This is a genomic window from Aerococcus kribbianus (genome assembly GCF_026805545.1).
GTDB lineage: Bacteria > Bacillota > Bacilli > Lactobacillales > Aerococcaceae > Aerococcus > Aerococcus kribbianus.
Window position 1 is genome coordinate 692056 of record NZ_JAPRFR010000001.1, and the last position, 57671, is coordinate 749726.

Sequence of the window (57671 nt, forward strand, 5' to 3'; positions counted from 1 at the left end):
CCATTTCTTTACAAGATAGCCAGTGGTCAAATGGACAAGCCGTAACAGCAGAGGATTATGTTTATTCATGGCAACAGCTAGTTAACCCTCAACATAATAATCCCTACAAATCTTTGTTGACAGGAAAAATTGCCCAAGCACAAGAAATTGTCGAAAATGAAGCAGACATTAAAGACTTAGGTGTAAGAGCAATTGACGACAAAACCTTGGAAATTACCCTTGCTGACGACACCGTTACAGTCGAAACACTTGAAAAATTGCTAAGCCTTCCTCAACTGGCGCCTCTACCTAAAGACTTTATCCAAAAAGTTGGTTATGACGATTACGGTAGTGAATCAGCAAAAACATTATTTAATGGTCCTTATACAATTAATGGGTGGAGTCAAAATTGGGAAACTTGGCAATTTGTTAATAATGCCGAATATGCCAATAACGCTAAGCTCTCTTTCCCTAGCCAGTCAATTTCATACACCCATATAAGTAGTGAAAGTTTAGCCGAAGAAAGTTTCACAAACCAATTAGCGGATATCACCTATAGTTTTGATGATAAGTCAGAATATCCTAATATAACTAATTACAGTCTAATTTATAATCAAAGTAATCCTGATAGGAAAGAAACGGTGCTGGCTAATGAGGAATTAAGAGCCATACTATCCCAAGCAATTAACAAAAATAATATTGTTAAAAGACTTGAGGGAAATTATACGATTCAAAGCGCTAATAGTTTAAATCCCAGTGTAAATGATAAAATCAAAGAGAATAATGACACTTCAGATAATTTAGATCAAGAGTTTAATCAATTACTAGATGAACTCGATTATCAAGCCCTAGAACTTAACCTATTAACTGATGAGAGTAATGCCTCTATAGCCATCGCAAATACAATCAAAGATGAACTAGAAAATAACTTAAGTCATCTAGTCATCAACATTAAATCAATGCCTATAGATACTCAACGAAACTTTATGAATGACCATGATTTTGATATTAGTTTAATCAGTAGCCAAAATTACTTCCATACTAATAATTCACTTATTTATAGTAATTTACCTATCAATGTCTCAGAAGTTTCAACCAACCTATCTCTTTCTGATACAGACGTTTTAGCAATTGAGAATAAAATAATAAACAATCATACGATTACTCCTATTGTTAATATCACTAAAGGAATATCAGAGAATGATGACTCTGTTGTAAATTCACCTTATCGCTCACAAGGATTCCTCTTCGACTTCGAAAATACTGATTATGATAAAAACGAAACAACAATACCTATCCCTACCGAAGAAGAAGAAACAGAATAAATAAAAGCCCTGTCCGAGTAGACAGGGCTTTTCGCTATTCAAAATAATTAGGCTTTAAATAAAAAACGTCGTGAGTTATAATTCCAAATCATTACTACAATTGTTGCTAATAGCTTGGCAAATAAATAATATAAAGAAAAATATTCAACCGATACGAATACAAGGACTTGGTTAATAACCAACCCAATAGTAGAGAATAGAAGAAAGTAAAGCAATTCAAAGCGATTGGGATTTTGGCTATCAGTCATGAACACATATGATTTACTCATAAAATAATTAAATACTGTTGCGCCAACAAAGCTAAAAAACGCCGAATAAATATAGTATATGTGGAAGGCCTCTGTTAGTAAAAATAATAAACAAAAATCTAAAGCTGTCGTAACTAGTCCCAAACCAGCAAATTTTATAATCCTCATTATGTTATATTTCATTTACTTCACCTTCTACTAACTATAAAAAAGAGCGGGATATTATTCTACCCGCTCTTTTATTTTAATAGACCTAAGATAACATATCTGCTTGTAAAATTGTATCTTCATCTAGATCTTCTTTAATTATTTTTCCAATTACTTCTTCTACATGCTCAGGCGAAAGACCTGTTCCTGGCCGTTTAAAAGTTAAATCTTCACGCCTTAGTTGGTGACCAGCTTTCACAGCTTGAGTTAAAACAATCGAACGACGCGCATTTTGTCTAGCAGCTGATTGACTTTCGATATCAATCTCAGTTGACCCACTTATTTGCATTTGGAAGTCTAAGCCTTGTTTAAGAACTTTCATATCTTCAGGATCCATGGCATGATAGTGATCATTACCTGGCAAACTTTTATCTAGGGTATAGTGTTTCTCAATAACTGGCGCGCCCATTGCTACAGCTGTTTTAATGACATCCATATTGGTATCCGGCTTAGTATGGTCGGAATAACCAATGATATAGTTAGGAAATTCTTCCTTTAAGCTACGAATGACATTCAAATTGGCATGCTCATAAGGCGTTGGGTATTCTAATACACAATGAAGAAGGATAATCTGTTTGTTACCTGTTTTCTCAATTGTTTCCACTGCCTGATGGATCTCTTCTAAAGTAGAAGCACCAGTTGATAGTAAAACTGGCTTTTGCTTACTGGCTTGGTGAGCAATAAATGGTAAATTGGTTAAATCAGATGACGAAATTTTATAAACTGGCATTAAATCTTCCAGATAATCAGCTGATTCAAAATCAAATGCTGTTGAGAAAAAATCAATTCCTTTGTCCTTGCAGTAGTGAGAGAGCTCTTTATATTCTTCATAAGCAAAAGAATCAAATTTTTTAAATAATTCATATTGTGAGGTGGTAGACTCTTCACTAGTATCCCAATAAGACGGTGAGAATTTAGAAGCAATCGTCTCTGCCTTATAAGTTTGAAACTTAACAGCATCCATACCAGAATCGATTGCTTGATCAATCATTAATTTAGCAGCTTGCATTGGGGTGATATTACGTTGTTGCGCAATATCATAATAATTCACACCAATTTCACCGATAACATAGTACCCTTGTTTCTTTATAGTCTCGAATAATGTCATTTAAGTTCTCCTAATCTAATATAATTTTTAATACGCGATTTAAGCCATTACGTAAATCATGAGATAACATTTGGGTATGCATTTGTTTTCTAACTTGCGGTGTCATAATCAACCAATTCAAAGTTCTAGCAATTGAATGGGAGTCTAATTGTTCTCCCAAGCCTAGATTAATAAAACCATTAGTCAAGTAGCCAAATTCATGAGTGAGTTCGCGTTTATTTTGAGCCATTAAAACAGTTGGAATGCCCAAGGAGGCCAATTCTAACATTGTTCTCCCTTGAGAGGAAACGGCAATATCAGCTTGACGCATATATTGCGACATCACCTTAACATCACGAAAGACGTCAATAGCTAGGTCAGACTCATTTGCCATTTGTTTTAATTTATCATAAGCTTGATTCCCTGGTCCTACAATAACTGTGAAATGCAAACTTTGGCTATGATCCAGTTGACCAAAAGTATTTATCAATTTTTCAGTTAAGTGACTAGGATCCACTCCTCCGAAAACCACTAATATTTCTTTTACTTGGTCTTGAAAAACTTTGGGTTCAGTAGTCATAAACTCATCCCTAAGAATGAAATAATCGCTTCCCCAATAAGAATTATTAGTCATTTTTTTCGGTGCATACAAGTCGTTAATCACCGCATCCGCTAATTTGGCACCTGGCCCCAAGTCTTCAAAGTTTATTACTCTAACATTTTTATCATTAAACAAACGCATAAAATCTAAGTCAGTATTTAATATATCATTAATCACGATATCTGCTTGATAGTCATCAATGACATCAACAATTTCTTGCGCATTATCTATAACAGTGAGAGGTAAAAAACTAGCTTCAATTAAACTGATAGCTAAATCAGAACGTTTTGTCGTCACAAAACGCACATTATGATTAATCAATGCATAAGCCAGAGACAAGCCACGATAAACATGCCCCAAACCTATTTTTTCGTAGCCTTCAACAAAAATTAGGATAGATTTTTTTGACAATTCATTTTCGGCTACCCACCAATCTTGAACAGTATCAATATCAATTGCTTCCGACTCAGGGATTTCAAAAACATCAATTGCTTGTCCTAAACGTGAGTTTGGTGACATGGATTGGCTATTGGTGATTAAAAAGGCACCTGTTTCTGAATAATTAGCCGGAAGATATTGCCTATTTAATCGTTCCTTATAATTAGGGACGATTTGTCCTTCATATTCGGTCCATGATAAATGTGGCCGATTAACTACGCTAATTAAACTATCACAGGAATTTTGAAAATAATAATCTAGCGCTTTATCAAGACTTTGCACAGTCAACAACGGTGAAGTTGCCTGCAAAGTAATAATCAAGTCGTAGCTTTTTCCTGTCTCGGCTTCCATCTTCTTATAAGCATCATAAATAACTGGATCCAAGGTGACGGCATCTTCACCTAAATTACTTGACCGCTCAACTACTTGAACATGTTCATTACGAGCTACTCGTGCTATTTCAACATCATCGGTAGATACACAAACATCTAAATTATAGGTTGAATTTTTAGCGTTATTTATCGCATAAGAAATCAGGGGTTTTCCATTTAATAACCGGACATTCTTTCTGGGTATCCCTTTAGATCCCCCTCTAGCTGGAATCACCGCTAAGATATTCATGTTTTTACCCTCCAAATATGAATTAATAATATACGACCCCAAGAAGAATCGAACTTCCGACACCTCGTTTAGGAAACGAGTGCTCTATCCGCTGAGCTATGGGGCCAAAGCTTTCTATTTACCTAAATAAGCTTTATACAATCTAGTATAAACCTTTGGCGAAGAATTGTATATCTTCCATGCCAGTTTTTTCTTCCAATCAATATTAGCTTGGTCGAAATCACTTTTATAGGATTGATAGACCTCTTTTAAGCGCTTATCATATTGCTTGAAATGCTCACTATTATCCGAGCAGGCTAGCTTAAACGCCGTTGATAGAAAACCATCAAAAGCACGACGCGCCGTTTTAGTCGTTAAATCAGGGAATGAAATTTTAACATCATCAAGAATTTTTAAACGCTCATAAACATTATCCATTTGTTTGGGATTAAAATTTTGCGCAACAATGCTTAACTTATTTTCATAATATAGGATACCAATTTTATCTGTAGTCAACACAGAACCAGCTTCCTTAACCACAGTATAAGAGACAATATTATCTTCATATAGAGTCCCCTCAGGAAATCGTGTTGTTTCCAGCAAAGATGCCTTATAAATTTTATTCCATGCATAGAAATCTAAACCATTATTATCTAAGATAGTCTGATAAGCTTGCTCATTATCGGTAGTGAAAGTATTATCAGCCTTTTTAATTTCTTCACTGCCATCTTCAAATACACGCTTTAAATTGAATATATATAAATCACAAGCTTGCTTTTGGTAATCAGCAATAAATGTTTCCATAATATCTAAAACAAACTCATCATCACTATCTAAAAAGGCAATATAACTACCAGTGGCTTGTTCAATTCCAGCATTACGGGCACTTGACAAGCCGCCATTCTCCTTATGAATGACCTTTATTCGTTGATCAGAGGCTGCTATTTCATCACACAATTGCCCAGAACCATCAGTTGAGCCGTCGTCTACTAGAATAATTTCCAAATCTTTATAACTTTGACTAGTACAACTATCCACCGCTCGTTTCAATGTATTAATCACATTATAGACTGGGATAATAATAGATATCAGCATTACTTATTCTCCTCACTCTAAGGTAATTGTTTAGTAAACTCTTGCATAATTGCATAGTTATCATCAAAGTTTTTATAAACACCGTTCATAAAATGATAGCCTGTGCTGCGATGCATATTAATTAAATGACGTAGTTCTTCGATTGCTTCAGGATTTAAATCAGCATATAATCTTTTATCTGATTTCAAACGTTTCAAAAGTAGGTTACTGGCTGTCGCAGCTTTCTTCCATAAGGATGGTAAAAAGGCGTCAACACCTTTTAGACCAATAGTATCTGACATCGATTTTCCACGACCATCTTCATGCAACATTAGAGAAGGTTTTCTGTAACTTAAGAAATATAGGTGAGCATGGAGGCGGAAGCCAATATGCATATCGACATCATCATATATGGCATAATTATCATATGAGAAAGCAATATCATATGAATTAATCCCTAGAGATTGGGCATAGTCTGCTAAGTCTTGCGTATTTTTAGCGTCTTCTGCAGAGGTAAATTGATCTTCCTTCCCAATACCACGATGAAAGACACAAATAATCTCTGCTTCTGGGTATTCTTCTTGGACTGTTTTCATCATATCCTTAGACATTTGTGAAAAACGCACATCTTGAGCAGGTGTGATAGCAATTTTTTTAACTTCTTTAATTCTTAAATCATAATCAAAACAATCAGGAACATACCATGATGCACAACCAGTTAACAGAACATTGTGAATACCGCTATTATTAAGAATAGTTTTAGTGTAGGCATCTCTTACACTAATACTAGCGCCATTATTTTTGAAGCGATTTAATAATTGCTTACTCTTTTCATTAAAAGAAAAATGTAAGGCATCTTTTAATGAACCACCTTTACTATTCCAGCCAACTGCCATAGGAATAATCGGCACTTTGATATCGTCAAGGTCTTCGGTGAGACGATAGGTTGTAGGATAAAAATCACGTGATACCGCTGGACCGCCCATTAAAATTAAGGCATTGGCATTATTGATTAGTTCTAGATGAGGTTCAAGCGCTTCTGAGCGACTTAATTGAACAAGTTCATAGTCAGGTCTTTCACGACGTAAAATTTGTTTACAACGTTCAGTAATTAAATAATCTCCAGCATTCTTCTGAGCACCGGTTAATACAACATAATATTTAGACATCATTTAATCTCCTTAATTCTTTGATGATTTCTTGATCTAAATCACGGGTAAATAACTGACTATTAGCTTGTAATTGTTCATCAGATAAGTCCCACCAATTTATTTTTTCTAATTTTGCTATCGTCGCAGGGTCAAACCGTAATTTTTTGACCTTAGCGGGATTTCCTACTACCACTTCATAAGGTTTAACATCATGCGTTACTATTGATCCCGCACCAACTATAGCGCCATTCCCAATTGTCACTCCAGGCATTATCACTACCTGGCAGCCAATCCATACATCATTAGCAATTTTAACACGTTTTTTTTCCTGCTGACCATCCTTGTTAACTAGTCCAAATAGTTTACGATAAGAAAAAGCATGAGTAGATAGGTGAGTCATAGGGTGTCCAGTTGCTCCGATAGTAACGTCCCAGGATATTGAACAAAACTTTCCAATGTCGGCTGACTCAATTTTGCTAAACCGCCCAATCGAGGTCCGATCACCAATAACAGAGCGATTGATTTCGGCGTCATGTGCCACATTATTATAAATACCAAAGTGAACGTCATTTAATCGTACATCATCAGCAACATATAAAGGATAACGATAATCGATACGCTGCCCATATTTCATTTTAAGTTGCAGCGTTTTTATCGCTTTTTTTAAGACTCCTTTAATTGTCATCCTTCTTCCTCCAGAATCTTGGTTTAATTTGCTTGTTGATAAAATCATTAATGTAATCTTTATATCTTAAATAGAAAACAACTAATAGTATTGCTAAAAGAATATAGCGAATAAGGAAATAATTAGTAAGCAAGGTAAAAATTGTAGTTAACAGGCACATTAATATAACCCATTTAATAATAAAATGATTTCCAATAATATCCTTCTCCGCTAAACGATTAGCAAAATAATAATGAATAGTAAAGAGAAGAATATAACCAGCTAGCGTGGTATAGGCTGCTCCAATAAAACCAAAACTAGGAATTAATAAAATATTTCCTACGATATTAAATAGGGCAGCACTCATTGTTCCTAAAGAAATCAATACTGTTCGCTTGTAAAAGATTTCAATATTCACATATAAACTATACACAAATTGAAAAAATAAGCCTAAAAGTACGGGAGGAATAACCCAAACACCATCTTGATACTCTGCTGGGCCAAAAATCCGTAACGCTTCCGGACCCACTGCTAACATACCAATAAAGAATAATGAAAAAGCATAGGTATAAGGCATGACAGCGTATTTAATTTCTTCATGGCTTTCCTCTTTCATTTTACCATAGAACCAAGGCGCCCAGGCTTGATTAAAAGAAGTCCATATTGTCGCTAATACTGAAGAGTAACTATAGGCAAGACTATACAGACCCACCTGGCCTGGCCCTTTATAGCGATTTATCAAAACTCGGTCGGACTGACTTAACAGATTATTCGACAAAGCATGAGGAATTAAGGGAACTGAAATGGTTAGGGCATAATGCCAGTAGTTTTTGTTATAGAAGGTTTTACCCTTCTTGATTATGCTAATAAATATAAAGAAACCAATAATTACAATCGGTAATTGTGTTCCAAAAATATAGCCCAAATACCGATTAGAATTTTGTAAAGAAACGAAAATAATAGATAAAATTGGTGCAAGTATTGAGACAATTAAAGACAGTACAACAAAGGCTTTATACTTCATTTGCGCCCGATGTTTAGATTGTAAAACATCAAAAGCGTTTACGAATATGATATTAAAAAACATCATATTGAATAGATCCATTGGAAGTCCTGTCCAGGAAACAACAAAATCGCCAAATAAATTGGCCAATAGATAAATAAGCGTCGTAGAAATTATAGAAAGAATACTAATAGACGAAATATATTCATCGTATTCTTTGTCTGTAAAATCATACCGCGCCAAATTTACAGAAGCTAAAATATTTAAAGTTCCAAGAATCGTCATAATTAACAACATGGAACGATAGGTATTATAAACCCCAAATTCTGCTGGTGAAATTAACCGCGTAATAATCGGAGTAGTTAAAATCCCAACTGCTTTAACTAGAAAATTGGAAATGACATACCAGCTTCCAGCTTTTAACGCCGTATTATTCTCATCCTTCACCTGTCCTCACCTCATCATCTTTTCTTAGGACTTTCTTATAGAGAAAAGTTCGCAACTTAATTGGCGTTAGATTGAAGATAAACTGCCCTGTTACCCGTACGATATAATCAACAGGATTTGCTAGTCCTACTTGATATATCTTATTATAGGCAGCCATTCCTGATTTGAAGTAAGACCAGCCACCACGCCGTTTGTACATTTCTTCATCAGCTCTTGCATAAACTAATTTATCAGGTAAATTAGCTGCTTGGGCGTCATTAGCTAGCATTCTCACCCACAAGTAGTAATCTTCATAGCCTTTTAAAGGCTGGTAATTACCAGCGGCTAAAACAGCCTCGCGGCGATACATAACAGTCATATGATTAAAAGGATTCCTTCGTTTGGCAAATTGATAAATGGCATCATGAGTTTCAGGAACAATGCGACTAGCCGTCACATGATCAACTGAATCACTAAACTCAAAAATATTAGATCCCAAGATATCAACTTCAGGATGTTGGCTCATATAGTCAACTTGTTTAGCAAAACGATTGGAGACGGCAATGTCATCAGTATCCATTCGCGCAATTAAATCATATTTAGCTAATTCAACGCCATCTGCTAAAGTATAACCCAATCCACGATTTTCACTAAAAGGAACTATATTCACTAAATCAGAGTACTTATCTTTATAAGTATGTAAAACTTCTTCCAGTTCTTCCGTTAAGGGTCCATCACATAGAATCAACATTTCATCGGGCAGCAAGGTCTGATTGACTAGACTTTCTAAACAAGCCGCTAAGTAATCTGGCTTCTCTTTCTTATACACTGACATTAAAACTGAAAATTTTATTGCCTTCATTAGAATCCCTCTCCCATCATCGCACTTTTGTTGTCTTTAATTTTGCTTGAAGGTAATTTAAATAACCAGCATACACCCAAAAGATATGTCCAATAACATTCCTATTGGCAAAGAGAATATGATTCTCAACTAGGTTTTCGGCTAATAAGGCTAGAATCATGACGAATATAATGATATATTGTTGGCTCATTGCTGACTCAAAGCTAATATTTCCTCTAACAATTGTCATAAGGTGACTGAATAGATAAAAGCATCCAAATACCCCTACAATAACTAAAGCAAATAATCCTCCCTTAGTAAATATTGCAACATAGGTATTATGCATATTTCCTTGGGCACGTTTTAATTCAGAACGATCTTGTTGACTTAATTTAGACATATCAATATGATTAATGGTTTCATTATTCTTAGTGTTACGATAAATATCAATATCACCTAAACCAAAGAACGGGCGTTGCAAGGTAGCATCCACACCTGCCTTCCAGATCGTAAACCGTCCAGATGAAACCTCAGAATCTTCTTCTGAATGTTGAATGACTACCGGTGAAATTATTGAAGATCCTGTACTGCTTTTACTCTCTTCTCCTTGGTCAAAGAAATTAAGTCCTTCGCTAACAATAGGTGGGATATAAGCGGCTACTTTCTCAACTTGATTATTCACACTAACGATGGTAAATAAAAGTAAACTATTTACAATAATAACTTTCCCAATTTGGCGGCTCTTGTTTTGGGTCGAATTTTGAAATGAACGAAAAATTTGATAGATAAAAAAGCCCATAAATAAGGCAAAAATTGTAAGCGTCGTCCCTCTAGAATTGGCTAATATATAGTAAAAATACTGAACAATTAAATTGGCAATATAAAAGGGAGTGAACTGTTTCCAGTCTCCTCGCTTAATACTATTATTAATCACTGACATAAATACTGAAAGTAGACCAAGAATTGCTCCAAAATTAGGGCTAGTAAATAGACCAAATAAACGGTTTTCTAAAAAACCTTGTCGCAACCAATGATTACCCGTTCCATCAATAACCCAATATTGAATATCAAAAATAAAATAGATAAGGGAAACAAGAGATAAAACAAAAAGGATAACAATAAAAATATCATTGAAGTGCGTTAACCACTTAACTTGTTGATCCTCATCCTTATTAAATTGAAAGGGATAAACAAGTAATACTGTTTGCATTAAATAACCCAGATTATACACCGTGTAAGGAAATTGAAAGGGAAAATTCAGTAATACTGTTATCCCAAAAGATACACATAAGGCAAACAAAAGATAAGAAAACTTTTCTTTGAACATATTTTTCTCAAAGAAAAAGTCTTTTGCTAAGAGATACATCCCCCAAACAAAAGCAATTTTCATTGGAATATTTTCAATGTCAAAATCACTCGGTACATTCTGAAATATAAAAATAACCAAAGTAACTATTTTAAATAAATTAACATTATTAACTAAACTACTGACTTTTCTTAACATACATAACCTTTCTACACCATTTGCTGTAGCAATCTTTTAATTTCTTGATCTGTGCTAGGCAGGGTAATCGCCAATTTACCTTCATCTGCAAAACGTGAAAAGAGTTCTTCACTATTCTTTAAAATGGCATACTCCTTAGAATCAGATTTGAAAGCATATAAGTTTTGAATATATTTTGGTAAATAAATGACGCGACCTTCTTGTCCACTCATAATCAGAGGACTTAATCCCGCCGTAGAATTAACTGAAAAAATAACAAGCTTTTCTATATCTACTAATTGCACAAATATTTCCCAGGGAAGATTGGTCTCAACCAATTGTGCTTGTCCATACTTATTAGCATCTGAACGGGGATGGCATTTAACCTTTAAATTCATCTGTTGTGACTGACACAGCGTATTCAATTGCTGAAAAACCTTCACTTCATCAATAGCCACATTATCATTTAAAAACGGTTGATCAAAATAGATTAATTCCATTTCATCACTATCATTATAATTTTCCTGGTAAGCTCGCTTGAATAAACGCATTATTCCAGCATAAGCAGGATTTTCTTCAGTAAAAGATGGAATTTCTTGTAGTTCACTACAAAAAGTTTCTGCCACTAATGATGGCTTATAATAATAGCCTTTTCCCCATTTAGCATGAAAAATACTATTCTTTACATAATATTTTTGCCACTTATCATTCTTATTCTCAAGCCTTAAAATATCTGCACCAATATAAGCGCCAATCCCATCTTCATAATAATGTAATTGTAAGGAAGAGTTATAATGCTTTTGTTGCAAGTATAAGACTCTGGCAAAATAGTTATCGCCTGGGATATATAGGTGATCATAACAATCAAAATGATTATTTTTAAATGGCTTATATAAGTGCCAGATTTTCTTTAGCTTATTAGTAAATAAATTGTTATTAATTGTAATCACTTTAATTTCAGGGAATTCTAACTTTAAGGATCCAATTAGCTTAGGGGCAAAAGAGAAATCATCATAACAAAAAATCGTTGTCTCTTGCTTATCAAATTTATTTACAATAATATTTAAAGCGTTAATCAAATGTAAAGGCGTCCAAGCAATAAATGCATGTTTCATAAAAAAACTCCTATAATACCAGTAATCATATCTTAAAATAGAATACCTTTATCACTATATAAAAGCAACTTAAAAAAAGAAATCTTAAGCCAATCTTAACTGCACATTTGAGTTATTGTCTACATATTAAATCTAACTATTTTCAAACAGCCGCAAATCCTTTATTATAATTAATAGAAGAATAATTACGCAATTATAAATTGCATTATTTTGAGATGTTTTTGTATTATTTTGTAGGAGGCTATTATATGAAAATTGCAGTTGCCGGATCAGGATATGTAGGATTATCTAATGCTATCTTACTAGCACAAAATCACCAAGTTTATTTAAACGATATCGTTGAAGAAAAAGTTACTCTAGTCAACTCTGGTAAATCACCAATTGTCGATAAAGAAATTACAGACTATTTAGCAAATGAACCATTATACTTAACTGCCAGTACCGATAAAAAGCTTAGTTTTTCAGAGGCCGAATTTATTATCATTGCGACTCCTACGAACTATGATGAAGAGTCAAATTATTTTGATACTTCTTCTGTGGAATCAGTGATTGAACAAGCATTACAAATTAATCCTGACGCTACTATAATCATTAAATCAACAATCCCGGTTGGTTTTACTCAAGCCATGCAAGACAAATACCATAACAATAATATCATTTTCTCTCCTGAGTTTCTACGCGAAGGCCATGCTTTATACGACAACTTGCACCCTAGCCGTATCATAGTAGGAAGTACTAATGAAAAGGGGAAACGTTTTGCTGAATTAATGCGAGAAGGTGCTAAGGATAGTGACGTCGAGGTCCTCTTAATGGAAGCGACAGAAGCAGAAGCCACTAAATTATTTGCTAATACCTATCTTGCCTTGCGCGTATCATTCTTCAATGAATTGGATACCTTTGCCGAAAGTAAAGGCCTAAATACAAAATCAATCATTGATGGTGTGAGTTTAGATCCTCGTATCGGAAGTCATTATAATAATCCCTCTTTCGGTTATGGTGGCTACTGTTTACCGAAAGACACCAAGCAATTAGCGGCTAACTATCTTAACGTTCCTAATAATTTAATTCAATCTGTCGTGCAATCTAATGCCACTCGAAAAGACTATATCAGTAAACAATTACTGAAAAAAGACCCCCAAGTAGTTGGTGTTTTTAGATTAACCATGAAGTCAGGATCGGACAATTTTAGACAATCAGCAGTTATCGATATTATGAAACACTTGCGAGGAGAAGGCGTAGAAGTCATTGTTTATGAGCCAACCCTAACTACCGATAGTATTGCTAATTTCAAAGTTGAAAATGATTTCGACTTATTTAGTTCAAAATCTGATATTATTCTCGCCAATCGCTTAGATGAAATACTATTTCCTTATCAAGAAAAAATCTATACACGAGACTTATATCAAAATAATTAAAAAATTGCTCCTATTGGGATTGTCGCCCAATAGGAGCTTTTCAAATTAGCCAATTTAGTTATTATCGAAAAAGAAACCATTAAAATCATGTTTAGTCATTCGGTAGATAAAAGATGGAACATCATACTCGTACTGACGAATGAGTTCCCCAGCTTGGGTATATTCACCCAAAATGCCAGGTACCCCAGACATTGTGACGATATTATCTTTATAACGTTGAGCCGATGAAACAATACTTGAATAAGGCAATTCAAATTCTTTCGTTAAACGATATTCTCCATTGGCTTCATCTATTTCATATTGATAGTAATATGAATGCGCATTTTCATCAGCATCAAAACCTGTAAATAAACTTTCAGGTTCAAAATCTGCTAAATCCGGACGAGTCGTAATCCGCCAATAGTTATTATCAAATACAGATAGTTGATAATTATCAGTATTGTCATCGTTATCAACAAACTTCACTGTATGTTGTCCTCCAGTCGGGTCAGCATTATCAATATTGTCTAATAGAACATCTTCATAACCTGTCCCTTCCCATACTTCTTCTAATCCAATAATATAATCCACCTGTGCTTCATTATATATATTTGATAACTTAATAATTGAAGAGCTTTCACGTGAACTTAAAACCAGTTCATCGCCATCTTTAATATCTAGAGAATTAATATGGATCCAATCTAAGGGATTAAGTTGGCCTTCGTCGTCAAAATAACCACTTGGATATTCTCCTCCAGCACCTTCGTCAACCTCAATTTCACCAGTTTCCGCAATCATACGCTCTAATTCTGCCTGGGCATCAGCTTGATAGCGTTCCATCACCGGAATATAATAACCTGATAAGGTGTCTTTAAGATCAATTATTGTGTCATATTGACCTGTTTCTAAATCAATATACACGATAATATCTTCAATTGTCTCCGCTTCTTCTTCGCTCGCCAGAATTAAAGCGCCAGTTTCATCCTCGGTTAGGATAAAATCATGGTGTTTGTTATAACCTGGAAAATGATAAGAACTGATAATTTGCCCTAAACCATTCATTTCCACAAGTTGACTACTATCAGTTAAAAAGTAATAAGAGTCTTGATTAGATTCAATAAAATTTTCAATACGGCCCGACGAAGTTTCTAACTCACCACGTATGATTCCCTCATTATCGATAAGATAAATATAATCTTCGCGACCATCACCCCCACCATGACCAAGGAATAAACCTTCACTTAATTGTGAGGGGTCACCTTCCTCAGTGATAGTCATTTGATTAGGATAGTCTTTAGCCTTCACATTATCAGCAGTGACAGTAAATTGATATGACTTAACGGTATTACCATTGTCATCTAGATAATCAAAAGTAACAGTATTTTTCTCACCAGGAATCAAACCAAGTAATGTAAATTCAAAATTGCCTTCTTCATCATAATTGTTAGGCGTTTGACTAAAGTCTGAAAAGCCTTCTGTCGAAACTGTATATGTTAAATTAGTCACATCCTCATGGTCATTAACCATATACACATACAAAGAATTATTTATCGTTCCAAAAGGATTATCAATAATGAGTGGTGTTTCTAAATTATAATCTTCTGAATGCAACTTATTAACTTCTTCAGCAATCTGAACCTGTGTATCCAAATCATAGTAATCTGTAGTATCGATAGTTTGCGGATTAACTTGTTCTACTGCAGACACCTCTGTCTCTTGGTGACTATCATCAAAATCACCTGATAAATACTGGCAAGACGCCAGTAGCATAGTGGACATTATTAGTACCAAATATTTCATATCGTCTCCCCCAATTTTTAAAAATACCCAATAACTCTACCCTAACATAAAGTAAGCATAGTGAAAAGGAGAAATGTTTGTTATGAATGATAAAAGCCGTTTTCATGAACCTATTAATCCTTTAAAGCTAAAAAAAGAGGCTGAGACTTTCGTCACAACCTCATAAGCAAATTCTATTAATTTTCTTTACTCCCTCATGCAAACATCGTTCCAGGTTGCAAGTCCACAATAGCTGTGCTATCGGCATTTTTTGTTAAGGACATCAGGGAATAATAGTCACACTCTACGTGCCGGTCAGAGCTGGCAACCTCACATAAGACTGAAACACCTACACATTCGGATTTAAATTCTTTGAGCATAGCCAACATTCCCGATATGGTACCTCCACCGTTCATGAAATCATCAACGAGAATTACTTTGGAATGTTCAGGCAAACTAGATTTGGTTAATTCCATTTTTTCAACCCGGGGATTACCCTTGGTGGCATAGTTAATGGACACAGTTGATCCTTCTGTAACCTTAGAATCCCGTCTTACAATGACAAAGGGCACATTCAAATATAGAGAGACCATTTGAGCGAGTGGGACGCCTTTAGTGGCGACAGTCATAATAGCATCAACCTCTTGCTTGGCAAAATGTGAAGCAATGACTTGACCAATCAATCGTAAATACTTAGGATCACCCAATACATCAGTGAGATAAAAATAACCTCCTGGTAATAAGCGGTCAGCTTGGTTTAAATCTTGACACATTTTTTGAATAGCAGCTTTGGCTTGTTCTTTAGAAATCTGGGGAATATACCGTACCCCACCAGAAGCACCCGCCGTGGTCTCAATACAACCAAGCTTAGATTGTTTGAATTGTTCTTTAATAATTGCGACATCTTCAGAAACAGATGATTTAGCGGTTTGATAACGTTGGACAAAATCACTCAAGGTGGTGAGCTGATAAGGATGTTGCAGCAAGTACTGGGTCATATCAACCAGGCGCTGGCTACGTTTGTATTTCATAATACCCGTCTCCTCTTTTTAGTTTCTTAAATTATAGCCTAAAACCTGTATAATTTAAATAGAGTTTTAAAAAATGTTCGGATTTAAATGAAGATGTGATGAAATGCAGGAACTCCGACCTGTTGGAAATTAGGGTGCGATGAAAAGTGGTAGGAGGGTGTGGCAAAAGTCGTTAAGAACAGAAGCCTTGGACCAAAACACGAAAGATGGCAAACAGCCATCTGAGGGCTTTTGGGAAAGGCAGTCTGTTCTGACTTTTGGAACCCGACTAAACAGGATGTGAGCAAAAGCGGTAAGAGCGAGAGATTTGAGCCAATAGGCAAAAGATACGAACTTAAATCTTTTAGCCTATTGGACAAATATCCGAAGGTCTTGCTTTTGCGAGCTCGACTATGAGGATGAGATGAAAAACGGTTAGCCCCAAAGGATTTGTCTGAAAATGGGAAGTATTCGCAGAATACTGACTCATTTGCAGAAAATACTGATGGGGCTGTTTTTCAGAACTCGACTAGAAGGGTGTGACAAAAGTCGTTAAGAACAGAAGCCTTGGACCAAAACTCGAAAGATGGTAAACAGCCATCTGAGGGCTTTTGGGAAAGGCAGTCTGTTCTGACTTTTGGAACCCGACTAGAAGGATGAGATGAAAAACCTATAACTAGGATAAATCGAAAAGGCTGGAACTTTTTGTCCCAGCCTCTCTTTCCTACTTATTTTTTTATTTTTAGGGCCAAACTCTCTAATAAAAAAATTACAATGAATATGGCGGTAATGGTCGCACCAGGGGGGGTGTCAAAATAGTAAGAAGTAATCAAGCCGCCAAACATTCCGATAATCCCCACCAAGGTAGCTACAATTAAGACCCCATCAAAATTTTTCATAAGGCGCATAGCGATAGCAGAGGGCATAATCATAATCGCTGATACTAGTAAGGAACCCGCAATCGGCATTATGACAGAAATAGCGATACCAGTCACCACAGAAAACAACATAGACATCCAATGTGTAGGAAGTCCAGCAGTATAAGCCGTGTCTTCATCGAATGATAACACATATAAGGGCTTTTTAAAGACCAAATAAGCGATAAGCAAAACCACAGCAAGACCAACAAGAAAAATCAACTGCACTGAGGAAATGGTGACAATAGATCCAAAGAGATAGGATTCTATGGAGGTAGCCGAATTAATTTTTGTCAGCAAGAGTAAGGCTAAGGCCATCCCCCCTGACATCAGCATTGCCACAGAAATATCCGAATAATCTGAATAAACCTTGCGCAAATATTCTAAAAATACTGCAGCTAAGACCACAAATACCACTGTTGTTAGGGTTGGATCGATGCCTAACAAATAACCAAAGGCTACCCCTGCTAGAGAAATATGGGCTAGGGTATCAGCCATCAAGGATTGTTTGCGTAAAATTAAAAACAAGCCTAATATAGGTGCCAATATTGCTATGGCTCCTGCAGCTATGAAGGCACGTTGCATGAACTCATACTGAAGCATCGCCATGGAGAATCCTCCTTTCTCACAAGATGAATTTGCTGGTCATAATAATCATCTAAAATCCGGTCATCATGGGTGACCATTAAGATAGCCTTGCCATGATAGCGGGTATTATGACGGAGTAATCGATAAAAATTAGCTCGTGATTCCTTATCCATACCTGTTGTAGGCTCATCAAGAATGAAAAGATCTGGATCAGTGGCAAAGATACGGGCAATAGCAATCCGCTGTTTTTGCCCCCCCGAAAGTTCACCAATTTTTTTGTGCCGTTGGTCTTGCATCCCCACTGAATCCAAGGCACGTTCTACATGCTCGTAGTCTTGGTCATCTAATTTCTTGAACCAGCGATTTTGTTGGTAGCGTCCTGATTTCACAAATTCATAAACTGTAGAAGGGAAACCAGAATTAAAGCCAGCAATGCTTTGAGGGACATAACCAACCTGCATCTTCTCTCCTCTGGCATTATGACTAGCAATACTGGCCTGTCCTTTATCAGGAGATAGTAAACCCAGAATATTACGCAATAAAGTGGATTTAGCCGCACCATTTTCCCCTGTGAGGATGACAAATTCACCTTGATCTACTGTAAAGGATATATTATCTAAGACGGGTTCGTTGTCCCAGGAAAAACCTAGATTTTCAACCGTAATATAGTGCATAAGTAATCTCCTTTTAAAATGATATAAAATCGAAACAATTACGATGTAAGGATAAATTTACCACATGTCTTTAGGATTTTCAAACTTTTTCCTTGCTTTCTATTGGCCCTAAAAAACGAGGCTGGGACGTTAGTCACACCCTCGTTGACCTAATAAATTGTTGACTCTGTGTTCTAACTAGATAAACCTCATCGCAAAAGCCTTTAAGGGCATTATAAATTCGTTTACCCTTCTTCTGGTTTTTAACAAAACCAATAATTGTTGGTCCTGTTCCAGACATCGTCACGCCTTGCGCGCCAAACTTTTGCATCTTAGCTTTTAAACTCGCTAATTCTGGGTGAACAGAAAAAGTGACTGATTCCAAGGCATTCCCTGTGGCTACCATGAGAGCAGAATAGTCTCCTTTTTTAAGGGCTTCCACTACATTAGAGGCATTGAAGGGAGCGTCTAATTCCTCCACACGCAACCGTTGAAAAATCTTGCGTGTCGATACTGATATGGCTGGTTTAGCTAGGATTACCCAACAATAGGGAATAGCTGGTAGCTGGCTAATAATTTCGCCACGTCCTTCAACTAAGGCGGTCCCACCATTTAGGGAATAAGGGACATCTGAACCTATTTGATTGGCTAATGGTACCAAGGTGTCTTGAGATAAATTTAAATTCCATAGTTTATTTAAGCCCCGCATCACAGCTGCTGCATCAGTTGAGCCACCACCCAGACCAGCTGCCACTGGGATATTTTTTTCAATATAAATGTTCACCCCTGCTTTGTGCTTGCTTTGGGCTTGCATTAGTTTCGCTGCTTGATAGGCATGGTTGCGTTTGTCATCTGGTAGGAAGGCTTGTGAGGTTTCCACTCGAATCTCATCGTCCCCGCGTTCAACTAGGCTAATGTAATCCGATAAATCAACAGACGCCATTACCATCTGCACCTCATGATAAGCATCATCTCGTTTAAAGAGGATATCTTGAGCGAGGTTTATTTTAGCTGGAGCAATCTCTTGAATTTCCATCTGGTCACCTCCATCGAACCCTGTCAAAGTTAATCCTATTTTATCACTAAGGTTGTGGACATTAAAGTAATAAAGGCAATCGATCTTCGCTTGATTTCAAGCCTATAGCAACGGGCGAATAAACGATAGAACAAGTTCTTACCAAGAGCGACTGTCGACTTTTATCCCATCAAGGGCTAACTATTTCTAATAAAGCAAAGAGGCTGAGATTTTCATCCCAGCCTCTTCTCAGATTATTCAAATTCAATGGCGACAGCTTCGGTTAATACATCTGTATAAGAATAGCACATACGCTCAAAATGATTTTCATCTTGATCAAGCTCAATTACAAATACAGCTGGAAAGGTCTCTGATAAAACACCTTGCCGGGTAACCACGCGTTTACGTCCCACCTGTTGGGTTAATTGTACTCGTTCCCCAATTTTATTATCCAGATGATTCTTGATTTCAGCTAAGCTAGTTGGCATTTACTCACCTCTTCTAATCTTATTTTAACATAATTAAAAGTGTTTTTCAATACCATTATTCACTCAGAATGTCAACCTTTTTATTGACTTATACACAGGATAATCTCTCTGTACTATGTCCTAAGATTCCTATTTACTCAAGCTTTTGCTTGAAAGCCTCGGGCCACTAAATGGTCGGCCAAAACCGCAAACTCATCGATGGTTAAGGTTTCAGCCCGCCTCTTGGGATCGATATGACTTTCTTCTAATGCAAATCTAATTTGATCTAACTTATCTTGGTCCAGCCCATAAGCTGCGCGCAAATTATTCCACAGTGTTTTACGCCGTTGAACAAAGGCTGACCGCACCAGTTCAAAGAAGAAAGCTTGGTCCGCTACTTCAACACGCGGACGGTCTAAGCGAGTCAATTTTAGAATCGCCGAATCCACATTAGGTTGGGGTTTAAAAACAGTTTTAGGTACTGTAAAGGCAATCTTACTGTCACAATAATACTGGATGGCAATAGTCAAAGATCCATAAGCCTTGGTGCCTACTTGGGCAGTTAAGCGTTCAGCCACTTCTTTTTGCATCATTAAGACAAAGACATCAAAGGCAAGCTGAGATTCCAACAATTGAAAAATAATTGGTGTGGTAATGTAATAAGGGAGATTAGCTACTACCGCTAAGCGATTTGAATCGGGTAGTTTAGTTGGAATCAAATCTTTAAGCTCAGCCTCCAGAATGTCTCCATGTATAATTTCCACATTATCATAATCTGCTAAGCTCACGTCCAATACTGGCAACAAACGTTGGTCAATTTCAAAAGCTAAAACCCGCCGACCATAAAGGGCTAAAAATTCGGTTAGTGCTCCGATTCCCGGTCCAATTTCAATTGCATCGGTGGTTTTATCAATATCTCCTGCCGCCATCATTTTGCCTAGGATATTCGGTTCCATCAAAAAATTTTGTCCCAGGCTTTTTTTGGCCGTTAATCCAAAGGTATTTAATAACTCATTGGTACGGCTAGGGGTAGCAATATATTTCTTAGCCATGCTTTTCCTCCTCATAACGGTCTAAGCATTCCTCCACTTGAGTCAGACTAATTCCAAATAAGGCCAGTCGTTTAGCCAATTGTTTACCATTAACATGACCAAGGTGAAGTTCTTTGGCCAAATAATCACGACGTAAACGCGCATCCGCACTGCCCACTAAATGTAAGGCCTGTAAATCAGCTATCGTAATCTTGGCTTTGCCATCTCGATCACTAGTAGCCAAGTCATATACAGCAGATAAGGCACGTTTTAACGCATGATAGTCGGCATGTTCCACCCCTAAGCTTCCCTTACCTTGAGGTTTGGCTTCATCTCGTTCTAAAAAGGCATGCTGGAGACCAGGAACGGCTTGACTGGCCTTTTGACGGATTTTAGTACCGGAAATATCTGGATCAGTAAACACAATCACTCCATGTTGGGCCTGAGCCAACCGAATTGCAGCTAAGGTCCGTTCGTCTAAGGCTGACCCATTACTCTCAATAGTAGTCACATCAAAATATTGTTGAAGCTTTTGGGTGTCTGAGCGTCCCTCTACTAAAATCACTTGTTTAATGCGTTCTTTTGTCATTTCGGATCAGTCCTTGCTTAGTTGCTTGGAGATTAAATAATTGGCAAGCATTGTTATAGGTCAATTGAGCTAAATCGTCTAAACTAGTTGCTCGTAGCTTAGCAACGGCTGATGCCACATAATAAACAAAGCCAGTTTCATTTCGCAAACCTCGTTTCGGATGGGGTGCCAAGTAAGGCGCGTCCGTTTCAATCAGTAAGCAATTATCAGGTGTCAGTTGACAGGCCGCTTGGATATCTTGAGCATTTTGGTAAGATACCGTCCCTGAAAAAGATAGGCGCATCCCTAAATCAAGAAACTTTTGGGCCCATTCACTCCCCTCAGAGAAGGAATGCATAATGCCACCGAAATCACCCACACGCTCTTCCTTTAAAATCCGGTAACAATCAGCAGTCGCATCACGGTTATGAACCACTACCGGAAGCTGGTGGTCACGAGCCATAGCGAGCTGACGTCTAAAGGCCTCTTCTTGGTCCTCTTTTGGCGCTGTTTTCCAGTAGTAATCTAAGCCTGTTTCTCCTAAGGCGACGACACGGTCATTGGTTAAATTAGCTTCCAGATAAGCTTGCGCTTGGCGATCAAAAGTATGCGCTTCAGTAGGATGCCAGCCAATTATAGCTACCATATCTTGATTGTCCGTCGCCATTTTCAATGCCTGATCGATGGTGGGATAGTCAAATCCCACCACAGCAAAACCAGACACTCCCATTAAACGTGCGCGTTCAGTGACTTCTTGCCGATCGCCTTTAAATTTATTGACATTTAAATGGGTATGAGTATCAAATAAAGTTGGCTTAGTCATTAGGCCACCACAGCACCATTTGGCATTGATTCTGGTGCTAAAACTAGTTCAAGTTGACCATCTTTCTCAGCTGATAAAATCATTCCTTGTGATAATTCGCCACGCATTTTCCGAGCCTTAAGATTAGCCACGATAATAAGCTTTTTACCGATTAAGGCTTGGGGATCGGGATAAAATTCGCGAATACCAGAAAGAATTTGCCGGTGACCCTTATCGCCAGCATCGAGGCGGAATTTCAACAATTTATCCGCACCTTCCACAAAATCGCAGTCAACGACTTCTGCTACCTTTAACTCTACCTTATCAAAGACATCATATTTAATTTGCTTGTCTTTCACTGATAGTAGCTCAGTATTTTCCGGATTAAAGTCTTCATCCGCTTCGTCATTAGAAGCTCCTGCTGCCATTTGCTCTTGGATATAAGTAATTTCATCTTCTCGGTCTAAACGTGGGAAAATAGGTTGCCCCTTTTTAATAACACTGACATTGGCCGGATATTCACCAATTTTTGCTTGCGCAAAGTCTTTATAGTCCAAACTTTCCAATCCCAATTGTGCAAAAATTTTCTCAGGACTTTCTGTCATTACTGGGTGGATAAGAATGGCTACAATCCGTAAGGCATCTGCTAAATGATACATTACTGACCGTAGTTCTTCTTTCTTATCTTCTTCTTTGGCTAAGATCCAAGGCGTCGTTTCATCAATATACTTATTGGTACGAGAAACAATTTCCCAAACCTTGTCTAAGGCTACGCTAAATTGTAACTGATCAATAGAGTCATGATAGGCTTGGATATTGTTTGTAATTAAGTCTTCTAACACTTGATCATATTCAGTGACTTGACCTGGGTAAGCACCCACTTGACCCTCTAAATATTTATTAATCATGGATACAGTCCGGTTTAAGAGGTTACCCAAGTCATTGGCCAAATCATAGTTGATACGGTTTACAAAGTTTTCCGGAGTAAAGACGCCATCAGAGCCAAAACGTACTTCTCGCATGAGGTAATAACGTAAGGCATCTAAACCATAACGTTCCACTAACATGTCAGGATAAACGACATTACCCTTGGACTTAGACATCTTACCATCTTGCATGAGTAACCAACCATGGCCAAAGACTTGCTTAGGCAATGGTAAGTCTAGCGCCATTAGCATAATTGGCCAGTAAATAGTATGGAAACGAACGATTTCCTTACCAACCATATGGATATTGGCAGGCCAGTATTTCTCGAAGTTTGTTGTATCACCATTAGGATAACCCAATGCAGTAATATAGTTAGCTAAGGCATCAATCCAAACATAAACCACATGTTTAGGATTAGATTTCACAGGAATCCCCCAAGTAAAGGAAGTCCGAGTAACAGCCAAGTCTTCTAAACCAGGTTTAATGAAATTATTAATCATTTCATGTTTACGCGATTCCGGTTGGATAAAATCAGGATGATCTTCATAGTATTGCAATAAACGGTCAGCATACTTGCTCATCCGGAAGAAGTAAGATTCTTCCTTAACTAGTTCAACTTCATGCCCTGATGGTGCCACACCACCAATAACATTTCCTTCATCATCGCGATAAACTTCTGCCAATTGGGTTTCTGTAAAGAATTCCTCATCAGAAACAGAATACCAACCTTCATACTCACCTAGGTAGATATCACCTTGGGCTAAAAGTTTCTCAAAAATCATTTGAATGGCTTCAACATGATCTGCATCAGTGGTGCGGATAAATTTATCATTAGAAATATCTAGGCGTTTCCACAAAGCTTGCATATCAGCTGCCATGCCATCGACATATTCTTGGGGACTAATTCCTTGTTCTTCAGCTTTTTGTTGAATTTTAAGGCCGTGTTCATCCGAACCTGTTAGGTAAAATACTTCATGTCCTGTGTCTCGTTTATAACGGGCCATAACATCAGTTGCAATAGTTGAATAAGCATTCCCAATATGTAATTTTCCAGATGGATAGTAAATAGGTGTTGTAATATAGAACGTTTCTTTGTTAGCCACGAATGGGTGCCTCCTTTAAATTTATACTCTCCTAGTATATCATAAGCCTTGAGGTCTAGGGAACACATCCCTGGACAAGTCAACTAGCAATCAATAGCTAGATTCTCTATAATAAAGTTAATCGTTCAAGTAAAGGAGGCTAGCCATGTCAAGCTCATTATCTATCGTTGTGCCTTGTTACAACGAAGAAACTTCTATCGCTAATTTTATTCAGTCGGTTGAAGCCAGCATTCCCAACATCATCCATGACTATCTCTTTGTAGATGACGGGTCAAGCGATAATACCTTAGCAGAAATTAAAAATTGGCAAGCAAAATTTCCTGAGCAAATCCATTACTTATCTTTTTCACGTAACTTTGGTAAGGAAGCAGCTATTTATGCCGGCTTAACCCATGCTCAAGGAGACTATGTCGTCTTGATGGATGCTGACCTCCAGGATCCTCCCAGCCTATTAACAGAAATGTATCACATCTTAACTACTAGTTCTTATGATTGTGTGGGGACTCGCCGTTCTGATCGGCAAGGGGAACCCGCCATTCGTTCCTATTTCAGTAAAAAATTTTACCAAATCATTAACCGCTTAGCCCAAGTCAAAATCGTACCAGGTGCACGCGACTATCGTATGATGACTCGGCAGATGGTTGATGCCGTTCTTGAGATGACTGAAGCCAACCGTTTTTCCAAGGGATTATTTGCTTGGGTAGGTTTTGATACTTACTATTTATCTTACGATAATATCGCACGTCAAAGCGGTCAGACATCGTGGTCTTTTACCGCCTTATTATCATATGCATTAGACGGTATCACGGCTTTTTCAACCATTCCGCTGCTATGGTCATCATTGTTGGGTTTTATTTTGTTTGTCTTATCTATCTTACTGGGATTATTCTTTCTCATTCGAACACTAGTTTTTGGCAATCCCACTTCAGGATGGACCTCATTAATTGTTGTCATCCTTTTTGTCTCAGGTAGCCAACTTTTCTTCTTAGGGATTATTGGTAAATATCTTAGCCACATTTACCTTGAAGTCAAAAACCGCCCCCTATACCTAGTCAAAGAATCAGACCTTAAATTTAAAAACCAGTACAGAAAACAAAGATGATTAAAATAAAAAGCCTCGCGCAAAAATACGCGAGGCTTTTTATACTAGGCTAATATCATAACTAAGAAATCACATCGACTGCAAAGGATGGCTGAAAATAATCCACCTGACCATACTGGATGACTTGACCTGGTTGCGGGGCATGGATGAATTCACCTGGACCGCTAGCAATAGCCACATGGTAAACCTCCCCATTAGCATCTTGCCAGAAATAAAGGTCACCCACTTTGGCTTCCGCTACTGACAATTTTCTGCCAGCTTTCCATTGGTCACGAGTCACCCGGGGTAATTGAATTCCCATTTGGCCGTAAACATACTGCACATAGCCTGAACAATCAAAACCAGCGGGACTTGTTCCTCCCCATAGATAGGGCGTCCCTAAATAAGCCTGTGCTTGTTTTAATAGGTCGCCACGACAAAGCACGCACTGTGGACATGCTTCTAGATAACAACAATCCCCTAAGACTGGTTTAGTCTCTGAAGTTAAGCAGGTCTCACTGCTAGTTAAGTCCGTCTCCCTAACCATGGCTTGGCTGGGGGCAGTATAAGCCATTAATGCTAGGGTTAAATATAAGGGAATGCGCCAGACACATTTTTTCATTAATAGTCACTCCATTCGTATTTAGCTAAGGAAAAAACTTCCTATTAGTAAATACGAGAAAAGATGACTTATTTTCCCTTTTTAATCAAATGTTACTAAGAAATATTTTTTCTTCCCGCGCCGAACAATGACATATTTATCCTCAATAGCTAGTTCAGGGTTAATAACGAAATCAACATCCGTGATACGTTCACCATTAATACGAATTGCACCATTCTTAATATCTTCCCGTGATTGGCGACGAGACGGTTCAATCCCTGCATCAACCAACCAGACAGCAAGAGTATTATCTTCCTTAGGCATGTGCGCGCCAGGCATATTTTTAAATCCTTGAGCAATTTGTTGGCCAGTTAACTCTTGCACTTGACCAGAGAATAAAGCTTGGGTGATTACTTGAGCATCATGGAGACCCTCTTCTCCGTGAACAAAGCGTGTCACCTCTTCTGCTAGGCGGGTTTGAGCTTGACGTTTTTCCGGTGCCGTTTCAATACTAGTTGCTAACTCATCAATTTCTGCTTGCGACAAGAAAGTAAAATATTTAAGGTATTTAACAACATCGGCATCATCCTGATTGATCCAAAATTGATAGAATTCATAAGGGCTAGTTTTCTCAGGATCCAACCAAACAGCACCACCTGCTGTCTTACCAAATTTAGTGCCGTCTGCTTTTAACATTAAGGGAATAGTTAGTCCAAAAGCTTGGGCTTCTGGCCCTTCTTCCTTACGAATGAGTTCCAAGCCTGCGGTAATATTTCCCCATTGGTCCGCACCACCAATTTGTAATTGCACATCAGCCTCACGGTACAAGTGCAGGTAATCCATGGCTTGCAAGATTTGATAAGCAAACTCAGTAAAAGAAATTCCTGTTTCTAGTCGACTCGATACAATATCCTTGGCTAACATAGTATTGATATTGAAACGCTTCCCATAAGTACGCAAGAAATCGAGCAAGTTTAATTTGACTGTCCAGTCATAGTTATTGAAAATACGGAAGTCAGAATCCGCATCCTGCATAAATAATTGTTTCATCATAGCAGTTAATCGTTGGGCGTTATTGTTTACAATATCCATTGATTGTAAATTACGTTCTTCTGACTTACCTGATGGATCACCAATACTCCCTGTTGCCCCACCAATCAAAATCACTGGCCGGTGCCCTGCTTCTTGAAACCGTTTCAAGACCATAAAGGGAATCAAATGGCCAATATGTAAGGAATCACCAGTCGGGTCAACCCCACAATAAACGGAAACTGACTTAGTTTCTAATAGGTCACGTAAGCCTTCTTCATCGGTTACTTGGTTGACGGCTCCCCGCCAAGCTAAGTCATCAATAATATTTGTCATTTTTCTTCTTTCCTTTCCTTGCAAATTATTCATTAAAATAAAAATCCCTCTAGTCTAAAAGACTAGAGGGACGATTAATTACCGTGTTACCACCCAAATTGCTACAAAATTTGTTATGTAGCCTCTCTTCAATGCATATCGGGCATGTCCGCCAATGGCTACTTTAAGGAATTGTAATTCGTCTACTGGGCATGCGCTAGTTTTCACCAACCACTAGCTCGCTAATTGCAGAGGCCTGTAGCTACTCGATTCCGCCATTAGTAATTATTAGTATTGACCTCAGTATATAAAAGGGAGCAAGTCTTGTCAATCACAATTATAGTGCTTTTTGCGTTAGGGGCTAAGCATGTGTTAGATAATATGCCCTAAGTAATTAGTTATGGGTTGATGCCTACTCCCATTCTTCCTTGTTCCAGGCGAGACCATCCAATTGACCTTCTGCTTGAGCGAGGCGTTTATCCGTTTCTTGTATGGCTTCCTTTACAGCAGCCAGTAAGGCACGGTCTTGATAATGTGGGCTAGCTGCGATGGCTTGGTCTAAAATACTTTGACTCCATTCATACATTTTTACATCCTCCTAACGCCATTGATTTTGTGGGAGTTGACTTTCTAAATCACCTAAATCATCTAGGGCCTCTTGCCATTCATCAGCCAACAGAGTAAGTTGGTGACTTAATTGTGGATCGACAAAATCTTTAGCAAGTATACTTAACTGGTCATGTAACCACTGAGACCGCTGCTGGAAATTGGGATTACGGGGTAAGGCCAAGTGTTGCCGAAAAGCGACCAATTGCCTTTCCTTTCCACGGTCAGATTGGTAATGATGTTGTGCCAAAACAAAGGGTGGTAAATAGGTAAAACCTAGGGACCGGCTAAAACTTTCATAAGGTCGCAAGAGTTCTGATAGGGTCACCCCTTCGCGTCCACCTGCTTGATAATGTTTTTCAGGCAAGCCAATTGAAATAATGACACCTAATTCTTTGCCCTTCAATTCTTGATGATGAACATCCAAGAATTCTTTAGAAAAAACCAAGCGAATGAAATCTGAAACCACCCCTGGTGCCTGATACCAAAATAAAGGAAACTGTAAAAAAATACGTTCTTTAGCTAATATCATTGCTTGGTAGTCACTGATTTCTTCGTCATCTAAATGGCCATAAATTTCTATAAAGGGCACCTGACTAGGGCTAGCCGCCTTCAAAAATTGATGGCTAGCCGATTCCTCAATCGTAGGATGGCCACAAAAAATCACCGAATCCATAGCTTGCATTATCCTTTCTCTAAAACTTTTCCCTTAAATTATAGCAATTTTTGCTTGGAAAAGCTCATATTTCTACCATGTTATATTTCCTGACATAAAAAGTGATTTTTTTCTTGCAATCTGACATATTTTGTTGCATAATCATCCCAGTAAAATAAAAAAGAACAAAGAGAGGGATCTATTTATGACTAAATGGACAGCTGAAAGTATCCGTCAAGATGCAGAAGAAAAAAACGTACATTTTATTCGTTTAGCTTTTTCTGATGTTAATGGCGTCTTAAAAAATGTCGAAATTCCTATTAGCCAATTAGACAAGGCCTTAGATAACAAGATGATGTTTGATGGCTCTTCAATTGAAGGCTTCGTCCGCATTGAAGAATCAGACATGTACCTGTATCCTGACCTAGATACTTGGCTTGTTTTCCCTTGGAGCAGCGACAATCAAAGTAAAATCGGTATGCTAATCTGTGACATCTATACACCAGACCATCAACCTTTTCCAGGAGACCCACGTGGTAACCTAAAACGTATGGTTGGCCAACTTAATGATCGAGGATTCACTGATTTCAACCTTGGACCAGAAGCAGAATTTTTCTTATTTAAATTAGACGAAACTGGTGAAGCCACCACTAAGGTCAATGACTATGGTGCTTATTTCGACCTTGCACCCGTTGACTTAGGTGAAAATTGCCGACGTGAGATTGTTCTCGTTTTAGAAGAACTCGGTTTTGAAGTTGAAGCCTCTCACCACGAAACCGCTATTGGTCAACATGAGATTGATTTTAAATATGCCAGTGTTGTCGATGCTTGCGATAAAATTCAAGTCTTTAAACTCATCGTTAAAAGTATTGCTCGCAAGCACAACTTACATGCCACTTTTATGCCAAAACCAATCTATGGTATTTCTGGTTCTGGTATGCATTGTAATATGTCCTTGTTTACTGAAGAAGGTAATGCTTTCTACGACCCTGATGGCGAATTAGAACTTTCTAAAACTGCCCTGCACTTTATGACAGGAGTCTTAGCTCATGCCAAAGCAATTACTGCAGTAGCTAATCCTTTAGTTAACTCTTATAAGCGTTTAGTTTCTGGTTATGAAGCCCCTGTTTATATTGCCTGGTCTGCCCATAACCGCTCACCTTTAGTCCGGATTCCTTCTTCACGAGGCATTTCTACTCGAATTGAATTGCGCTCTGTCGATCCTTCTGCTAATCCATACTTAGCGATGGCTGCAATTATTGGTGCTGGTTTAGACGGTATCGACAAGGAAGCACCCGTTCCTGAACCAACCGACCGCAATATTTATCATATGACCTCTTCTGAACTTTCTGAAGTAGGCATCGATAAATTGCCATCTTCGCTACGCATGGCAGTTGAAGAACTCGAAAATGATTCAGTTATCCAATCAGCGCTTGGCTCTCATATTTCTAGCAACTTCATTTCTAGTAAACAAGTCGAATTCCAAGAATATACCATGCAAGTTTCTGAATGGGAAATTCAAAATTACCTTCGCCAATATTAATAGTTTAAACCTACTAAAAACGGTTGGCCCATGATATCATGGGCCAACCGTTTTTACTTTCGTTAATTATAGGTCCCTCTCTAATAGCTAATGGAAGATAGTTCCTCCATCAACCACAATGGTCTGACCGGTAATGTAGTTGGCATCATCGCTAGCCAAGAAGGCAATCACCTTAGCAATATCTTCTGGTTCTGCCAAGCGTCCCATCGTTACACCTTGGGCAAATTGATCCAAGGCCCATTGGTCATCCTGACCAGCTTCTTGAGCAATTTCATGGGCGGATGCTTTTAACATTGGAGTGACAGCTGATCCTGGAGCATAAGCATTGACAGCAATCTTATGTTCAGCTAATTCTTGAGCAGCTGTTTGAGTTAAACCGCGTACTGCAAATTTGGTAGCACCATAGAGTCCAATCCCTTGATTACCTACAATTCCTGCTTGTGAAGAGGCATTAATAATTTTTCCGCCCTTGCCTTGTTTAATAAATTGGTCAGCAGCCGCTTGGATTCCCCATAATACACCACCAGCATTTACTGCAAAGGATTTATTCACATCATCCTCGCGCATGGCCATCAATGGACCACCAGGAGCAACCCCAGCGTTATTCACCATAACATCAATAGATCCTAATTGGTCAACGACTTCCCCTACTGCCCGGTAAACATCCTCACGGTCAGAAACATCAACTTTAACTGCAATACCATCAACAGCTTGGGCCACCTTCTCTGCGCCTTCAAGGTTAAAATCTAAAATGGCTACTTTGAACCCGTCTTGATGTAATCGTTTGGCTGCTGCTTCCCCAATTCCTTGGGCTGCACCAGTAATAATTGCTACTTTTGTCATTTATCCTTCCTCCTTAAACTCTTATTAAACTGAGTTTAGCACAAAAACACTCATAAAGAAAGCGCTTAAAAAAATGGGGTATCTTTCTGATTCACTAAGAGATAAAAACCCTCAAAGAACTTCTTCATACTTATACCGCCACCCTTATCAGAGTTCTTCTCTAAATATTGAATTTCTCGATGAATATTATAGTAACCATAAAGAACGTTCCCATAGGATAGACTGATTTCATTATCTATTTCGTTAAGATAACGAGAAGCCAAATTCTCTAATCCTCGTTTCAAAGCGCGTCGCACCCGCTGTAAGATGATTTTCTTTTCATGGGCATCAATATTTAATTCGCTTTGTAAGTCTTCTGGCCAGTAGCCCGTCGCTTGTTCTTGCATTATTTGATAAATAGTCAAGATATCGGACACTGCCATATCCGAACTTAAGCCTAAATAAGCAATGAGTTGATGAACACGTTCTTGTCGTTCCCGAGTGTCATAGTCCTTAGAATTTTTCTGAGTTTGCTGTGGTCCAGTTCCCAAGATATCCTGAATCGTATTGAGTTGGGCCTCCATTTGAATGCCATGCTTTACCCGTTTAATGATGGTTTGTACCTCAATAATATTCAAGGGTTTATTAATAAAAAATTCAATGCCCTCCAAATAGGCTTCTTCTCGGAGATCACCGTCAGTGACCTGGCTTATCATAATAAACTTGATATGAGGATGAAATTGACGAATTTTATGGACTAATTCAATGCCATTAATTACTGGCATTAGTAAATCAATTAGAATAATATCCACTGACAAGCCCACCAAATCTTTTAGAGCCTGCTCAGGTACTGTTGATTGGCCCACAACAGTATCATTGGCATCCTGTTCCACTAAATTAGTGAGAATATTGACAATTGAGTAATCGTCATCAATGATATAAAAACGCATAGTGTGTCCAATTCCCTTCTATAAATAATTTTTATTGAAATAGACGGTGAACCGTGTTTGTTCGTGCACACGAGAGCAGACCTCAATCCCCCCCTTAAACTCGTCTTCAACTAAAGTTTTTACTTGGGATAAACCAATTCCTCGATAAATATCTCCGGTTTCATGATTAAATTTAGTCGAAAAGCCGGGTTCAAAGATTAGATTCATTAATTCTTCACTCATTCCTGGTCCATTATCTGTTACCGAAATGGCCACATTATCCCCTGCATCATAGGCAGCAATCTGAATCATACCAGCGGCGCTAGCTTCCAAAGCATCCACGGCATTAAAAATTAGATTCGATAAAATCGAGACCACTTGATAATGATTACGAATCGGTGGGTCCACTTGGATTTGACTAGAAATGATAATATCTAAGGATTGTAGACGGATATGGTTGCGAGCATGAGATAAAACCACTTTAAGCACACCTGATAGACGTAAAACTCCCTCACCCTCTGTTTGATAGTATTGACCCAGTCCCCTAACAACATTTTGATAGTCTTTTTTGACTTCATGGACATCACGGGCAATCTGTAAGGCCGTTTGGGCATAATCACTATTTGGAGCCAGCTTAGTGAGTTCCTTATTAAGCATATAAGCATTTTTCATAATCGCTTCAATTTCCGAAATATTTTTCTCCATAAAATAAACTTCTGACTTCACCAAAGAAGCAGACCAGAGAAAGTAATAATATTGTTTCTCATGGTCTTCTTTACGAAGAAATAAATTCAGATAGTTGTAAATCACAATACATATCGAACTAATTAAAGCTCGAATCAAGGCAGTAATAAATAGGGTACGAAACAAGGGAATACTATAATCGGTCCAATTTTGGAGAATAGAGATTTCAACAAAATTCGCTAAATAATCACAAAGTAAAATCACACAAAAAAATAAGGACGCATTTCGTTCCGTTCGATGCCAATACAAGAAAAAATACAGACCTCCGTAAACTAAATAGAAGGCGACATCAGTTAGGACATATTGAGCAATTACACCGTGGGGATCACCACCCGATACTAACAAGGTAAAGCCCCGAAACAGAGGAGAAGCCAATGCAACGCCAGCAGCTATTAGAAAGGGATTAAGGTCATCATTGAAATAAAAGAATATAGGTAAAATAACTACAGAAAAGGTAATGATAAATCCCGGTGCCAAATAATTAAAATGAATTTGGGCACACAAAGCGACTGCTAAAGCAATCAAGGTGATACGTTTCATTTTCTGCGAGTTCATTCCTAGTAATGTTTTCATAGCAGCCTTTCTGATTATTCGTGAAGTCTATTGAAGTATTGTGAAGCTATTCCTTAAACTAGACTTAGTTAAGCGCATTCATTATACCCCACCTATTTAGGAGGTGCAATGCTAGTAGGTGGATTTATAATATAAAAATAATAATATATAGAAAGATGGTGGATTTTAATGGAACAACAAGCAGAAGGGAAGTTAAAACAAAATATTTCCTTGGCTGAAGCAATCGCCTTTTGTGTGGCCCAAGTGATTGGTACAGGAATTTTCTTGAAGCCTGTTCCCGTCTTACAAAATGCTGGTTCAACAGCCATGGCAACCATCATTTGGCTGGCTGCAGGATTAATCACTATGTGTACTGCACTTACCGTTGCCGAAGTTGCTTCTTATAAACCTAATATTGGTGGAATCACTGGCTATATCACTGAATACAACGGGAAAACTCTGGGATTCTTATCGGGATGGTTTTTCGCAATTTTAAATGACCCAGGAACTCTAGCAGCCAACTCCATCGCCACGGCAACCTTCATGACGGCAATTGTGCCGATGACCGATTGGCAGGTAAAGCTTTGCGCCTTTGCCATTCTCTGGATACTAGGTTTATCACAAATGGTCTCCGTTAAAGGGACCATGAAAACTCAACTAGTAGGAGCCTTCATCCAAGCTGCTCCTCTCGTTTTAGTGGTTATTCTAGGTTTGATAAATTCTAATGCCACTCATCCGATCAATTTTTCACTTATCGGTGATCCTAATAGTCCAGGTGTCGCCCTTGGTTTAGCCTTGCTATCAGCTATGTGGGTGTATGATGGTTGGCAAGCCACTGCTAATCTTGGAGAAGAAATGGCTCATCCCAAGCGTGACTTTCCACGAGCCATTCTAATATCTCTAAGCTTCTTAACTGGTCTATATATGATGTTTAACGTGGTTGGTTTCTTATTAATGCCAGCAGAAGAAATTATCCAAACTGATAACTTTGGTGCTGCTATTTCAACTGTTTTAATGGGGAATAGTGGGCGTTACCTTATGACCCTATTAATGATTGCCTGCAGTCTCTTCACCATGAACGCTGAAGTTGTACAAGCAACACGTGACATTCTTTACCAAGCACGTAACAACAACTTGCCTGGTTCGCCATGGATCCGCCATATTCACCCAAAAACTGATACACCAATCAATGCCATTATCTTCCAAGGCATCCTATCAACCTTATTGATGTTAACAGGGACTTTCGAAAGTATTTCCTTATTAATAATCTTCTTTACTTGGGTATTTACCTTAATTGCCTTATTTGATGTGTTCAAACTTAGACGGCAAAACAAGCTCTTACGGTCATTTGATGTCCCACTCTTTCCATTTGTGCCGCTAGTTGGTATTGGTGGAGCGTTATTTATGCTCCTATCTTCAATCGCCTCTGACCCAGGTCGCTTTGTTATCGGAATTGTAATTATCTTACTTGGTCTACCCGTCTATGCCTTCTGTCATAAGGTCCTCTACAAAGATAAATAAAAATAAGGCATTAAAAAAGCTGCGGAAAATCCGCAGCTTTTTACTTAGAGAGAAATATCTAATAAAATTGGCGTATGGTCTTGACGATCACCAGAATTAATCATTTCTGACCGTTCTACCTGGTCCGCTAAACGATTAGACACCAAGAAATAATCTATCCGCCAGCCAGAATTATTGATTTTGCTGGTTTTTACACGTTGAGCCCACCAAGAATAAACGCCTTCTACATCACCATTAATTAAGCGGAAGGTATCAGTAAAGCCTTGGTCTAATAAATGAGTAAAGCCCGCCCGCTCTTCATCGGTAAAGCCAGCTGACCGCCGATTATTTTCGGGATGGGCTAAATCAATTTCCTTATGGGCGACATTATAGTCTCCAGAAGCAATAACAGCTTTATTAGTATCCAAAGAGACAAGATAATCAGCATATTTTTGATCCCAAATTTGTCGGTCAGCCAAGCGTTTCAAGGCATTACCGGCATTTGGCGTGTACACTTGAGTGAAATAAAAATCAGCAAATTCTAAGGTAACTACCCGCCCCTCTGAGTCCATGGGTTCTGGTGCCCCAATACTAGGATAAGTAATTTGGGGTTCTTCTAAATCTTTTTTGTATAAGGTCATCGTTCCCGCATAAGATTTTCGGGCTGGTTCTACTGACGACACCCAAACATAATTATATTCAGGGAACCATTCCGCTATGGCTTCTTGATGTTTTTTACTTGGACCATTAGCAGATAATTTCGTTTCTTGAATAGCCAAAATATCTGGATCATACTCTTTAATCGTTGCGATAACTTGACGTGACATCTGTGCTCGATTGGAATCGCTAGTTAATGCAGCGTTTAGGGAATCAATATTCCAAGAAATAAATCTCATGACTTTCCACCTCTTCAACTTTCTTAAGTCTAAGTTAACATGTTTCCCCATAAAATGCGACGATTTATTCTTATTCTATAGCTAAGTCATAGCAGGGAAAACGCTTAAATCTATCCACCATTTTTACCACTTTATCTGTTATGATTAAGTTAACCCAACTAGAAAGAAGGACAGTCATGCTTGCTATACTCAGTCAATCCATGAGTCTATTACTCATCATCATTCTCGGTTATATAGTCAAACGTTTGGGACTGATTATGTTAGAGGATGGTAAATTATTAGGAAAAATTATCATGTATATCACCCTCCCTGCAACTGCTATCCAATCTTTAAATGGCACCAAAATTGAAAATGAATTTATTTTTATGTTAGTAATTGCCATTATTCTCAATATTTTTCTATCAGCAGGGACTGCCCTGGCCAGTAAAAATTTCACCCCACAAAAGCGAACTTACTTTACTCTTAGTCAAGCCAATTATAATATCGGTAATTTTGTTATTCCCTTTCTCTACAGCATCGTCCCAGCGACTATTCCCTATGTCGCAGCTTTCGATATTGGTAATGCCATTATGGTCTTTGGTTTCATACCTGCTCTCGTCGATGGCATCAACAATCAGAACACCCAAGAGAAATCACACTTGCGTAAGCTAGGCCAGTCACTTACTCATTCTCCAGCTTTTATGACTTACTGTGTGATGTTAGTTCTGTTAATAGCCAATATCGAACTACCCACGACACTTATCCAGCCCTTTCAAATTATTGCCAATGCCAACTCTTTTCTTTCCATGTTTATGATTGGTATTTTCTTAGAAATCAGATTACCAAGAGAAGACTTGAACCTAGTTATTCAAGCCCTAAGCCTACGCTACGGTACGGCTATTATTATCGCTATTGCTGCTTGGTTTTTACTACCCTTATCATTAACCGTTAAAATTGCTCTAATTTCACTAATTCTATCACCAATCGCCACCATGGCTACCTTAAAAATGGTCGCAGTCGGGATCGATCCCAAAGCCACAGGATTCATCTCCTCCGCCTCAATAGTCATTTCCCTTCTACTTATCACAGCCTTCTTAACCCTAATCGCTTAAAAAAGGGTGTGATGAAAAGCGGTAAGACTGAATCGTTGGACCAAAAGAGTGAAGATTGCGATTGGCAATCAAAGGCTTTTGGGAAACGCATGTCAGTCCTGCTTTTCAGAGCCCGACTAATAAGGATGTGAGTCAATCGCGACAAGGGACGGACCATATCGGAAGGAGACAAAAAATGGTAACAGCCATTTTGATGGCTCATTCAGAAATGGACGCCGGCCCTGCGATTGCGAGCCCGACTGTGAGGATGAGATGACATGCTAATACAATAAAACACCTTTAAAACGTTGTTTACGTTTTAAAGGTGTTTTGTTAATAATTAAGCTAAAAATCATCCCAATTAATTTGACTCTCTTCCCAACCATCACTCGTTGATTGGTCTAAATCGCTGTCAATATCGCTATCATTATATGGTCTTGATCGTTCACTATAACCTGCTCGAGATAAACATTCTTCATAAAAATCAATCATCGCTATAGTGAAGTAAGGTTTGACATAGAAATAAGCCAAACCAAAAGTCAAGACTATCAAAAGTCCCCACCAAAAGAAACGTAGATATAAAACTAATAATCTAAATTTCTGACCTCTCATCAGTTCACGACTGGCTGAAATAGCCGAATTATAACGTAGATCAGGAAAATCAATCATAATATAATCTACCAAACTATAAGCTAAGGTCTTGTATAAGCCTGGTATAATTAATAAAATATACCACAAAACCAAGTAAAGATACTTCAGCCAATGAGTTACTGTTATAGGAATAGCTTGATTGATCAATACAGCAAAGAAATCTCGGCCGACTTGCATATTTTGCCCATTCTTTTCAACCATTAGCATACGTTTATAAGCTGCCTGTAAACCATAGACTAATACAGCACTTAAGAAAGCTAGCAAAATTCCCACTGGAAATGTGAGTACTGGTGAAATCGATACAATAGAAATTAATATGGCCATAACAATCGTCAATAAAATATAAGCGGCCCCATTGTTTTTCATCATATGTTTGGCTATTTGTTTATTGTCGCGGCTTGTTCGCATTTTGCCACCTCCATCTTTTAACTCAAGTTTAGCAAAGCCTAGGCTAACTGGCTATCGGTCTTGAGCCTTAAAATCCTACCTCACCCCTAAGACAGGTTCAAAATTATAATAGAAACGGAGACAATACTGGTCTCAGCTTCATATGTTATTTTTGTTTGTCCTTTAGCGTTTACGGAATCGACGAAAAGAGCAAAAAGATGTATTCACTAGATTACTCTTAAAAGATTAGGTCAATCGCTGCGCATTTTCTAAGTGTGGACGAATAGTCGACAACTTAATCTAAGGCTGTCACCGCACTTATAATACATCCTACTGTAACTAGTATACTCGCTACTATCATCAAACCAGTCTTTTTTTCATCTTCTTCTGAAGTAAAAATCGCATACCCTTCTGTGATTAATCCAACTATTATCAAAATATACTCATAGTTTTCTTGAATAATTTTTACCATAGTTCCATATACCCCTTACTTAGAATTTTGTTATTTGCATCAATTGCCTCAGCTTCTTTTAGACCAAGTTGAGATAGTTTTTTAATAATACTTTGCTTAACATTTTTTCAACCCATTCTTTAGCAGCCTCTTTACCCATTTTTTTAATAAGTGCTTGTATAGAACCTACACCTGTTAATAATAATGCTGATTCAATAGCACCATTTAGTGCGCCACCTAAAATATCGTAGAGATAGTACCATGGTCATTATTTGCTCTAGTTGAAGTTGCTGAATATGTAATTGAATTTGAGTCTGCATTTTCAGATAAAGTTATGATCTGAGTGAAATGACTGCAACTGGAAAAGTTTCAGAGGTTTCTGAATATGTTGTAAATTAACTTCAAGTGGAATTTACAACATATGAATTAGCAGAGTTTACTAATATTCGTTCTACATACGCTAAAACAATGTATCGATTATTAAAACAGTGGCGAACAATTGGAAAAAAAGAATTTAAAATAGATGATTTTAAATTCTTACTAAATTGTCCAAAATCTTATAGTATAAGTGACATTGACAAGCGTATTTTGAAACCTATAATTAAAGAATTAGCCCCTTACTTTAAAAAATTAAAAGTAAAGAAAATAAAGAAAAATACACGTGGAAACCCAGTAACTGGCTATTTATTTACTTGGAAACCTGAACAAACTCAACACTGGATAGAAAATAACACAGCTTAAAAAGTGGTGTATAAGTGCGCCCTTTGCTTTAATCATCTTCTATTTCTGTTGAAAAGGTGTTGGGCTTTTCTAGAAGAGTTAATTTTAGGTTTTGTCATAAAAGAGAGGCTAATTTTTTAATTATTTTTCTTTTTTTTGCATAATATTTGAAAGCGGTTTATTTTTTGGTGAGGTGGATATATAGTGAATAAGTTATTAGAAACTAGGAGGAGATATGCTGAATTTCAAGAAAAGTTTAATTATCGGCGCCTCAGTTTTAACTTTAGCACCCGTCGCTTCTGTAACAATTGCACCAACAATTGCTCATGCTGCTGTTGGGGATATTGTAGATGAAGGTACAGGACGAAAAGTAGTTTCTGAATACACACTTTCAGCTGATCAAGTGAAGCAAATGGCTGATAATATGGATACAATTAAAAATGGTAATGGAGTGAAAATACTTGAAGGTATTTTGGGCTTAGGTGGTGGTAAGGCTGGTCAAATCACAGCTTTAGCAGTAGAACTTTCGAAAAATGCTCATACTTCTGATACTATTATAGAGGCTGGGAAAAAGGGGAAAGGAGTAAAAGTACAAGTGACAGATTTACCTACGCATACTTCATACTCTCAAAGCGTCCGTTATACAATTTTAGAATAAGGTGATTATTATGGGATTTTTTAAAGCATATTTAACTTACTTGTTCTTCTCTTTGATAATTACTAGTAGTATAAGCGGTAATTCTTCTTGGCAAGATATATTAATTATTAGTTTAGTAGGGATTCCATTTACGTATATTTTTGAAAAATTTAGTATTCCTCAAAAAATAAATAATATGCTAAAGGAAAATACGAATAATGATTAAAATAAAAGCCCCCTTACAAAGATATTGAAGGGGGCTTTTATTTATATCTGTTACTATTAGGCAAGTTTATTACTTCTTCTTATTATGTAATATGGAATCAATAATAATATTACCTATAAGACTAACAATTAAAGTAATCACAATAAATAACAATGAATTTATAACGGCTGTTCTAGTGTCTGTGCTCCACATTCCTTTTTTAAAAGAAAAGAAAAAAATAACTCCAAAAATAATAAAATTTATTAGTTTTAGGAAAAGGCCTTTTAAACTAACTTTAGAATCTAAGTTATCTTCACTTAATTCATCATAGTTATTTCCAAGTAATCCACTTATTTCAAATTTATAAATATTACGAAAAGAATGATCATTTTGATTTCCTTTTCGATTTATATCATTTTTGTTCATTAATATCTTCGTTATGATTCAAATGTTATGTCCTAACTGTCATGATAATATTAAAAAATTATTTATTATGCCTATACTGTTTTTGATTACTTCAAATTATATAGTCGTATATTATGAAAAGGCTGGAACTTTTTCCAGCCTCATTTAATAATACCATGAGTAATTAAAATAATGTTTTCTTAATTACGATTGCGTCCTCCAAATATCAGCACAATACGCAGGAGTGATAAGAATGATGCTGCGGTCGCAGCTACATAAGTCATTGCCGCCGCTCTTAAGGTCTTCTTAGCCATAGGGTATTCTTCAGCTGTTAAAATTTCACCTTGCTTAATAATTTTTAAGGCACGATTTGAAGCATCAAATTCGACCGGCAGGGTAACCAATTGGAAAATTAAGGTAAATGAAAATAGAAAAATCCCAATATTAACCAAAGTTTGATTGTAACCAAATAAAACCCCCAATAATAAAATTGGTAAGGCTGCCTTAGATCCAAAGTTAACCACAGGTACAATACGTTGCCGTAAAGACATAAAGAAATAACCCTTGGCATCTTGAACAGCATGACCACATTCATGGGCTGCCACTCCAATAGCCGCTACTGATGTGGAGTTGGCTGTTGTTTCAGATAAGCGTAGGACTTTATTACTAGGATCATAATGGTCAGTTAAATGGCCAGAAATCCCTTCTACTGAGACATCATAGATATCACTCTGACGCAGAATTTCTTGTGCCACTTGCGTTCCAGTCACACCTTTTTGATTCTTATACTTATTGTATTTATTAAATGTACTCTTCATATTGGCAGAGGCAATACCAGAAATTGCCAAACCAATTAAGATTAATATGAATGTCCAATCATAGAAAAATGGCATTGTATCACTTCCTTTGCCCTATTATAACAAGAAATTGTAACAAGGCCTATTGTTTTAGCTCTGAAACAAGTAAGTCTAAGGTCTCATCTGCTTCAGGCATAGCTTGTAAGGCAAAATCATGTACCATCCGCTCAAAGAGATAAAAACGAGTCGTCTTATTATGAGCGCGCAGACGTTTATAGAGTTTTAAAGCGGGTTGTTTCCAAGAATCATAAGCACCCACAAAGAAATGCACGGGAGGCAAGTGAGTAATAGTCATCTCCGTCATCTTAGGTAAAGGATCCTGATCTTGCCAAGCCGATTCAACGGCCTCTTCTTGGCTACGATTCAGTAAATAATCCTCATCTAAATGTTCTATTTGTTTCACTTCTTCACCCAGCCACGGTGACAGTAAAAGTACTTGTTTAAACATTTTAGCATTGGCTTCAACCAATTCTAAGGTCAAAGCCGCCCCAGAGTCATAAGCTAAGGCATGCCAATTATATCCTTGATGTTTCGCTTTTACCTGACAAATAAGCTGATAAACCAATTCGACTTCTAAGGCGTATGAGCGAGTAAAGAAGGATTCGATGGCTACCACCATAATGGGCCAACCCAACTTAGCTTGTAATTTTTCTAACATCCGCCATTCTGAATAGGTCATATGGTCAAGACGCTTACCCCCGTGAAAATACACTAAAACTTCTTCTGTTTCTTCCAAAGCAGTGTAATCTAGCCAATGCACTTTACCGGCAGAATAATGTTCACTAGTCACTCCATCCGCATGGGGACAACTTAATAAATCACTAGTCCGCCGATACTGGTCATACCGTTTAGAAATATATTGACTGGAATTTTCTTCTTCCTCGCCGTAGTCTAAACCCGATTTTAAGCGATAAGCATCTTCTCTTAACTTGCTGCGTACTGAACGGTCCTGACTCAAGGCATGGCAGGCATAGCCAAAAGCTGATGCCGTAGCAGCTAAGGCCAAACGTACTAAACGCTTTTTATTTTGATTTGGCATAAGACTTCCCCCATATATAAGATGTATGTTCTTACTATAAATTATAAACTGTTGGGAGTCTTTTTAATATGGCACTAAAGTTGCAATTTTTTACTTTTTATTAGGGCAATTCCTTTTAAAAATAGTTAAAATAACCTATACTTAGAAGATGTATAGAAAGGTGGAGAAAAGTGAAACGTTTATTCAAAACTTCGTTGCTGTTGCTAGCAACCATACCCATTGCAGTTGCTTGTGCAGCTAATCCTGACAAATCAGTAGAGACCATTCAAGAACAAAGTCAAAGCATCGAGGGTGAAATCGAAACAATACAAGGTCGGGAGCAAGAATTGTCCCATACCTTTGCTAAAAGCCTCAACCAAGGAACAGACCAAGAGTACGACCAGTCCGTATTAGAAGACAATCGTAACCAACGCCAAGAAGCTTTTGAACAAATGAAGTCAAGTCAAGAAAAATTAAACAAGGCACTTGACCAACTTAGCCAAGCCCAAGAAAAAGGTGATCACAGTGAATCTGGGGCCGACGCTGATCAAAAGATCATTGCTTCTGGTCAAGAACTCAGCCAAAACCTGGATAGTTACAGCCAACATTATCAAGAAGTGCTTAACTTAGAAGAATCCTATTATTCCGACTTAGCCAGCGAAGAAGCTAACTTCCAAACTTTTTATGATGGCTTGGAAAAAATAAATAGCCAACACCAAGAAGCGCAAGATAAGCTCAATGGTGTCAAAGAAAGCTTAGCTGGCCTAGCAAAGCCAGAAAAGGAAGGGGAAAATAACTAATGTCAGACAAGAAAAACTTCCGGCCAAAGTTTCCTTGGCCAATCATTACCCTATTACTTGCTCTTGGTGTCGTGATTATTCTAATTGTCGCTAAACTATTCCCTGACACGTTCAACTTTTCTGGGGGAAAACAAGCACAAGACGCCGGCAATCAAGACCAAGTTGCCCAAGAAGTTGTCAGCCCTGAAATCGATGGGCAGTTGACAATTAACAACCAAAGCTTACTCACCGAGCCCAAACAACTAGCAAGTCGTTTTACTTACGACTCTGGTGTAGAAATTGCTTATCCTGAAGAAGGCGTTAAAGGGATTTACCTGTCTGGGGCTGGTGCAGCTGATCCAAGTATTCGCCAAGCTAATATTGATTTAATTGACCAAACTGGCCTCAATGCAGTTGTACTAGATGTCAAAGATGACTATGGTTCCATTACTATGCCCTTAGAAAGCGACAACCAACTGGTCAACGACAACACTGTTCCTACTCTAGACAGCAATGAGTTAATGCAAACCTTTGCTGACAAACAAATTTACCCTATTGCACGGATTACAACTTTCAAAGATACTAACCTCGCCCAAGCGCATCCTGAACGTTCATTTAGAACAGCAGATGGTAGTGTTTGGACTAACGACGGTGGCGACGCCTTCTTAAATCCTTACCAAAAAGAAAACTGGGACTACTTAGTTGAGGTCGCAATTGGCGCTGCCAAGCTCGGCTTTAAAGATATCCAATTCGACTATGTCCGCTTCCCAGAAGGATTTGAAACATTTGGTGAAACCCTTCAATATGACATGGGTGATTATAGCGAATACGGCAAAGACTCTACCGAAGCCAGAGAAGCAGTGATTTCTGACTTCTTAGCCTATGCACGAGAAAAACTTCGTCCATACGGAGTCGATGTTTCTGCAGACATCTTCGGTTATGTTACTATCGTTGAAAGTACTCCTGGAATCGGTCAAAACTTCCGTCAAATCGCTGATGAAGTCGATGTCATCTCCTCTATGATTTACCCTAGTCACTGGTCTCCAGGCTATTTTGGATTCCAAGCCCCAGACTTAGAACCTTATGGAGTGGTCGATCAATACATGGAAAAAGAATTAACCTTGCTTGATGACATTGATTCCGACACCATTACTCGTCCTTGGTTGCAAGACTTTACTGCATCTTATCTCGGTAGTGGTAATTACATGACTTATGATGCCAATGCAGTACAAGCCCAAATCGACGCCCTACAGGATCATGGTGTCAATGAATACCTCTTATGGAATGCTGGAAATGAGTACTCTCAAGGGGTCGACTACAAATAAAAAATATAAACATTAAAAAATCCGAATTGCGTCTTAGCAGTTCGGATTTTTATTTAATTCAATTATAATTGCTTATTGACTTACCAGCTTGCCTTTTTTACACCTGGAAGTTGTCCTTTATGGGCTAATTCTCTAAATTTAACCCGACTAAGACCAAATTTACGCATATAAGCACGAGGACGGCCATCAACCTTATCCCGATTACGTAAACGTGTTGGTGAAGCATCACGCGGTAATTTTTGTAAAGCTGCATAATCACCAGCAGCCTTTAAGGCCCGGCGTTTTTCAGCATACTTGGCAACCATTGCTTCTTGTCGTTTCATTTTTTCAATTTTTGCTTTCTTAGCCATTAAATTCCTCCTATTAACTTGACATTATACTTAATTCTTGCTAAATTATTAAAAGTAAATCGTAACGATTTCGATTATAGTCTTATTATAATATAATGTCAAGGAGGAAACATAATGGCTGAAAAAAATGATTACGCTAGCGCACAACGTCGCATGAAGAGCCCCAACAGAAAAACAAGACAACGGGCCCAAAAAATTATCCGTTCTTACAAAAGTGAAAATAAATAAGACATACTTTCAACACTAAAAAGTATAGCTGACACTTTATCACTTCAGCACCCAAATTTTTAATCTTATTAAAAATGAGGCTGGGACAAAAGTCCCAGCCTCATTGTAATATATGAACATTGATCCCCTAGTTGGGCTCCAAAAGTCAGAACAGACTGCCTTTCCTAAAGCTCTCTGATGGCTGTTTACCATCTTTCATGTTTTAGTCCTAGGCTTCTGTTCTTAACGACTTCTATCACACCCTTTAGTCGAGTTCTGAAATGCAGCTCCTTCGACTGTTTCCTAAAGACGTTTGGATAAGTTTCTCTTATACATCACGCTTTAGTCCAACAGCTCGGAGCTCCCGCATTTCATCTCATCCTTTTTAGTCGGGTTCTGAAAAGCAGGATTGACATGCGTTTCCCAAAAGTCTTTGATAGCTAGTCGCTATCTACAGCCTTTTGGTCCAACGATTCCGTCCTACCGCTTTTCATCACACCCTGTTTAGTTGAGCTCGCAATCCTTTAATGAAATGTTCAATTTTCTCCATGGCAGCTGCCAGTTCATCAATGGAATAGGCATAGGAAATACGTAAGAATCCATCTCCAGATTGTCCAAAAGCTGAGCCAGGGACCACTGCCACATTTTCTGTCTCTAAGAGCTGCAAGGCAAATTCTTCACTAGTCATGCCAAATTCACGAATATCTGGAAAGGTATAAAATGCCCCACGTGGGCTAAAGCAAGGCAACCCCATATCCTTAAAACGCGTCAGCAAAAACTGTCGTCGTTCAGAGTAAGCTTCGACCATTTTAGCCACTTCCTCATCACATTCTTCCAAGGCTACAATCCCCGCATGTTGAGACAAGGTGGGAGCAGCCATAATCGTATATTGATGAATTTTTAACATTTGTGAAATAATGGCTTCTGGGCCACAGGCATAACCTAAACGCCAACCTGTCATAGCAAAGGCCTTGGCAAAACCATTAATATAGATTGTTCGTTCTTTCATACCTGGAAATTGAGCGATAGAGGTATAAGGAGTAGGGTCATACCAGATTTCAGAATAGATTTCATCGGTAATCACATACAGGTCATGGGCTTTTATGACATCTGCTAGGGCTTCTAAATCTTTGGCAGTACAGCCCGCCCCAGTAGGATTATTAGGGTAGTTTAAAATAATCGCCTTGGTTTTAGTGGTAATGGCAGCTTCTAAATCTTCTGCTTGCATCACGAAGTCTTTTTCGGGACGAAGCGTTAGAGGCACAGCAATTCCTCCAGCTAAACTGATAGCTGGTAAATAGGAAACATAGGACGGATCCATGCAAATAACTTCTTCACCAGGATTAATAATGGCCCGGCAAGCGAGATCAATCGCTTCGCTCCCCCCAATGGTCACTAAAATCTCATCCTCAGGCATGTAAGATAAGTCATATTTGCGGTTAAGATAGTCACTAATAGCCTGACGTAAACTCAGCAAACCCGCATTAGCAGTGTAAAAAGTGCGTCCATGGCGTAACTGATAAATGGTTTCATAACGCACATTCCAAGGAGTAGGAAAATCCGGTTCTCCAACCCCTAGGGAAATAACATCGTCCATTTCATTCGCAATATCAAAAAACCGCCGAATACCGGAAGGAGCCAGGTCAAGAACACTTTGATTCAAGGATTTGGTCATTGAGAGACCACCAACCGTTCCATATCATTGTTAGGATCATCATAAATAGTACCGTGGTCTTTGTAGCGATTCATGACGATATGGGTAGTAGTTGAGACAACTTCCTCTACTGTACCCAATCGTGACACAAATTTAGAAATATCTGTCATGGAAGAACGACGGGTTAGCAACATGAAGTCATAAGCCCCTGACATAAGGTAGAGGGATTCTACTTCCGGAAATTGGTACAGTACCTCAGCAATTTCTTGATAAGATGTTTCACGGGTCAGATTTACATTAACCTCAATCATAGCTGAAACATGGTCATCATCAGCAGCATCCCAATTGACCATTGTATGGTAACCAGCAATAATATTTTGTTCTTCTAAGCGCTTAATAGTGGTCGCTACCTCATCTAGCGGCAAACCCAACATATCAGCCAAAGTTTGCTGACTTAAATGGGCATGGGTTTCAATAAGTTTTAATAATTTTCGACGTTGTTCTTTTTCCATTTGAAGACTCCTCTCTATCTCTTACTAACTATTTTATGTCGACAAGTCCTTAAAGTCACGATTTTTTTGCCTACCCGTCTAATCTTAAACACATCTTAGTGACTCTTTAAATAAATCCTTAAACACTATTTTCTAGGAAATGTTAGAATACATTTAGGAAAGCGTGGCCTTAAAAACCACGCCTGAATTTAGGAGGAATCACTATGAATAAAAAGTTTAAGTCCCTAATTGCTAGCGGACTCGCCCTAAGCGCTTTGGCTGGCTTTGTTCCTAGCGTCCAAGCAGACAAAGTAGCAATTGAACCGAAGTTTACCTACGGGGAAAGCTTGGACCAGAGTCAATACCAGGAAACAAGAAATGAATTAGGTGTAGCCAATGGAACTGAGGAAATTCCTGTCTATGTCAATGAGCTAAATGACTTATTAAATGACAACTACCCTTACCAACAGGTGTACTCTTCTGCCTACATTACTCCCGCGCAAAATAATGGCGGTATTTCAGTAGAAATCTTAACCCCTGAAACCATCACTAGCATCACAGAAAACCAATATGAAAATGCGGCCCTAACTGCCGGTGCTGTGGATGTTGATATTAAAGTAGCTTCCGCCGTTCCTGTTGACGGATCAGGTGCTTTAGCTGGGGTGTATAAAGCCTTTGCTGAGAATGGCGAAGCCCTAAATGACCAAGCTGTTTCAGTGGCTCAAGATGAATTAGCTGTCACTTCACAAATCACCCAAGAAAATGCCGATAAAGAAGGATATTCTGACGAATTATTAAATGCAGCCGTTGCCGAGATCAAAACTGCTATCCAAGAGAAAAAAGAAGAAAATGGTGGTTCTATTTCAGTTGACGATGTGCAAATTATCGTGAATAATGTCATTAATAATTACAACCTGGAAGGTGTTATTTCTCAAGAAAATATTAACGCCTTAGTCCAACAAATGACTAAATTTAGTGAACTAGAATTAAGCCAAGAACAAAAAGATCAAATTGCTGCCTTTGGTAAAAAACTTCAAGATGCCGGTGGTAGCCTACTCGATAAGGCGCAAACCGCATGGGATAACGCCGACCAAGAACAAGTCAAAGAAGAAGCCAGCTCTCTATGGCAACAAATCCTTGACTTCATCAATTCCATCTTTGGTACTGATTTCTAAGATCACCTAAAAAAGGCTGGGACTTTTTTGTCCCAGCCTTTTTTGTTGTATTAAATTTTTGTCCTATCCTTCTAGTCGGGCTCCAAAAGTCAGAACAGACTGCCTTTCCTAAAGCTCTCTGATGGCTGTTTGCCCTCTTTCAAGTTTTAGTCCAAGGCATCAGTCCTATGCTTTTCATCTTATCCTCTTTTTTATAAATCAATTATTCTTGGCTAATTCTGGATTACGGGTTAGAATTGGCCACTCGTCATGTAGCAAGGTAGAAGAAGGATCCATTTCTCTCTTTTGTTTAACTCCTTGTTGCCAGTAGACAGCCAGTAAGATAACAGTGACAATCAAGCCGCCAATATAAGAGATCATACTTAAACCAAGATTGAATCCGATTGGTTCACTAAAGATATAAACAACACAAGCGTATAACATAAAGGCACCAGGAACTAGGGTAACCCAATAATTTTTCCCCTTCAAGAAGAGGTAGCGAGTTGTTACAAGTAAAGCTAGAACCGCAGTTACTTGGTTGGCCCAGTTAAAGTAACGCCATAAAATATTGAAGTCTACTTTCGTTAAGAAGTAGGAAATGACATAAACTGGTAGGGTAATTGTCATGACTTTTGTCAAAGTATCTTGCTTTATATTTAAATAGTCCGCTAAGATAATACGCAAGCTCCGGAAAGCAGATAAACCGGATGATATTGGTAAAACAATAACCCCTAGGATAGCCACTGTACCAAGAACATTACCTAATAACATCTTAGATACAGCATCAACTACCACTGACGCTGTACCCGCATCAATCATCTCAGATAAGGTTTGACCGTTGAATAAGCTCATAGCGGCAGCTGCCCAGATCATAGCAATGACCCCTTCAGCAATCATCATACCATAGAAGGTAAAATGTCCCTCTTGTTCATCAGTCATCGTCCGAGATACCATTGGGGCTTGTGTAGCGTGGAAACCTGACATTGCCCCACAAGAAATGGTGAAGAACATTCCTGGGAATATAGCCAAGCCCTTAGGATGGAAGTTTTGTAAGGTAGCTGGACTTAATTCTGGCATAGTATAGCCAGAGAAGAATAAGGTAATCCCAATAGCAATGGTAGACAAAATTAAGATTGCTCCAAACCATGGATAGACTTTACCAATTGCTTGGTCAATCGGCAAAACTGTTGAGATTAAGTAATAAATAAAAATTAGAATAATAATAACTTCTAGATTACTTTCAAATGGTAAGGCTTGTTGAATAAGGTTGGCTGGAGATGTGACAAAAACAGTTCCTACCAATAATAATAATAAACAAGCAAACAAGTTAACTAGGTGTTTAGCAACCTTACCTATGTAACGACCTGCTAAAGCTGGTAGTTGGTCCCCATTATTACGCAAAGAAACCATACCTAACATATAATCATGAACCGCTCCAGCAAATATACAACCAAAAATAATCCAAATGTATGCCACCGGACCATATAAAGCCCCCATAATTGGACCAAAGATTGGACCAGTACCAGCAATATTTAATAATTCAATAATACCGTTTTTCCATTTTGGCATTGGAACAAAGTCTAAATTATCCCGTAAAACTTCTGCTGGTGTCTTCCGATCTGTGACTGGCTCAAAATTTTTCTCAATGTATTTTCCATACGTGAAATATCCTACAATCAATAGGATAATCCCACCTATCAAAGTAAGCATAATATCTCCTCCTTAGTATTGTTATCGGTTCCACTTCTGTCATTATTATCCTTTATTGATAACAAGTCAATTAAAAAGTAATTATAAAACGATGGTAAAAATTCTAACAAAACACAATTTTTATTGCATTTATTGCAAAACTCTATGTCTCCTTGCATTGGTCAAATTTTGAGCGCACAAAAAAGACCCTTCTTGATGAGAAGAGTCTTTAGTAAAAGCTTATGTTGCTTACTCTTGGGCTTCTAATTCATTACGTTCAGCCCATTGATTGTCCTTGTATTGGTCAAAACTATAATTGCCATCTTTACTTGGATTATTTGTCTCAAATTCAGCCTTTTCTTCTTCCGAATCCCAATTAAAATCTTTCACATTCATCTTCTCAGGTGCATAATTTGTTTCATTGACCAAAACACCAAAGACAAAATAACGGTCATCATCACCATTGTAATAACGTTGAGGGAAGAAACAATTCATAATTGAGATAATCGGTTGTCCATATTCTTCTTGAGCATAGTCATCAGTAATAAGATAAGCCGCATTGGGCTCAACCACATCATTGGCTACTGCCACATATTCGTAGATTTTATCTTTATCAGTGATACGAATGACATCACCCGATTTCACCCAATCTAGACGGTAGAGCAAGTGCCCGTTCCAATCATAGTGACCAGCAATGGGATAATTGCCTTGCCCCATTACTTGGTCAGGTCGCATAGTCCCTACACCAGCATAAAGGACTGGTTCTGAAACCCCTTTGAAAAGGGTCATATTAATTTCACTTTGTGGGATGACCATCTGCCCAATAATTAGGCTTGGATCCATTTCAACTGAATCAATGTAAGCAGAAGTAGGATTAATATTCTCCACTGCATCGAAGTCGAAAACAGCATCGTCAGAAGTCTTATTTTCTTTAATTTCTTCTGCAGTGACTTGGTCAACTGCTTCTTGCGATTCATTCACACTACGCGCAATTTGCGGGTTAGGTAAGAAATTAATCGCTATAATCACAATCCCAACTAGGATGAGCAAAGCTCCAAGTAATTTTCGCAATGAAAACTTCCGCTTCCTTGCCATATTTATCACCTACTTCACTAACTTATCGGTTATTTCACTAGTAAATAGTATAACTATTTTTATTATAAAGCAAAGTGAACCAACTTCCAAGATAGGTAACTGAAGGCTAGCTTAATTTTATAAAAAATTAAAAGCCTATTAGTTTTTGTGAGCAGAATGATACACCTTGCCAACAATCATCGGTCCAAGCACCGCCGTGATAACGACTCCCATCAAAACTTGCGAGGCAGCAGATGTCACGTATTCCATTAATTCTGGATAGATTTCTCCTAAAATAACCGCTGTAGAAACCGATAAACCAGACACTGAAATTAAACCGGCCCCTACCACACCATCATTTTTAAGCACTTGTTTATCAATAAAAATATAAACAAAACTGACCAGTATAAAAACAAGCGTCAAAAGTGCGCCTGACAGTCCTGACTTAAAGGCTTCAACAAGATTTAAACCATAACCTAAATTCCAACCCATCAATGATAAGAGCGGAGACACTGCCGGCATGAAGAATGTTTTGATGTCACTATCAAGATTGCCTAAAACCATACCAACCAACATTGGTAATAGGGTCGACCATACTGGCATCCAATCCATGCCACCACCACCGGCAATGCCATATACCAACATCGGCACAGCAGGAATAGCAAACAAGGATGTTAAACCATAAACTGCCACATCTTGATCATTCCCATATTGTTTCATCACAGAAATATAAATGGCAGGGTTAATAGTAGCAATCATAATAGTAAAAGCCATTGCATTGATTCCCAAAATACCCGCTTGTCCAAATAAAAACATATAAAGCAGACTTAGGGCAATCGAAATTGCTAATTTAGCCAACAATAGAACCCCTTGTCGTTTAGCAGCATAACCGATATTTTTAAGATCAATTCCTACACCAGAGCAAAAACAAACAGCCCCAATTATAGCTGTAGTTCCAGAACCCCCAAAAATATGTTCTGTTAATCCTCCTATTTGAAACAAGTTAGGCGCCAAAGTATAAATCAAAGCACTAAGTAACATAGGAACTAAAAACGTACCCGCGGGAATTTTTTCAATTCGTTTTAACATATCTTCCCCTCCTAAATTAATTTACCTAATAATAGCATAGATGTAAGCGCATTAATAGTATTTTGTGAATTGATTTACAAAAAGCAATTTTTATCATTCAATCAAAAAATGAAAGAGATAAAAAAGCATAGAAGCTGAGAACTTTGTCCCAGCCTCTATGCTTTAAAAAAATATACATTTTTCCGATACGCTTTGTCCTTTGACACAATTAACAGTCATCTTTTATCGTAAAACATTTTCTGAATTTGACATAAAACGCTCAATTTCATTGCGTCTAAAGAGATTAATATCCCCATAAATCGTATGTTGCAAGGCTGCAGCAGCCATAGCAAATTCAGGAATATTAGCATCTTCCTTCTCTAATAAAATACCGTCTAATATACCCGCAGTATAGCTATCACCAGACCCAACTCGATCAACAATGGTTTCCAAGTCATATTCCCCTGACATATACATCGTATGCGTTTGACAGTTATAGAGATAACCAATCATTTCAAAAGAATTAGGTGTTAGGGCGTGGCGATGGGTACCGAAAATATAGTTAAGGTTAGGGTATTCTTGGGCTAGTGCATCTAAATAGAAACGTTCATCCTGGCCTTCAACTTCGTCAATACCGAAGAAGGCAATGGCATCTCGTTGGCTAGCAGATAAGTAATCAACATATGGTAAAATAGCTTGATAAGCAGGAATGGCTTCATCATAAGTCCACATGGTTGACCGATAGTTCATATCAAAACTTACTTTGATTCCACGTTCCTTAGCTGCTTGAACTAGCTCAACCCCAAATTCATGCCAGAAGTCTGACAAGGCTACCGTAATACCTGTAATATGGAAAACAGAAACATCAGAAAAGAGTTGGTCTAAATCCCACTCATTACGTTCCATCATAGAAATTGCGGAATATTTACGGTCATAAATGACATTCGATGGCCGCAACCCGGTCCCTACTTCAACATAATATGATCCTAAACGTCCCTGGCCATAAATGACCTTGTCGCAATTAACGCGTTTTCCATACAACTGAATCATAGAATTCTCAGCCAAGCTGTTATTAAGCGGTAACTTGGTAGCGTACTCGACATCATGGTCTAACATAGCCAAATTCATTGCCACATTAGCTTCTGCACCCCCATAATGCAATTGCAAACTAGTTGAATTCATTAATCGTTGGCCAAAAGGTGAAGTCATACGTGCTAAACTTTCACCCAGAGTTAAGATTTTACCCATAGAGGTCCCCTTCCAAATTAACAGGTGGGCCTATTTGTCCCACCTGTCGCTTGTATTCATAATTAGTATAACAAAAACGCTAGACTTTAGTGTATTTTATTGGCTTGCGCCTGAGCTTGTAGACATAGTTCTTGGGCTTTGAAGATATGCTCTTGCGTCATGGCCTTATCAGTCCGATTAATACAATCTAAAATCATTTGACCGAAGAATGGGAAACCAACTTCTCCATTAACTGCATAATGATGTTCACCTTCTTGATCCACAACATAAACGTGGTCACCTTGCTCATCACGAGCAAGATCTAGATATTTACGGATTTCAATGGATCCCTTTGTCCCAGTGATAAAGGTCCGTCCGTCACCCCAAGTTGACAAGCCATCTGGTGTAAACCAATGAACCTTGAAGAAGAAACTGGCACCATTTTCACCAACCACCACAGCATCACCATAATCATCTAAGTCTGGTGTATCTGCATTGGCATAGTTAGCAATTTGACTATGAACAACTTGGGCCTCTTCATTACCAGTAAAGTGTAAAAACTGTTCGATTTGGTGACTACCAATATCTGTTAAAATCCCTCCGTATTGTTCCCGGTCAAAGAACCAATCAGGGCGCTTTTCCTTGTCTAGACGATGGGGACCAAAGCCAGTGACTTGAATGACATCCCCAATTCGACCCGATTTTATAATTTGATCAGCATAGACAGCCCCTTCAACATGTAACCGTTCGCTAAAGTATACCCAGTACTTTTGCTTGGTTTCTGCAACTACACGTTTGGTTTCTTCTAGTTGCTCTAAACTAGTAAACCCAGTTTTATCAGTAAAGTAATCTTTACCCGCTTCCATCACACGATTTCCTAAGGCTGACCGCCGATTAGGAATAGCCGCAGCTGCGACTAATTGAATTTCAGGATCTGCTAATACAGCCTCTAAACTATCCGCCACTTCAACTTGTGGGAAGCTTTCTTTATATTCTGCGACTTTTTGGGGATCGGGATCATAGACATACTTCAATGTTGCGCCTGCTTCTTGCAAACCATTGGACATACCATAAATATGACCATGGTCCAAGGCAACAACTGCTACGTTAAACTCACCATCTGCCACAACCTTCTCTGTCTTAGCAGCTGAAGGTGCATAATTCATCCCGTCTTTTTTCTCAACCATTGTGAGCCTCCTATTTCTTTAGAATAAGTCTTCGTAACCTAGAGCGATAAGATGATCACGTGAGTCAGCTAAACAATCGAATGGATCGCGACCATATAGCATATCTTGTTCCACTAATAAATAACGTACTCCTGTATCCAAGGCTTTCTCGATAATTGGTTTATAATCCATTGATCCTTGACCAAGCTCAGCAAACTCAATAATATTAGTGAAAGCTTGGTAGAAGGTCATTACATCCTCTTCTTCTAAGGCTTGGAAAGCCTCTTCAGGAATTTCTCCAATGCGGTAATCTTTTAGGTGAACCAAAGCAGTACGACCAGCATGTTTATCTAACACATCAATAGGGTTAGCACCACCCCGTTGCACCCAATGGAGGTCAACTTCAAATCCTAATTCAGGACACTCTTCAGCAATAATATCCAAAAGGAATTTCCCATCGTATTTACGGAATTCCACGTGGTGGTTGTGGTAGTAAAGGTCAATCCCATGCTCTTTCAAGTCTTTAGCATATTTATTCGCTTGACGAGTAAAATCTAACACTGTTTCTAAATTACGCATATTAGGGAAAGGCAACATACCAATTCTTAATAAATCAACACCCAATGTTTTACAATCGGCAACAATTTTATCAAATTGTGTTTCTAGATCATCATTACCGCCCCCAGCACCGTCGTTGGATACCACGCAAGATAAGGAAGCAATATCTAAATCAAAATCCTCTTTGGCTTGTTTGATTTCCTGAACATTTTCTGGTGTCATTGGAATTTGCGAAATTTCTACGGCATGGTAGCCTAATTCAACAATTTTCTTCAAGGTTTGGTAAGGGCCTAATTCCTCAAACTTTTCCTTTAACATCATCGCTTGTACACCAATTTTGGCTTCTACCATATTATAGCAACTCCTTTGCATTCACTTTTTGGTTGGATTGGCTAGATTGTTTCAATAAATCGATCATCATCATGGATGGCAAAGCATCCGCTACAGAAATATAATCCTCATTATTATTAATTATAGCCTCATATAAGGCTTGAATGGCCAACTTATGTCCCATACCATAATAAGATTTTGAGGAAGGGAAAATATCATCTTGGCAAATTAAATGCCCTTGTCCATACTTGTCAGCATAGTAGTATAGCGCATTATCTGAAATGACGTAGCGCCCTTCATTAGTCACTACTTCCACTAAAACAGTTGAGTTTTCTTGGTAAGCATTGGTGGCATAATAAATGCCATGGACATCATTAGTAAATGTGAAGTCTGCAGTTGCTGTATCTTCAACCTCAATCGCATAATCCGTTAATTGTATTAACTTCCCTTTACTAGCGACTAGTTCTTGACCAGTAAACCACTGCATCAAATCTAGAGTATGGATGGATTGATTGGCAATAGTTCCTCCGCCAGCTTGGTCCCAACGTCCTCGCCAAGGCTCAGCCTCATAGTAAGATTCTGGTCTAAACCAAGTAACAATTCCCTTGACCATTAAAACACGACCATTATCCTCTGATACTAATTTTTTTAAACGGTGATGAAGCTCTTGACTGGTTTTGTTGTAACGATTTTGAAAGGAAACCGCCACCTTACTGTCATGACTTTCAACATAATCTGCTAGTTCACGGCCTTCTTGGTAGGACATGGCGAGAGGTTTTTCTAAATAAACATGGACACCATGATCAATACAAGTTTTAGCAGCGGGAACATGTAAATAGTGAGGCAAGCAAATATGGACAACATCCAAGTTTTCTTGGTCTAACATTTCCTCCATATCAGTATAGAAAGGCAAGTCAGGGTAGTCGTTTTGTGTGGCTGGGTTGATATCACAAACCGCTACAATTTCAGCTAGACCGGTCGCCTCTATAGCTAAATGATGGATGTAGGATATGGTCCCTAGACCGATAATACCAACTTTTAACATTAGACTACCTCCTTGATCCAGTTATAGTGATTCAACCTAACGTGTTTCATATTTGCCTTCTTCGGCAATTCGTTTATTTAATTCTTCTAAATATTGGTTGTCATCGAAGTCTACTAGGCTAACTTCTTGATTTGTCCAGTCTGATAAATGGATGGCATTGGCAAGACGCACACCATTAATTCCTTCAGAACCTGGAGCAAGTAATGGTTCACCATCTAAAATGTGGGCTGCGAAGTTTTCTAATACACCCGCATGTTGGCCACCCCATTGTGATTCAGCAGAGAATTCTTCTACTTGATAGATTTCATTAATATCCATTTGCCCCATGAACAATGATTTTACCCCTTCAAAGTCCATTTCTTTGTTGAGGTCATTTTCAGATTTAGTCATGCGGTAAACTTTAACTTTTTGAGAGTCTTCTACCACAATTTTACCCTTATCTCCTAAAATTTCTAAACGGTCAGTACCGATTAGGTCATGGGTACAAGTAACGAATGTCCCAGTGGCACCATTACCATAATCTAAAACGGCAGTCACTTCATCTTCAACGACAATATCGCGTTGGTAACCATATTTCACCTTGCCATAAACCGCTTCTGGTACACCTGCAATCCATTGAATTAAGTCCAATTGGTGAGGTGCTTGGTTGACAAGGACACCGCCACCTTCACCGCCCCAAGTCGCGCGCCAATCACTCATATCATAGTAGGCTTGTGGACGCCACCAAGTTGTAATAATCCAGTTGGTACGACGGATATCACCAATTTCACCATTGTCAACAATTTCTTTAATCCGTTTGTATAATGGATTATTCCGTTGGTTGAACATAATCGCATAGGTTAAATCATCATGTTTGCTAGCAAAATCATTCAATTCTTTGACTTGCTTAGTGTATACCCCAGCAGGTTTCTCATTTAACACATGAATACCATTTTCCAAGGCAAACATTGCCATTTCTGGGTGAAGGTAGTGAGGAACTGTGGTAATAATGGCATCAACATCGCCACTCTTAACCATTTCCTTATAATCACGATAGATTGTCACTTCTGGGTGAACTTCTTTAATGCGGGCATCTTTAGCAGAATCAATTTCAGTGACAGCCCCTACTTCCATATTGCTAACTTGGCCTTTTGCTAATAGATCACCATAGAAACCACCTTGTTGACCATAACCAATAATTCCTAAACGTAACTTATTCATATGAACCTCCTATTTTCTCAAAAAGAAACAATAAACCGTTTACAACATCAACACCTTAATTATAAGAATGTTGAAATCGCTTTACAAGAGCTTTTGCCTATTTTTTGTTTCTAAAAAAGAAAACAGCTTTCCTAATAGGAAAGCTGTTAACAAATTGCAATCTATAATGTCAGAAAATGCAAGT

At 38.1% G+C, this 57671-nt stretch carries 57 protein-coding genes and 1 tRNA gene (1 of these 58 running past the window's edge); 13 read left to right on the top strand and 45 right to left on the bottom strand.

Annotated elements, in window-relative coordinates; all coding sequences use genetic code 11:
• Positions 1–1304, top strand: the 3' portion of a protein-coding gene (locus OW157_RS03240; RefSeq protein WP_268751898.1) for an ABC transporter substrate-binding protein. Its footprint begins 343 nt before the window's first position; the window shows 1304 of its 1647 coding nt (coding positions 344–1647); its start codon lies off the left edge, out of view; the stop codon is at positions 1302–1304.
• Positions 1305–1351: 47 nt separating this feature from the next.
• Here OW157_RS03240 and OW157_RS07615 read toward each other — a convergent pair whose 3' ends face one another.
• The 11 genes from OW157_RS07615 to OW157_RS03290 form a co-directional block, all read right to left on the bottom strand.
• Entirely contained in the window at positions 1352–1735 is a 384-nt protein-coding gene (locus OW157_RS07615; protein WP_417882739.1) for a GtrA family protein, read from the bottom strand.
• Positions 1736–1805: 70 nt separating this feature from the next.
• Positions 1806–2867 carry an N-acetylneuraminate synthase family protein gene (locus OW157_RS03245; protein WP_268751899.1) on the bottom strand — a complete coding sequence of 354 codons (1062 nt, stop codon included), beginning with the start codon at positions 2865–2867 and terminating at the stop codon, positions 1806–1808.
• 10 nt (positions 2868–2877) lie between these two features.
• Positions 2878–4506 (bottom strand): cytidylyltransferase domain-containing protein, encoded by a 1629-nt coding sequence (locus tag OW157_RS03250; RefSeq protein WP_268751900.1) that lies wholly within the window; start codon positions 4504–4506, stop codon positions 2878–2880.
• A gap of 33 nt (positions 4507–4539) precedes the next feature.
• Positions 4540–4612 (bottom strand) — tRNA-Arg (locus tag OW157_RS03255).
• A gap of 8 nt (positions 4613–4620) precedes the next feature.
• Positions 4621–5580, bottom strand: a complete 960-nt coding sequence (locus OW157_RS03260; protein WP_268751901.1) for a glycosyltransferase family 2 protein — start codon at positions 5578–5580, stop codon at positions 4621–4623.
• Between the two features lie 17 nt (positions 5581–5597).
• The gene (locus OW157_RS03265) at positions 5598–6728 is read right to left on the bottom strand and encodes a polysaccharide pyruvyl transferase family protein (RefSeq protein ID WP_268751902.1); all 1131 of its coding nucleotides are present in this window, start codon (positions 6726–6728) and stop codon (positions 5598–5600) included.
• Positions 6721–7395, bottom strand: coding sequence for a CatB-related O-acetyltransferase (locus tag OW157_RS03270; protein WP_268751903.1), 675 nt, complete (start codon positions 7393–7395; stop codon positions 6721–6723). Before OW157_RS03270 ends, OW157_RS03265 begins: the two co-directional genes overlap by 8 nt.
• On the bottom strand, positions 7385–8824 hold the full coding sequence (locus OW157_RS03275; protein ID WP_268751904.1) for a lipopolysaccharide biosynthesis protein: 1440 nt from the start codon (positions 8822–8824) through the stop codon (positions 7385–7387). The genes OW157_RS03270 and OW157_RS03275 overlap by 11 nt, the downstream gene beginning before the upstream one ends.
• A complete protein-coding gene (locus OW157_RS03280; RefSeq protein ID WP_268751905.1) occupies positions 8814–9665 on the bottom strand; it encodes a glycosyltransferase in 852 nt (283 codons plus the stop codon). The genes OW157_RS03275 and OW157_RS03280 overlap by 11 nt, the downstream gene beginning before the upstream one ends.
• Positions 9666–9681: 16 nt before the next feature.
• Entirely contained in the window at positions 9682–11148 is a 1467-nt protein-coding gene (locus OW157_RS03285; RefSeq protein ID WP_268752775.1) for an O-antigen ligase family protein, read from the bottom strand.
• A gap of 11 nt (positions 11149–11159) precedes the next feature.
• Positions 11160–12242 carry a polysialyltransferase family glycosyltransferase gene (locus tag OW157_RS03290; protein ID WP_268751907.1) on the bottom strand — a complete coding sequence of 361 codons (1083 nt, stop codon included), beginning with the start codon at positions 12240–12242 and terminating at the stop codon, positions 11160–11162.
• Between the two features lie 248 nt (positions 12243–12490).
• On the opposite strand from OW157_RS03290, the gene OW157_RS03295 reads away from it, so the two are divergent.
• Entirely contained in the window at positions 12491–13657 is a 1167-nt protein-coding gene (locus OW157_RS03295; protein WP_268751908.1) for a nucleotide sugar dehydrogenase, read from the top strand.
• A 54-nt stretch (positions 13658–13711) separates the two neighbouring features.
• Here OW157_RS03295 and OW157_RS03300 read toward each other — a convergent pair whose 3' ends face one another.
• From OW157_RS03300 to metG, 10 genes are all read right to left on the bottom strand, one after another.
• The gene (locus tag OW157_RS03300; protein WP_268751909.1) at positions 13712–15436 is read right to left on the bottom strand and encodes an aryl-sulfate sulfotransferase; all 1725 of its coding nucleotides are present in this window, start codon (positions 15434–15436) and stop codon (positions 13712–13714) included.
• 194 nt (positions 15437–15630) lie between these two features.
• Positions 15631–16446: a pur operon repressor gene (gene purR / locus OW157_RS03305; protein WP_268751910.1), complete on the bottom strand. Its 816-nt coding sequence runs from the start codon at positions 16444–16446 to the stop codon at positions 15631–15633.
• 707 nt (positions 16447–17153) lie between these two features.
• Positions 17154–17951, bottom strand: a complete 798-nt coding sequence (locus tag OW157_RS03310; protein ID WP_268751911.1) for a metal ABC transporter permease — start codon at positions 17949–17951, stop codon at positions 17154–17156.
• Positions 17909–18604, bottom strand: coding sequence for a metal ABC transporter ATP-binding protein (locus OW157_RS03315; RefSeq protein WP_268751912.1), 696 nt, complete (start codon positions 18602–18604; stop codon positions 17909–17911). Before OW157_RS03315 ends, OW157_RS03310 begins: the two co-directional genes overlap by 43 nt.
• Positions 18605–18737: 133 nt before the next feature.
• Positions 18738–19619 carry a 4-(cytidine 5'-diphospho)-2-C-methyl-D-erythritol kinase gene (gene ispE / locus OW157_RS03320; RefSeq protein WP_268751913.1) on the bottom strand — a complete coding sequence of 294 codons (882 nt, stop codon included), beginning with the start codon at positions 19617–19619 and terminating at the stop codon, positions 18738–18740.
• A gap of 233 nt (positions 19620–19852) precedes the next feature.
• Positions 19853–20086, bottom strand: coding sequence for a Veg family protein (locus OW157_RS03325; protein WP_268751914.1), 234 nt, complete (start codon positions 20084–20086; stop codon positions 19853–19855).
• A 137-nt stretch (positions 20087–20223) separates the two neighbouring features.
• On the bottom strand, positions 20224–21117 hold the full coding sequence (gene rsmA, locus OW157_RS03330; RefSeq protein ID WP_268751915.1) for a 16S rRNA (adenine(1518)-N(6)/adenine(1519)-N(6))-dimethyltransferase RsmA: 894 nt from the start codon (positions 21115–21117) through the stop codon (positions 20224–20226).
• Positions 21110–21685 carry a ribonuclease M5 gene (gene rnmV, locus OW157_RS03335; RefSeq protein WP_268751916.1) on the bottom strand — a complete coding sequence of 192 codons (576 nt, stop codon included), beginning with the start codon at positions 21683–21685 and terminating at the stop codon, positions 21110–21112. Before rnmV ends, rsmA begins: the two co-directional genes overlap by 8 nt.
• Positions 21666–22487: a TatD family hydrolase gene (locus tag OW157_RS03340; protein WP_268751917.1), complete on the bottom strand. Its 822-nt coding sequence runs from the start codon at positions 22485–22487 to the stop codon at positions 21666–21668. Before OW157_RS03340 ends, rnmV begins: the two co-directional genes overlap by 20 nt.
• Positions 22487–24496, bottom strand: coding sequence for a methionine--tRNA ligase (gene metG / locus OW157_RS03345; RefSeq protein WP_268751918.1), 2010 nt, complete (start codon positions 24494–24496; stop codon positions 22487–22489). The genes OW157_RS03340 and metG overlap by 1 nt, the downstream gene beginning before the upstream one ends.
• 145 nt (positions 24497–24641) lie before the next feature.
• On the opposite strand from metG, the gene OW157_RS03350 reads away from it, so the two are divergent.
• Positions 24642–25598 carry a glycosyltransferase family 2 protein gene (locus OW157_RS03350; protein WP_268751919.1) on the top strand — a complete coding sequence of 319 codons (957 nt, stop codon included), beginning with the start codon at positions 24642–24644 and terminating at the stop codon, positions 25596–25598.
• Positions 25599–25659: 61 nt separating this feature from the next.
• Here the strand turns inward: OW157_RS03350 and OW157_RS03355 are convergent, their stop codons facing one another.
• From OW157_RS03355 to OW157_RS03370, 4 genes are all read right to left on the bottom strand, one after another.
• Positions 25660–26199 (bottom strand): C40 family peptidase, encoded by a 540-nt coding sequence (locus tag OW157_RS03355; RefSeq protein ID WP_268751920.1) that lies wholly within the window; start codon positions 26197–26199, stop codon positions 25660–25662.
• 81 nt (positions 26200–26280) lie between these two features.
• Positions 26281–27543, bottom strand: a complete 1263-nt coding sequence (gene tyrS, locus OW157_RS03360; RefSeq protein ID WP_268751921.1) for a tyrosine--tRNA ligase — start codon at positions 27541–27543, stop codon at positions 26281–26283.
• A 391-nt stretch (positions 27544–27934) separates the two neighbouring features.
• On the bottom strand, positions 27935–28108 hold the full coding sequence (locus tag OW157_RS03365; RefSeq protein WP_268751922.1) for a hypothetical protein: 174 nt from the start codon (positions 28106–28108) through the stop codon (positions 27935–27937).
• A 12-nt stretch (positions 28109–28120) separates the two neighbouring features.
• Positions 28121–28804, bottom strand: coding sequence for an NAD(P)H-dependent oxidoreductase (locus tag OW157_RS03370; RefSeq protein WP_268751923.1), 684 nt, complete (start codon positions 28802–28804; stop codon positions 28121–28123).
• Positions 28805–28988: 184 nt separating this feature from the next.
• Here OW157_RS03370 and glnA point away from each other — a divergent pair, with 184 nt between their 5' ends.
• Positions 28989–30326 (top strand): type I glutamate--ammonia ligase, encoded by a 1338-nt coding sequence (gene glnA / locus OW157_RS03375; RefSeq protein ID WP_268751924.1) that lies wholly within the window; start codon positions 28989–28991, stop codon positions 30324–30326.
• An 87-nt stretch (positions 30327–30413) separates the two neighbouring features.
• Here glnA and OW157_RS03380 read toward each other — a convergent pair whose 3' ends face one another.
• The 3 genes from OW157_RS03380 to OW157_RS03390 form a co-directional block, all read right to left on the bottom strand.
• Positions 30414–31169 (bottom strand): acetoin reductase, encoded by a 756-nt coding sequence (locus tag OW157_RS03380; RefSeq protein WP_268751925.1) that lies wholly within the window; start codon positions 31167–31169, stop codon positions 30414–30416.
• 65 nt (positions 31170–31234) lie between these two features.
• Positions 31235–32098: a response regulator gene (locus OW157_RS03385; protein ID WP_268751926.1), complete on the bottom strand. Its 864-nt coding sequence runs from the start codon at positions 32096–32098 to the stop codon at positions 31235–31237.
• Between the two features lie 18 nt (positions 32099–32116).
• Positions 32117–33394, bottom strand: a complete 1278-nt coding sequence (locus OW157_RS03390; RefSeq protein ID WP_268751927.1) for a sensor histidine kinase — start codon at positions 33392–33394, stop codon at positions 32117–32119.
• A gap of 168 nt (positions 33395–33562) precedes the next feature.
• Here OW157_RS03390 and OW157_RS03395 point away from each other — a divergent pair, with 168 nt between their 5' ends.
• Entirely contained in the window at positions 33563–34894 is a 1332-nt protein-coding gene (locus OW157_RS03395) for an APC family permease (protein ID WP_268751928.1), read from the top strand.
• Between the two features lie 44 nt (positions 34895–34938).
• Here the strand turns inward: OW157_RS03395 and OW157_RS03400 are convergent, their stop codons facing one another.
• On the bottom strand, positions 34939–35769 hold the full coding sequence (locus OW157_RS03400) for an exodeoxyribonuclease III (RefSeq protein WP_268751929.1): 831 nt from the start codon (positions 35767–35769) through the stop codon (positions 34939–34941).
• 176 nt (positions 35770–35945) lie between these two features.
• Between OW157_RS03400 and OW157_RS03405 the strand changes: the two genes are divergently transcribed.
• Positions 35946–36860, top strand: a complete 915-nt coding sequence (locus OW157_RS03405) for an AEC family transporter (protein ID WP_268751930.1) — start codon at positions 35946–35948, stop codon at positions 36858–36860.
• Between the two features lie 324 nt (positions 36861–37184).
• Here OW157_RS03405 and OW157_RS03410 read toward each other — a convergent pair whose 3' ends face one another.
• Together OW157_RS03410 and OW157_RS03415 are read right to left on the bottom strand one after the other, a co-directional pair.
• A complete protein-coding gene (locus OW157_RS03410) occupies positions 37185–37898 on the bottom strand; it encodes a DUF975 family protein (RefSeq protein WP_268751931.1) in 714 nt (237 codons plus the stop codon).
• A gap of 274 nt (positions 37899–38172) precedes the next feature.
• Positions 38173–38349: a hypothetical protein gene (locus tag OW157_RS03415; protein ID WP_268751932.1), complete on the bottom strand. Its 177-nt coding sequence runs from the start codon at positions 38347–38349 to the stop codon at positions 38173–38175.
• Positions 38350–38733: 384 nt separating this feature from the next.
• Between OW157_RS03415 and OW157_RS03420 the strand changes: the two genes are divergently transcribed.
• From OW157_RS03420 to OW157_RS03430, 3 genes are all read left to right on the top strand, one after another.
• Complete coding sequence (locus tag OW157_RS03420) at positions 38734–39069, top strand: replication initiation protein (protein WP_268751933.1); 336 nt, start codon at positions 38734–38736, stop codon at positions 39067–39069.
• A 214-nt stretch (positions 39070–39283) separates the two neighbouring features.
• Positions 39284–39706 carry a hypothetical protein gene (locus tag OW157_RS03425; protein WP_268751934.1) on the top strand — a complete coding sequence of 141 codons (423 nt, stop codon included), beginning with the start codon at positions 39284–39286 and terminating at the stop codon, positions 39704–39706.
• Between the two features lie 10 nt (positions 39707–39716).
• Complete coding sequence (locus OW157_RS03430; RefSeq protein WP_268751935.1) at positions 39717–39911, top strand: hypothetical protein; 195 nt, start codon at positions 39717–39719, stop codon at positions 39909–39911.
• A 69-nt stretch (positions 39912–39980) separates the two neighbouring features.
• Here OW157_RS03430 and OW157_RS03435 read toward each other — a convergent pair whose 3' ends face one another.
• The 3 genes from OW157_RS03435 to OW157_RS03445 form a co-directional block, all read right to left on the bottom strand.
• Positions 39981–40316 carry a hypothetical protein gene (locus OW157_RS03435; RefSeq protein ID WP_268751936.1) on the bottom strand — a complete coding sequence of 112 codons (336 nt, stop codon included), beginning with the start codon at positions 40314–40316 and terminating at the stop codon, positions 39981–39983.
• Positions 40317–40495: 179 nt separating this feature from the next.
• On the bottom strand, positions 40496–41188 hold the full coding sequence (locus OW157_RS03440; RefSeq protein ID WP_268751937.1) for a zinc metallopeptidase: 693 nt from the start codon (positions 41186–41188) through the stop codon (positions 40496–40498).
• 46 nt (positions 41189–41234) lie between these two features.
• Positions 41235–42191 (bottom strand): alpha/beta hydrolase, encoded by a 957-nt coding sequence (locus OW157_RS03445; protein ID WP_268751938.1) that lies wholly within the window; start codon positions 42189–42191, stop codon positions 41235–41237.
• A gap of 170 nt (positions 42192–42361) precedes the next feature.
• Between OW157_RS03445 and OW157_RS03450 the strand changes: the two genes are divergently transcribed.
• Complete coding sequence (locus OW157_RS03450; RefSeq protein ID WP_268751939.1) at positions 42362–42970, top strand: YkyA family protein; 609 nt, start codon at positions 42362–42364, stop codon at positions 42968–42970.
• Complete coding sequence (locus OW157_RS03455; protein WP_268751940.1) at positions 42970–44274, top strand: putative glycoside hydrolase; 1305 nt, start codon at positions 42970–42972, stop codon at positions 44272–44274. The genes OW157_RS03450 and OW157_RS03455 overlap by 1 nt, the downstream gene beginning before the upstream one ends.
• An 80-nt stretch (positions 44275–44354) precedes the next feature.
• Here the strand turns inward: OW157_RS03455 and rpsN are convergent, their stop codons facing one another.
• Positions 44355–44624 carry a 30S ribosomal protein S14 gene (rpsN, locus tag OW157_RS03460; protein WP_268751941.1) on the bottom strand — a complete coding sequence of 90 codons (270 nt, stop codon included), beginning with the start codon at positions 44622–44624 and terminating at the stop codon, positions 44355–44357.
• 114 nt (positions 44625–44738) lie between these two features.
• On the opposite strand from rpsN, the gene OW157_RS03465 reads away from it, so the two are divergent.
• Positions 44739–44852 (top strand): putative metal homeostasis protein, encoded by a 114-nt coding sequence (locus OW157_RS03465; RefSeq protein ID WP_268751942.1) that lies wholly within the window; start codon positions 44739–44741, stop codon positions 44850–44852.
• A 472-nt stretch (positions 44853–45324) separates the two neighbouring features.
• Here the strand turns inward: OW157_RS03465 and OW157_RS03470 are convergent, their stop codons facing one another.
• Both OW157_RS03470 and OW157_RS03475 read right to left on the bottom strand, forming a co-directional pair.
• The gene (locus OW157_RS03470; protein WP_268751943.1) at positions 45325–46506 is read right to left on the bottom strand and encodes a pyridoxal phosphate-dependent aminotransferase; all 1182 of its coding nucleotides are present in this window, start codon (positions 46504–46506) and stop codon (positions 45325–45327) included.
• Positions 46503–46997: an Lrp/AsnC family transcriptional regulator gene (locus OW157_RS03475; protein WP_268751944.1), complete on the bottom strand. Its 495-nt coding sequence runs from the start codon at positions 46995–46997 to the stop codon at positions 46503–46505. Before OW157_RS03475 ends, OW157_RS03470 begins: the two co-directional genes overlap by 4 nt.
• 203 nt (positions 46998–47200) lie before the next feature.
• Between OW157_RS03475 and OW157_RS03480 the strand changes: the two genes are divergently transcribed.
• On the top strand, positions 47201–48151 hold the full coding sequence (locus OW157_RS03480; RefSeq protein WP_268751945.1) for a DUF1002 domain-containing protein: 951 nt from the start codon (positions 47201–47203) through the stop codon (positions 48149–48151).
• Positions 48152–48349: 198 nt separating this feature from the next.
• Here the strand turns inward: OW157_RS03480 and OW157_RS03485 are convergent, their stop codons facing one another.
• The 8 genes from OW157_RS03485 to OW157_RS03520 all read right to left on the bottom strand — a co-directional run bounded on the left by OW157_RS03485 (position 48350) and on the right by OW157_RS03520 (position 57487).
• The gene (locus OW157_RS03485; protein ID WP_268751946.1) at positions 48350–49840 is read right to left on the bottom strand and encodes a carbon starvation CstA family protein; all 1491 of its coding nucleotides are present in this window, start codon (positions 49838–49840) and stop codon (positions 48350–48352) included.
• Positions 49841–50068: 228 nt separating this feature from the next.
• Positions 50069–50914: a class A sortase gene (locus OW157_RS03490; protein WP_268751947.1), complete on the bottom strand. Its 846-nt coding sequence runs from the start codon at positions 50912–50914 to the stop codon at positions 50069–50071.
• A 138-nt stretch (positions 50915–51052) separates the two neighbouring features.
• The gene (locus OW157_RS03495) at positions 51053–51982 is read right to left on the bottom strand and encodes a 2-keto-3-deoxygluconate permease (protein ID WP_268751948.1); all 930 of its coding nucleotides are present in this window, start codon (positions 51980–51982) and stop codon (positions 51053–51055) included.
• A gap of 222 nt (positions 51983–52204) precedes the next feature.
• Positions 52205–53209, bottom strand: a complete 1005-nt coding sequence (locus OW157_RS03500; protein ID WP_268751949.1) for a sugar kinase — start codon at positions 53207–53209, stop codon at positions 52205–52207.
• Between the two features lie 86 nt (positions 53210–53295).
• The gene (locus OW157_RS03505) at positions 53296–54375 is read right to left on the bottom strand and encodes a Gfo/Idh/MocA family protein (RefSeq protein ID WP_268751950.1); all 1080 of its coding nucleotides are present in this window, start codon (positions 54373–54375) and stop codon (positions 53296–53298) included.
• Between the two features lie 18 nt (positions 54376–54393).
• Positions 54394–55263 carry a sugar phosphate isomerase/epimerase family protein gene (locus tag OW157_RS03510; protein ID WP_268751951.1) on the bottom strand — a complete coding sequence of 290 codons (870 nt, stop codon included), beginning with the start codon at positions 55261–55263 and terminating at the stop codon, positions 54394–54396.
• A gap of 1 nt (position 55264) precedes the next feature.
• On the bottom strand, positions 55265–56287 hold the full coding sequence (locus OW157_RS03515; RefSeq protein WP_268751952.1) for a Gfo/Idh/MocA family protein: 1023 nt from the start codon (positions 56285–56287) through the stop codon (positions 55265–55267).
• Positions 56288–56323: 36 nt separating this feature from the next.
• Positions 56324–57487, bottom strand: coding sequence for a Gfo/Idh/MocA family protein (locus OW157_RS03520; protein ID WP_268751953.1), 1164 nt, complete (start codon positions 57485–57487; stop codon positions 56324–56326).
• Positions 57488–57671: the final 184 nt, after the last annotated feature.

What these genes read in the sequence shown, in the direction of transcription:
- OW157_RS07615 (WP_417882739.1), bottom strand. Translation starts at nt 1,735, where the DNA reads ATGAAATATAACATAATGAGGATTATAAAATTTGCTGGTTTGGGACTA.
- OW157_RS03245 (WP_268751899.1), bottom strand. Translation starts at nt 2,867, where the DNA reads ATGACATTATTCGAGACTATAAAGAAACAAGGGTACTATGTTATCGGT.
- OW157_RS03250 (WP_268751900.1), bottom strand. Translation starts at nt 4,506, where the DNA reads ATGAATATCTTAGCGGTGATTCCAGCTAGAGGGGGATCTAAAGGGATA.
- OW157_RS03260 (WP_268751901.1), bottom strand. Translation starts at nt 5,580, where the DNA reads ATGCTGATATCTATTATTATCCCAGTCTATAATGTGATTAATACATTG.
- OW157_RS03265 (WP_268751902.1), bottom strand. Translation starts at nt 6,728, where the DNA reads ATGTCTAAATATTATGTTGTATTAACCGGTGCTCAGAAGAATGCTGGA.
- OW157_RS03270 (WP_268751903.1), bottom strand. Translation starts at nt 7,395, where the DNA reads ATGACAATTAAAGGAGTCTTAAAAAAAGCGATAAAAACGCTGCAACTT.
- OW157_RS03280 (WP_268751905.1), bottom strand. Translation starts at nt 9,665, where the DNA reads ATGAAGGCAATAAAATTTTCAGTTTTAATGTCAGTGTATAAGAAAGAG.
- OW157_RS03285 (WP_268752775.1), bottom strand. Translation starts at nt 11,148, where the DNA reads ATGTTAAGAAAAGTCAGTAGTTTAGTTAATAATGTTAATTTATTTAAA.
- OW157_RS03290 (WP_268751907.1), bottom strand. Translation starts at nt 12,242, where the DNA reads ATGAAACATGCATTTATTGCTTGGACGCCTTTACATTTGATTAACGCT.
- OW157_RS03295 (WP_268751908.1), top strand. Translation starts at nt 12,491, where the DNA reads ATGAAAATTGCAGTTGCCGGATCAGGATATGTAGGATTATCTAATGCT.
- OW157_RS03300 (WP_268751909.1), bottom strand. Translation starts at nt 15,436, where the DNA reads ATGAAATATTTGGTACTAATAATGTCCACTATGCTACTGGCGTCTTGC.
- purR (WP_268751910.1), bottom strand. Translation starts at nt 16,446, where the DNA reads ATGAAATACAAACGTAGCCAGCGCCTGGTTGATATGACCCAGTACTTG.
- OW157_RS03310 (WP_268751911.1), bottom strand. Translation starts at nt 17,951, where the DNA reads ATGGCGATGCTTCAGTATGAGTTCATGCAACGTGCCTTCATAGCTGCA.
- OW157_RS03315 (WP_268751912.1), bottom strand. Translation starts at nt 18,604, where the DNA reads ATGCACTATATTACGGTTGAAAATCTAGGTTTTTCCTGGGACAACGAA.
- ispE (WP_268751913.1), bottom strand. Translation starts at nt 19,619, where the DNA reads ATGGAAATTCAAGAGATTGCTCCAGCTAAAATAAACCTCGCTCAAGAT.
- OW157_RS03325 (WP_268751914.1), bottom strand. Translation starts at nt 20,086, where the DNA reads ATGCCAACTAGCTTAGCTGAAATCAAGAATCATCTGGATAATAAAATT.
- rsmA (WP_268751915.1), bottom strand. Translation starts at nt 21,117, where the DNA reads ATGGCTAAGAAATATATTGCTACCCCTAGCCGTACCAATGAGTTATTA.
- rnmV (WP_268751916.1), bottom strand. Translation starts at nt 21,685, where the DNA reads ATGACAAAAGAACGCATTAAACAAGTGATTTTAGTAGAGGGACGCTCA.
- OW157_RS03340 (WP_268751917.1), bottom strand. Translation starts at nt 22,487, where the DNA reads ATGACTAAGCCAACTTTATTTGATACTCATACCCATTTAAATGTCAAT.
- OW157_RS03350 (WP_268751919.1), top strand. Translation starts at nt 24,642, where the DNA reads ATGTCAAGCTCATTATCTATCGTTGTGCCTTGTTACAACGAAGAAACT.
- OW157_RS03355 (WP_268751920.1), bottom strand. Translation starts at nt 26,199, where the DNA reads ATGAAAAAATGTGTCTGGCGCATTCCCTTATATTTAACCCTAGCATTA.
- tyrS (WP_268751921.1), bottom strand. Translation starts at nt 27,543, where the DNA reads ATGACAAATATTATTGATGACTTAGCTTGGCGGGGAGCCGTCAACCAA.
- OW157_RS03365 (WP_268751922.1), bottom strand. Translation starts at nt 28,108, where the DNA reads ATGTATGAATGGAGTCAAAGTATTTTAGACCAAGCCATCGCAGCTAGC.
- OW157_RS03370 (WP_268751923.1), bottom strand. Translation starts at nt 28,804, where the DNA reads ATGGATTCGGTGATTTTTTGTGGCCATCCTACGATTGAGGAATCGGCT.
- glnA (WP_268751924.1), top strand. Translation starts at nt 28,989, where the DNA reads ATGACTAAATGGACAGCTGAAAGTATCCGTCAAGATGCAGAAGAAAAA.
- OW157_RS03380 (WP_268751925.1), bottom strand. Translation starts at nt 31,169, where the DNA reads ATGACAAAAGTAGCAATTATTACTGGTGCAGCCCAAGGAATTGGGGAA.
- OW157_RS03385 (WP_268751926.1), bottom strand. Translation starts at nt 32,098, where the DNA reads ATGCGTTTTTATATCATTGATGACGATTACTCAATTGTCAATATTCTC.
- OW157_RS03390 (WP_268751927.1), bottom strand. Translation starts at nt 33,394, where the DNA reads ATGAAAACATTACTAGGAATGAACTCGCAGAAAATGAAACGTATCACC.
- OW157_RS03395 (WP_268751928.1), top strand. Translation starts at nt 33,563, where the DNA reads ATGGAACAACAAGCAGAAGGGAAGTTAAAACAAAATATTTCCTTGGCT.
- OW157_RS03400 (WP_268751929.1), bottom strand. Translation starts at nt 35,769, where the DNA reads ATGAGATTTATTTCTTGGAATATTGATTCCCTAAACGCTGCATTAACT.
- OW157_RS03405 (WP_268751930.1), top strand. Translation starts at nt 35,946, where the DNA reads ATGCTTGCTATACTCAGTCAATCCATGAGTCTATTACTCATCATCATT.
- OW157_RS03410 (WP_268751931.1), bottom strand. Translation starts at nt 37,898, where the DNA reads ATGCGAACAAGCCGCGACAATAAACAAATAGCCAAACATATGATGAAA.
- OW157_RS03415 (WP_268751932.1), bottom strand. Translation starts at nt 38,349, where the DNA reads ATGGTAAAAATTATTCAAGAAAACTATGAGTATATTTTGATAATAGTT.
- OW157_RS03425 (WP_268751934.1), top strand. Translation starts at nt 39,284, where the DNA reads ATGCTGAATTTCAAGAAAAGTTTAATTATCGGCGCCTCAGTTTTAACT.
- OW157_RS03430 (WP_268751935.1), top strand. Translation starts at nt 39,717, where the DNA reads ATGGGATTTTTTAAAGCATATTTAACTTACTTGTTCTTCTCTTTGATA.
- OW157_RS03435 (WP_268751936.1), bottom strand. Translation starts at nt 40,316, where the DNA reads ATGAACAAAAATGATATAAATCGAAAAGGAAATCAAAATGATCATTCT.
- OW157_RS03440 (WP_268751937.1), bottom strand. Translation starts at nt 41,188, where the DNA reads ATGCCATTTTTCTATGATTGGACATTCATATTAATCTTAATTGGTTTG.
- OW157_RS03445 (WP_268751938.1), bottom strand. Translation starts at nt 42,191, where the DNA reads ATGCCAAATCAAAATAAAAAGCGTTTAGTACGTTTGGCCTTAGCTGCT.
- OW157_RS03455 (WP_268751940.1), top strand. Translation starts at nt 42,970, where the DNA reads ATGTCAGACAAGAAAAACTTCCGGCCAAAGTTTCCTTGGCCAATCATT.
- rpsN (WP_268751941.1), bottom strand. Translation starts at nt 44,624, where the DNA reads ATGGCTAAGAAAGCAAAAATTGAAAAAATGAAACGACAAGAAGCAATG.
- OW157_RS03465 (WP_268751942.1), top strand. Translation starts at nt 44,739, where the DNA reads ATGGCTGAAAAAAATGATTACGCTAGCGCACAACGTCGCATGAAGAGC.
- OW157_RS03470 (WP_268751943.1), bottom strand. Translation starts at nt 46,506, where the DNA reads ATGACCAAATCCTTGAATCAAAGTGTTCTTGACCTGGCTCCTTCCGGT.
- OW157_RS03475 (WP_268751944.1), bottom strand. Translation starts at nt 46,997, where the DNA reads ATGGAAAAAGAACAACGTCGAAAATTATTAAAACTTATTGAAACCCAT.
- OW157_RS03480 (WP_268751945.1), top strand. Translation starts at nt 47,201, where the DNA reads ATGAATAAAAAGTTTAAGTCCCTAATTGCTAGCGGACTCGCCCTAAGC.
- OW157_RS03485 (WP_268751946.1), bottom strand. Translation starts at nt 49,840, where the DNA reads ATGCTTACTTTGATAGGTGGGATTATCCTATTGATTGTAGGATATTTC.
- OW157_RS03490 (WP_268751947.1), bottom strand. Translation starts at nt 50,914, where the DNA reads ATGGCAAGGAAGCGGAAGTTTTCATTGCGAAAATTACTTGGAGCTTTG.
- OW157_RS03495 (WP_268751948.1), bottom strand. Translation starts at nt 51,982, where the DNA reads ATGTTAAAACGAATTGAAAAAATTCCCGCGGGTACGTTTTTAGTTCCT.
- OW157_RS03500 (WP_268751949.1), bottom strand. Translation starts at nt 53,209, where the DNA reads ATGGGTAAAATCTTAACTCTGGGTGAAAGTTTAGCACGTATGACTTCA.
- OW157_RS03505 (WP_268751950.1), bottom strand. Translation starts at nt 54,375, where the DNA reads ATGGTTGAGAAAAAAGACGGGATGAATTATGCACCTTCAGCTGCTAAG.
- OW157_RS03510 (WP_268751951.1), bottom strand. Translation starts at nt 55,263, where the DNA reads ATGGTAGAAGCCAAAATTGGTGTACAAGCGATGATGTTAAAGGAAAAG.
- OW157_RS03515 (WP_268751952.1), bottom strand. Translation starts at nt 56,287, where the DNA reads ATGTTAAAAGTTGGTATTATCGGTCTAGGGACCATATCCTACATCCAT.
- OW157_RS03520 (WP_268751953.1), bottom strand. Translation starts at nt 57,487, where the DNA reads ATGAATAAGTTACGTTTAGGAATTATTGGTTATGGTCAACAAGGTGGT.